Source organism: Salmonella sp. 2020_1395, assembly GCF_043848115.1.
Lineage (GTDB): Bacteria > Pseudomonadota > Gammaproteobacteria > Enterobacterales > Enterobacteriaceae > Salmonella > Salmonella enterica.
Genome location: NZ_JBCMFH010000021.1, coordinates 1 through 57,671 on the forward strand (window position 1 = coordinate 1; position 57,671 = coordinate 57,671).

The window sequence follows — 57,671 nt, forward strand, 5'->3', positions numbered from 1 at the left end:
CCGTGAGGTTCTGGTCTGAACCCCGCTGACCCGGCGGCCTGTGTGCCGTTGTTCCGTGTCAGTGGTGGCGCATTATAGGGAGTTATTTCTGCCTGACAAGAGGAAATTTAAAATAATTTTCTGAGTGTCTCTTTTTTCATCAATGGCGTGCTTAACGTGCCATAAAATAAGCAAATTGCCGTTATTGCAACTGCAATCACACTTCCAGGTGGCATACTAATAACCAAACGAAAGAGAAAGGAAGAACATTCATGCCTTTAAGCGCACAACAATTAGCCGCACAGAAAAATCTATCCTATGTTCTGGCTGAAAAGCTGGCGCAGCGGATATTAAAGGGTGACTACGCCCCCGGTACGATTCTTCCCGGCGAAATAGAACTGGGCGAGCAGTACGGCGTAAGTCGAACGGCAGTTCGCGAAGCGGTGAAAACGTTGACGGCTAAAGGTATGGTGCTACCCCGTCCGCGCATTGGTACGCGGGTAATGCCGCAGGGAAACTGGAACTTTCTGGATCAAGAGCTGCTGACCTGGTGGATGACGGAAGAAAATTTTCATCAGGTGGTAGATCATTTTCTGGTGATGCGTATTAGCCTGGAGCCGCAAGCCTGCCTGCTGGCGGCGACTCTTGGCACACCGGAGCAGAAAGCGCGGCTTAATGCCTTAATGGAAGAGATGGTCGCGCTGAAAAAGCATTTTAAGCGTGAACGCTGGATTGAAGTGGATATGGCGTGGCACGAGCATATCTACGAAATGAGCGCCAATCCCTTTCTAATCTCTTTTGCTACGCTATTTCATTCGGTTTATCACACTTACTTTACCTCAATCACCTATAACGAGGTGGTAAAGCTGGATTTGCACCAGGCCATTGTTGATGCCATCGCTGATGGCGACGGCGAACGCGCTTTCCAGGCCTGCCAGGCGTTGTTAATAGCGCCCAATGAGAGACCAGATAATTAACAGGATATTGAATGACCAGCAAAAAAGCGCGCAGTATGGCTGGCCTGCCGTGGATCGCGGCAATGGCCTTCTTTATGCAGGCGCTAGACGCCACCATTTTGAATACCGCTTTACCGGCTATTGCGCATAGCCTTAACCGTTCCCCACTCGCCATGCAGTCCGCTATTATCAGTTATACCCTGACAGTAGCCATGTTAATTCCGGTAAGCGGCTGGCTGGCTGACCGCTTCGGTACGCGTCGCGTCTTTATGGTCGCCGTAAGCCTGTTTACGTTAGGCTCGCTGGCCTGCGCGCTCTCCAGTTCACTATCTGAATTGGTTATTTTTCGCGTCGTACAAGGCGTCGGAGGAGCGATGATGATGCCAGTGGCGCGACTGGCGTTATTGCGAGCCTATCCGCGTAGTGAGCTGCTGCCCGTTCTTAACTTTGTCACTATGCCGGGGCTGGTAGGTCCGATTCTGGGGCCGGTATTAGGCGGCGTACTGGTGACCTGGGCAAGCTGGCACTGGATCTTCCTGATTAATATTCCCATTGGTGTTGCAGGCATTCTGTATGCCCGCAAATATATGCCCAACTTCACCACGCCGCGTCGCAAGTTTGACATGACCGGCTTCTTTCTTTTTGGGTTAAGTCTGGTTTTATTTTCCAGCGGAATGGAACTGTTTGGCGAAAAGATTGTGGCGACATGGATCGCATCCGCCATTATTTTTTGCAGTATCGTTCTATTATTGGCCTATATCCGCCACGCCCGCCGTCATCCGACACCGTTAATATCACTATCGCTGTTTAAGACACGCACATTTTCCGTCGGTATTGCCGGCAACCTCGCCACGCGTCTGGGGACAGGCTGCGTACCTTTTTTGATGCCGTTAATGCTACAGGTTGGTTTTGGCTACCCGGCTCTGATCGCCGGCTGCATGATGGCGCCGACAGCTTTGGGTTCTATTATCGCGAAATCGACCGTAACGCAGGTTTTGCGACGTTTGGGATACCGGAAGACTCTGGTCGGCATTACGGTATTTATCGGTCTGATGATTGCCCAGTTTTCGTTTCAATCTCCCGCCATGCCGATCTGGATGCTCGTGCTGCCGCTATTCATTCTTGGAATGGCGATGTCCACTCAATTTACGGCAATGAATACGATTACTCTTGCGGATCTGACAGACGATAACGCCAGCAGCGGCAACAGCGTTCTGGCGGTTACGCAGCAATTGTCTATCAGTTTAGGCGTGGCGATCAGCGCGGCGGTGTTACGTATTTATGAAGGTTTTGCGGGCACCAGTACCGTGGAACAGTTCCACTATACCTTTATCACGATGGGGGCGATCACTATCGTGTCCGCGCTGATGTTTATGCTGCTAAGAGCCAAAGACGGCAACAATCTGATTAAAGAACGGCATAAATCTAAACCGACCCACGCACCGTCAAAACCGGAGTAAGCTGAAGCCGCTGTTGTTGCAAGGCGGGCTGCGCCATCCGATGAATCAACACATCAATAGCCAGCTCGCCCAATTCATCTTTCGGCTGATGGATAGTCGTCAGCGGCGGCGTCATATAGCGCGCCAGCTCAATATCATCATAGCCAATGACTGCCATATCCTGCGGAATACGAAGCCCCGCCTGATATAGCGCCTGATAGGCGCCGACAGCCATCGCATCGTTTCCGGTAAAAACCGCTTGCGGTCGCTGTTGATGGGCGAGTAACGCCTGCATGGCGTCAAAGCCGCCGCCAAATTCAAAATCGCCGGTGATCTCATAGCCTTGCGGAATAGCCAACCCTGCGCGTTTCATCGCCGCCCGATACCCTTCCAGCCGTAAACGCGCTGGCGTTTTGTCCAGCGGGCCGGTAATACAGGCTATTCGGGTAAATCCTTTATCGATAAGGTGTTGGGTGGCAAGATCGCCGCCTAACAACGAATTATCCTGAATGAGATCGCTACCGCCCTCGCCATCAAACGGCGACCAGTCCATCATGACGGTAGGAATAGACGGATAACGCTCCATGATTTCACGAGAAGGCTGATGCGTTTCGGTACACAGCAGCAGTAAACCGTCTACCCGTTTTTGCATCAGCGTCTCCAGGTTGCGGTTCATCCGTTGCTCGTCGCCTTCGGTATTGCACAGCACCAGACTATAACCGCGCTCAAAACAGCTTCGCTCAACGCCGCGCACCAGTTCGGAATAAAAAGGGTTGGTACTGGCGGTAATCAGCATACCAATCGTGCGGGTCTGGTTTAACTTGAGGCTTCGCGCCAGCGCAGAAGGCGCATAGTTAAGTGATTTAATCGCCGCTTCAACTTTTTCGGTTATCGTCTCACTCACAAAGCGATCTTTGTTAATAACGTGAGAGACCGTCGATGTAGAGACTCCCGCCAGGCGGGCAACATCTTTCATAGTAGCCAAGCGTTACCCCTGCTGATGTAAAAACGCTTCTATCTCTTCGCGCCACGGAACGGAAGGTTGCGCGCCTTTACGCGTTACGGCAATCGCGGCGGCGGCATGGGCAAAGCGAATCGCTTCCGGCAACGGCGTCTCCTCCAGTATCGCGGTGATAAAGGCGCCGTTAAACGTATCTCCGGCGGCAATGGTATCGACAGCCTCAACGCTAAATCCAGGAACGCGGCGGCCCTCGCCGTTTACGCTGGCCCAGACGCCACGGCTTCCTAAGGTAATTAATACGGTTCGAATGCCTTTATCATGCAAAACCTGCGCAGCTTTCGCGGCATCGTCGTCATTTTCCACACGCACGCCCGTCAGCTTTTCAGCTTCCGTTTCATTTGGCGTGATGATGTCCACCAGCGCCAGCAGTTCATCCGGTAGCTCACGGGCAGGCGCCGGGTTCAGCGCAACAGTAGTATGATGTTGATGGGCGATTTTCGCCGCCGCCAGTACGCTTTCCAGCGGCGATTCCAGCTGCATCAGTAACGCATCCGCCTGCGCGATACGTTCACGTTGCGCATCAACCAACGCCGGCGATAACGCGGCATTCGCTCCGGCATGAATACCGATGACGTTCTCGCCTTCGCCGTTAACGAAAATCAGCGCCACCCCGGTAGACTCGCCTTTAATAACGCTAACTGGCGCGATATCAATACGATCGCTGACTAATTGTTTACGAATACTGTCGCCAATATCGTCATCGCCCGTGCAGGCTATAAACGCAATATTTGCCCCGCTACGTCCCGCAGCAACCGCCTGATTCGCGCCTTTCCCGCCAAACGCGACCTGATAATGGCTACCGGTTACCGTTTCACCCGGGGTAGGGAAGGACTCAAGATTAAGGATATGATCGGCATTAATGCTGCCAAGGACGATGAGATTACCTGCGGTTTTCATATTCGGGGTTCCACGTCAAAGTGCGCCACCGGTTAGGGTGGCGCGTGCCCTGCTTTTCTTTTTTTACGTTCACCTCAGCGGAGGCTCGCGTATTTCTGTCGCCATCAGGCCATAGTTGACCCGTGTCGTTTATTACTGCTTGATGACCAGTTTCAGGTCAACCGGATATTTGGCCTGAACTTTTTCGCCTTTCAGCACCTTATCCGCCACTTCAACGCCTTTGGCGCCGATTTGATCCGGTAACTGAGCGATAGTCGCTGCCAGTTTGCCATCTTTTACGGCCTTTTCGCCATCCGGCGTACCGTCAAATCCAACCACCATCACATCTGCTTTACCGGCAGTTTGCAGCGCGCGCAGTGCGCCCAGCGCCATTTCATCGTTCTGGGCGAAGACAGCCTGAACATCCGGATGCGCGGTCAGCAGGTTCTGCATGACGTTCAGACCCTTAGTACGGTCGAAATCGGCAGGCTGGCTGGCCAGGACATTAAATTTGTGAGCGGCTACCGCCTGCTGGAAACCTTCGCCACGCTCACGCGCCGCAGATGTTCCGGCAATGCCTTGCAACTCAATCACTTTGGCGCCTTCGCCAGCTTTTTTCGCGATATAGTCGCCAGCGATCTTACCGCCCAGCACGTTATCAGACGCGATATGGCTGACGACATCGCCTTTGGTTGCCTGGCGGTCAAGCGTGATAACCGGAATCTTCGCCTGGTTAGCCATCTTCACCGCGTTACCCACCGCATCGGAGTCAGTCGGGTTGATCAGCAGAATTTTGGTCCCGCGAACGGTTAAATCCTGCACGTTCGCCAGCTCTTTGGCAGGGTTGTTCTGGGAGTCCAGCACCACCAGGTTATAACCCAGTTTATCCGCCTCTTTTTGCGCCCCGTCTTTTAACGACACGAAGAAGGGATTATTGAGGGTAGAGATCACCAGCGCAATGGTGTCCTTCGCCATTGCATTCGCGCTCACAGTGGCGCTCAGCGCAACAGCAGATACCAGGGTAGCCAGTTTTTTCATGTTCATATTTCAGATGTCCTGTAGTCGTTGTTACTGCTTTTTGTTGTCTACCAGTACCGCCAGCAAAATCACCACCGCTTTGACGATCATCTGGTAATAGGAGGAAACACCTAACAAATTCAAACCATTATTAAGGAAGCCGAGAATCAATGCGCCGATCAATGTCCCAACAATGCGTCCTTTACCGCCTGCAAGGCTGGTGCCGCCCAGCACCACGGCGGCAATAGCATCCAGCTCATAGCCGGTACCCGCCGTCGGCTGCGCGGAAGAGAGGCGCGCCACTTCAATGATGCCCGCCAGCGACGCTGTCAGGCCGCAAAGTGAATAGACGATAATTTTCACTTTGCTCACGCTAATGCCAGACAGGCGCGTCGCCGCTTCGTTACCACCCAGCGCGTAGATATAGCGTCCCAGACGGGTGTGATGCAGCATATACCAGGCGGCGATAAAGACGATAGCCATGATCCAGACCGGCGTAGGAACGCCCAGCGGACGGCCGATACCGAACCAGCCAAACAGATCGGCGTTATCGGTAAAGCCAGTGTTGACCGGGCTACCGTCGGTGTAAACCATCGTCACGCCGCGCAGTAGCAGCATCATCACCAGCGTAGCGATAAACGCCTGTACGCGGCCTTTCGCGACGATAACGCCAGTGACGGCGCCAATCGCAGCGCCCAGCGCCAGCGCGGCGGCAACCGCGACCAGCGCATTCACTTCAACGCCGACGATTGAAGCGGCAACCGCGCCGGTGAGCGCCAGCAGGGAGCCGACGGACAGATCGATCCCCGATGTCAGAATCACCAACGTCATCCCCACCGCCATAATGGCGTTGACGGAGGTCTGTTGAAGAATATTGAACAGATTATTAACGGTAAAAAAGTTGGGGCTCAACGTCGAAACAATCGCGATCAGCACCAGCAGGGCAATGAGCGACTTCTGCTCAAGAAGCCACGCTTTAGTGAAATAACGGCGACCAGAAACAGCCTGGGTTGTCATCTTTTTTACTCCTGATTCACGCGATTAAGCTTGCCCACTGCGGCAGCCATTAACACTTCCTGGGTGGCCTGCTCGCGAGTAAATTCACCGCTGAGATGCCCTTCATGCATGACGATGATGCGATCGCTCATGCCTAATACTTCTGGCATCTCAGATGAGACCAGAATGATGCTCAGGCCGTCGGCCTTAAACTGGTTGATAAGCTGGTAAATCTCTTTCTTGGCGCCGACGTCCACGCCGCGGGTCGGCTCGTCGAGAATGAGCACTTTCGGGCGCGTCATCAACCCGCGGGCAATCGCCACTTTTTGCTGATTACCGCCAGAAAGCAGGCCTATCGCCTGTTCCATTGACGGCGTCTTGACGTTGAACAGACGGATAAAATCCCCCACCGCCTGCTGCTCATCTTTGTGTTTCAGGCTTCCGCCAGCGCGGCTGAAATAGTCCAGCGCCGTCAGCGACATATTCTCTTTAACTGACATGCCGAGCACCAGTCCATCGCGCTTACGGTCTTCAGAGATATAAACGATGCCATTGGCCAGCCCGTCCTGCGGAGAACGCGTCACCACTTCGTGTCCATCAAGCGTCACATAACCGCTGGTTCGCGGCATCGCGCCGTACAATACTTTCATCAGCTCGGTGCGACCGGCGCCCATCAGGCCGGAGATGCCAAGAATCTCGCCTTTTCGCAGCACAAAAGAGACATCATTCACGCCCGGTCCGCACAGATTATCGACCTTGAGGCGAATCTCACCCGGCGCGTTATCCAGATGCGGGTACTGATCTTCCAGCTTACGTCCCACCATCATTTCGATAAGAGAATCTTCGGTCAACGTGGCCACTTCACGCTCGGCGATAAATTGCCCATCGCGGAAGACCGTCACGTCATCGCAAATTTCGAAGATCTCTTTCATACGGTGGGAGATATAGACAATGCCGCGCCCCTGCGATTTTAATTCGCGGATAACGCGGAACAGAGAGTCGGTTTCAGTGTCGGTCAGCGCATCGGTCGGTTCATCCATAATGATGACTTTGGATTCGAAGCTCAGTACTTTGGCGATTTCCACCATTTGCTGATCGCCGATAGAGAGTTCGCCCACCAGCTTATCGCTCTTAAAGCGCAGATTGAGTTTGGCTAAGAGCTGGTCGGCTTCGGCATACATCTTTTTCCAGTCGATTTTGCCAAAGCGATTCACAAACTCACGGCCCAGGAAGATATTTTCCGCAATGGTCAACTGCGGGATCAGGTTCAGTTCCTGATGAATAATGCCGATCCCGGCTTCCTGAGACGATTTAGGCCCGTTAAAGGTGGTCTCTTTACCCAGCCATAACAACGATCCCGCATCTCGCGTATAGATGCCGGTTAATACTTTCATCATGGTGGATTTTCCGGCGCCGTTTTCCCCCACCAGCGCCATAACGCGGCCAGGATAAACGTTTAACGCGGCGCCGGAGAGAGCCTTCACGCCGGGGAACGCTTTATCGATCCCTTTGAGTTGCAGTAATGCGTCCATAGCGGCCTCAGAAAGTGACGCCAGCGCAAAGAATGACGTTCGCATACGGGGAACACTCCCCGCTGCGAATCACCGCCTGACTGTCTGCAGTCAATTTTTTGAATTGTTCGTGTGTCGTATAACTAATTTTTATGGTGTTTCCCTGGTGTTGCTGCAGTTGCTCAAGGTGAGTGAGCAACGTTTCGTGGAGCTGCGGATTCTGTTGTTTGATTTCCGTTGCAAGAATCGCCGCCTCAACCTGCATTTCCCGGGTCACGACATCCACCACCTGCATAAAAGAAGGTACGCCCTGAGTTAGTGCTATATCGATACGCGCGGTGCTATTCGGGATGGGTAAACCCGCATCACAGACTACCAGAGTATCAGTATGCCCCAGACGGGAAATGACCGACGAGATTTCAGAGTTGAGTACGGTGCCTTTCTTCATTTTTCTGCTCCACTAGCGAAACGTTTCGCTGGCCGCAGTGTAACCCTGGATGTGTTCATAAAACCATCATGACGTAACAGAATTGTGATCGCCGTCGAAACGTTTCGCTAGCGGAAATCAGGTGAAGATAATCGCCCAATGGCGATTATCTTGTGGGAATCTACGGATTGGCCAGGCCGGGTAAGCCAACGCGGCCCCCGGCATGTTGATGGGAGGTTAAATCTCGACCTGCGTACCTAACTCAATCACGCGGTTAGGCGGGATCTCGAACTGATCCGGCGCGCGCAGGGCGTTGCGTTGCAGCAACAAATACAGTTTACCGCGCAAACGCAAATACCACGGGCGTTTGCCGACAATCAACGACTCGTGCGACATAAAGAACGACGTTTCCATCATCCGACAGCTAAGCCCTTCCAGACCGCAGCGGTGGAACACCTCTTCAACGTTTGGCGTTTCGCGCCAGCCGTAGCTGGCCACCACGCGCCAGAATGTCGGAGACAACTGCTCAATCTGCACCCGGCGAACGTTATGCACATAAGGCGCATCTTCCGTACGCAACGTCAGTAAGATTACGCGCTCATGCAACACTTTGTTGTGCTTCAGGTTATGCAATAAAGCAAAAGGGATCACACTGAGCGCGCGCGACATGTATACGGCAGTACCCGGTACCCGAACCGGCGGTGACTTCTCCAGTGAAGCAATCATCGCTTCCAACGAATTACCGTGTTCATGCATACGACGCAACAGACGGAAACGCTCGCTCTTCCAGGTGGTCATGATCGTGAACATGATCAGGCCCAGGCTCAGCGGCAGCCAACCACCGGACAACAATTTGTCGAGGTTGGCCGAGAACAGCGGGATATCCACGCACAGGAACGCGATGAGGATCAGCGCGACAAAATATTTGTTCCAGTGCCAGTTCTTACGCGCCACGGTCGTAGAAAGAATAGACGTCAGCACCATCGTGCCGGTCACGGCGATACCATAGGCCGCCGCCAGGTTGCTGGAGTGCTCAAAGCTAACAATAACAACCACGACCGCGAAATAAAGCAGCCAGTTAACGAAAGGGATGTAGATCTGACCGGACTCCATCTCGGAGGTATGGATAATGCGCATTGGCGACAAATAGCCAAGACGCACGGCCTGACGCGTCAGCGAAAAGACGCCGGAAATGACCGCCTGGGAGGCGATCACCGTCGCCAGCGCGGCCAGAATCAGCAGCGGAATTAACGCCCAGTCCGGCGCCAACAGGAAGAAGGGGTTTTTAATCGCTTCCGGATGCTTTAGTAGCAATGCGCCCTGACCAAAGTAGTTCAGTACTAACGACGGCAGTACCACGGTAAACCACGCCAGGCGAATCGGGAACTTACCGAAGTGTCCCATATCGGCGTACAACGCCTCTACGCCGGTAATCGACAGCACCACCGCGCCCAACGCAATAAATGATACGGTTTTATATTCAAGGAAAAAACGTACCGCCCAGACAGGATTCAGCGCATGTAACACTTCGGGATTGGCGATAATACTGCGCAGGCCAAGTACCGCCAGGATCAAAAACCAGGTCAGCATGATCGGCGCAAAGAGTTTTCCTACCATTCCCGTACCGTGCTTCTGAATCATAAACAACAGAGTCAGCACAATAATGGAGAGCGGGACAATCCAGGTATCCAGCTGCGGCGCGACAATCTCCAGGCCTTCAATCGCCGACATCACCGAAATCGCCGGCGTAATGACCACTTCGCCATAGAAAAAGCTGCCGCCTATCAGTCCCATGATAACTAACATGGATGTGGTGCGCGCCGAGGTATTACGCCCGGCAAGCGACATCAGCGTCAAAATTCCACCTTCACCCGCGTTATCGGCGCGCATCACGAAGGTGAGGTATTTGATGGAAACCACAAAGATGAGTAGCCAGAAGATCAGCGACAGAAAACCAAACACGGCATCTCGTTCAACGCCAAAACCAAACTGACCGGACAAACATTCACGAAGCGTATAAAGCGGGCTGGTACCAATATCACCGTAGACAACCCCAATAGCTGCGAGGGTAATCGCAGGCAACGATTGCTTATTATCAGTGCTCATAGACTCATCTTTCGTTTATACACGTCACCCTTCACGCTACCTCCTTGTCGGCTGCATTCGCTTACCCCAGCCACACGTTTAAGTCAGTGCCAGGGGATTCACTCCTTTGCCGCCTTGATGTAGTTTGAATGAATGAGTGTATAGATATGAAATGTGTGCTTAGTCCCTTGGCCCACAAAAAAGCGCACAGTATGCACGATTAATCATAAAATCGTACCCCTAAATGAAGCCAGATTAACCTGGCTCAAAGAAAAATAAACAGCGCGTCAGACGATTACAGCCCCGGTGGTGAAACGTCTATACTCGCAATTAGCATGATCCATTTGTCGAAAGGACGCCTCTTTATTATGGCTCACCCACATTTATTAGCGGAAAGAATTTCCCGTCTGAGCAGCGCCCTTGAGAAGGGGCTGTATGAACGTAGTCATGCCATACGCCTTTGCCTACTGGCGGCGTTAAGCGGTGAGAGCGTCTTTTTGTTGGGCCCGCCCGGTATCGCCAAGAGTCTGATTGCCCGCCGCCTGAAGTTTGCTTTCCAGCGCGCCCGCGCTTTTGAATATCTGATGACACGCTTTTCCACGCCGGAAGAGGTGTTTGGCCCGCTCTCTATTCAGGCGCTGAAAGATGAAGGTCGCTATGAACGCTTAACGACCGGCTACCTTCCCGAAGCCGAAATCGTTTTTCTGGATGAAATCTGGAAAGCCGGGCCCGCTATCCTGAACACATTGCTGACCGCCATTAACGAACGCCATTTCCGCAACGGCGCGTTTGAGGAAAAAATCCCGATGCGGCTGCTGGTGGCGGCCTCTAACGAACTGCCCGAAGCGGACAGCAGCCTGGAAGCCTTGTACGACCGAATGTTGATTCGCCTGTGGCTGGATAAAGTTCAGGATAAAGCCAATTTCCGCTCCATGCTGGTTAGTCAGCAGGATGAGAGTGATAACCCGGTCCCCGCCTCGTTACAGGTTAGCGACGAAGAATATCAACAGTGGCAAAAAGATATCGGCGCGATTTCACTGCCAGATCCGGTCTTTGAGCTGATATTTACTCTGCGCCAACAGCTGGATAATTTGCCGAATGCGCCTTATGTCTCCGACCGTCGCTGGAAGAAAGCCATCCGCCTGTTAAAGGCCAGCGCCTTCTTTAGCGGACGCGACGCGGTTGCGCCGATTGACCTTATCCTGCTAAAAGATTGCTTGTGGTATGACGCGCAGAGTCTGAATCTCATGCAACAGCAACTGGAAATATTGATGACCGGACACGCCTGGCAGCAGCAGGCCATGCTGACTCGCCTCGGCGGTATCGTCCAGCGCCGCCTCCAGTTGCAGCAACAGCAAAGCGATAAAACCGCCTTCACAGTCATTAAAGAAGGCGGTATGTTCAGCCGCCGCCCGCATTACACTTTACCGCCGGAAGCCAGCGCGTCAACGTTGACGTTATTGCTACAAAAACCGCTAAAACTGCATGATATGGAAGTGATCCATATTACCTTTGACCGCAGCGCGCTGGAACTTTGGCTGACCAAAGGCGGCGAGATCCGCGGCAAACTGAACGGGATCGGCTTTGCCCAAACGTTGAATATGGAAGTCGATAACGCTCAACATCTGGTGGTGCGCGACATCAGTCTACAAGGTACCCGTCTGGCGTTACCGGGAGCGGCTGAAGACAGTATGCCTGCGGAGATCAAACAGCAGCTGGAAACGTTAGAAAACGACTGGCGCCAGCAGCATACCCGCTTCAGCGAGCAGCAACATTGCCTGTTTATTCACAGCGACTGGTTAGGGCGCATTGAGGCCAGCCTGCAGGATGTAGGAGAACAGATCCGCCAGGCGCAACAATGCTGACGCTGGATACGCTAAATACCATGCTGGCCGTCAGCGAAGAGGGAATGGTCGAAGAGATGATCCTCGCGCTACTGGCTTCCCCACAGCTGGTCATTTTCTTTGAAAAGTTTCCGCGTTTAAAAAACGCCGTGACCGCCGATCTCCCGCGCTGGCGGGAAGCGCTACGCAGCCGTCTTAAAGACGCACGCGTTCCGCCGGAACTCACGGAAGAGGTCATGTGTTATCAGCAAAGCCAACTTCTCTCTACCCCACAGTTCATCGTGCAACTGCCGCAAATACTGGCGTTGCTTCATCGCCTGCATTCACCGTATACCGCGCAGGCGAAGCAGTTGACGGAGAGCAACAGTACCTTTACCCCTGCGCTACACACGCTTTTTTTGCAACGCTGGCGGTTAAGTCTGGTCGTGCAGGCCACCACGTTAAACCAGCAATTACTGGAAGAAGAGCGCGAGCAGTTGCTGAGTGACGTTCAGGAACGGATGACGCTGAGCGGGCAACTGGAACCGACGCTGGCGGAAAATGATAATGCCGCAGGCCGACTGTGGGATATGAGCGCGGGCCAGCTTAAACGTGGTGATTATCAACTGATCGTAAAATACGGCGAATTTCTCGCCGCCCAGCCGGAGCTAATGCAACTGGCGGAACAACTGGGACGTTCGCGGGAAGCCAAATCGGTACCGAAAAAAGACGCGCCGATGGAAACCTTTCGTACACTGGTACGCGAACCCGCTACGGTGCCGGAGCAGGTTGACGGTATTCAGCAAGGCGATGATATTCTGCGCCTGTTGCCGCCAGAGCTGGCGACGCTCGGCATCACCGAGCTGGAATATGAATTCTACCGCCGGTTAGTGGAAAAACAGCTCCTCACCTATCGCCTGCATGGCGAAGCGTGGCGTGAGAAAGTGACCGAACGGCCGGTAGTACACCAGGATGTCGACGAGCAGCCGCGCGGACCGTTTATTGTCTGCGTCGATACTTCAGGCTCGATGGGGGGATTTAACGAGCAGTGCGCAAAAGCGTTCTGCCTGGCGTTGATGCGCGTTGCGCTGGCGGATAACCGCCGCTGCTTTATTATGCTGTTTTCCACTGACGTTGTGCGTTATGAACTCTCCGGCCCGGAAGGTATCGAGCAGGCCATCCGCTTTTTAAGTCAACGTTTTCGCGGCGGCACGGATATCGCCAGCTGTTTTCGCGCCATTATTGAAAGAATGCAGGGACGGGAATGGTTTGATGCCGATGCGGTGGTCATTTCGGATTTTATCGCCCAGCGCTTGCCGGATGACGTGGTGAGCAAAGTGGGAGAGTTGCAGCGTCTTCACCAGCATCGATTCCATGCGGTGGCGATGTCGGCGCACGGCAAACCCGGCATCATGCGCATTTTCGATCATATCTGGCGCTTTGACACCGGGATGCGAAGCCGCCTGCTGAGACGCTGGCGGCGCTAACGGCTTATAAAATAGCAGGAATGCTTTCGCGAACCTGAGCGGGCCATACGCCGCACTGCACCTGACCAATATGCGGCAATTGCAGCAGCAACATCGTCAGACGCGACTGCCCAATCCCGCCGCCGATGGTCTGCGGCATTTCGCCGCGCAGCAGCGCCTGATGCCACACCAGTTGCAGGCGATCTTCATCACCGGTCAACGCCAGCTGGCGCATCAGCGTATCGGCATCTACACGGATACCCATAGAGGAAAGCTCAAACGCATCTTCCAGCACTGGGTTCCACACCAGGATATCGCCGTTCAGACCGGCGTAGCCCAGCTCAGATGCGGAGCTCCAGTCATCATAATCCGGCGCGCGTACATCATGGCGGTGGCCATCGCTCAGTTTACCGCCGATCCCCACCAGGAAAACGGCGCCAAGTTCTTTGGCGATCGCGCGTTCGCGCCCTTTCGCATCCAGATCCGGATAGCGAGACAACAGCTCCTGGCTGTGAACAAACTGAATTTGCTCTGGCAGGAACGGCGCCAGACCAAACTGTTTATGCACTTCCGCTTCCGTCGCCTTAATACCTGCCCATATAGCCTCTACTGTGCTTTTCAGGGTGGAAAATTGGCGCTCGCCATCGCCCATGACACGCTCCCAGTCCCACTGATCCACATAGACCGAGTGGAGCGGAGAGAGTCGGTCTTCATCGGGGCGAAGGGCTTTCATGTGCGTGTACAGCCCTTCGCCCGCGCTGAAGTCATGTTGCCCCAGGGTTTGACGTTTCCACTTCGCCAGTGAATGCACCACTTCGAACTGGGCGTCAGGCAACGCTTTCACTTTTACCTGCACCGCTTTTTCACAGCCGGACAAATTATCCTGCGTACCATCCCCTACGCGACTCAGGATCGGCGCCTGGACCTCAATCAGACCCAGACGCTCCTCCAGCTGGCGAGAGAAATGTGATTTCACGAAGCTAATTTGACGTTGTTTGGCAATGTAAGCGGTTTTCATTTTTTTACTCCTGCGTCCTGTTGCCTATGATTAAGCAACAAAACGAGAGCACTATTCAATAATCAACAGATAAAAAGCTAACTTCGGTTTTGATTCGTTAAAAATAATGGCTAAAATAGAGATAATCATTAATCTGCATAAGAAAAAGCGATGGAAAATTATCAGATCGACAATCTGGACCGCGGCATCCTTGACGCCTTAATGGGAAATGCCCGCACTGCCTACGCCGAACTGGCCAAACAATTTGGCGTTAGCCCTGGAACCATTCACGTTCGCGTCGAGAAAATGAAGCAGGCCGGGATCATTACGGGCGCACGGATTGACGTCAGCCCTAAACAACTGGGCTACGATGTGGGCTGCTTTATTGGCATCATCCTCAAAAGCGCCAAAGACTATCCCTCCGCACTGGCCCGGCTGGAAAGCCTGGATGAGGTGACGGAAGCGTATTACACCACCGGTCACTACAGCATCTTTATAAAAGTGATGTGCAAATCAATCGACGCGCTTCAGCACGTACTTATCAACAAGATCCAAACAATTGATGAAATTCAGTCCACTGAGACACTGATCGTCTTGCAGAACCCGATCATGCGCACCATCAAGCCATGATCGGCTTTTTTAATCCCACATTTTTCCACAGGTAGATCCCAGCTCGTTCACAGAGTACAATGCAGCCTCTTTACCTGAGCGAGCGATCAATGGCAGACATTACTCTTATCAGCGGCAGCACCCTGGGCGGCGCCGAATACGTCGCGGAACATCTGGCGGAAAAGCTGGAAGCTGCCGGTTTTTCAACCGAAACGGTGCACGGTCCGTTATTAGAGGATCTGTCAACTTCCGGGATCTGGCTGATAATCAGCTCAACGCACGGCGCCGGAGACATTCCGGATAACCTGACCCCTTTCTATGAAGACCTTCAGACGCAGAAACCCGATCTTTCCGCGGTACGTTTCGGCGCAATTGGCATTGGCAGTCGAGAATACGACACGTTTTGCGGCGCGATTGAGAAAATAGAAGCGGAACTGAAAGACACTGGCGCAAAACAGGTTGGGGAAACACTGAAGATCAACATCCTTGAACATGAGATTCCGGAAGATCCAGCGGAGATTTGGCTCGGATCTTGGATTAATTTACTCAAATAAGTGTAAAGATCGTGCGATCCATTGTGGATAAATCTGGTGGAAAGCTTGGATCAACCGGTAGTTATCCAAAGAATAACCGTTGTTCACTTTTTGAGTTGTGTATAAGTACCCGTTTTGATCCCAGCTTATACGGGCCACGATCACCGATCATTCACAGCTAGTGATCCTTTCCAACGCATTGATCTTTATTACAGGATCCGGGTTATCCACAGCCTGGTGCGATCCTAATAAGAGATCACAATAGAACAGATCTCTAAATAAAAAGATCTTCTTTTTAATAGCCCGGATCCCGGGGCTTTCTCCATCGGCTAAAGTTGAGTAGAATCCACCGCCCGGGCTTCAATCCATTTTCACACCGCGTTATGCGAGGCAATTACCATGTTTTATCAGGATCCTTTTGACGTCATTATTATTGGCGGGGGTCATGCAGGCACTGAGGCCGCGATGGCCGCAGCGCGTATGGGTCAACAGACTCTGCTTTTGACACACAATATTGACACGTTGGGACAGATGAGCTGCAACCCGGCGATCGGCGGTATTGGAAAGGGACATCTGGTAAAAGAGGTGGATGCGCTCGGCGGTCTGATGGCGAAAGCGATCGATCAGGCAGGTATTCAGTTTAGGATACTAAACGCCAGCAAAGGTCCGGCCGTTCGCGCTACCCGGGCTCAGGCGGATCGAGTCTTATATCGCCAGGCGGTGCGTACCGCGCTGGAGAATCAGCCGAATCTGATGATCTTCCAGCAAGCTGTTGAAGATCTGATTGTCGAAAACGATCGCGTTGTCGGCGCTGTGACCCAAATGGGGCTCAAATTCCGCGCGAAAGCGGTGGTGCTGACCGTCGGGACCTTCCTGGACGGCAAAATTCATATTGGTCTGGATAACTACAGCGGCGGTCGTGCTGGCGATCCGCCATCCATCCCGCTGTCTCGCCGTCTGCGTGAGCTTCCGCTACGCGTCAGTCGCCTGAAAACCGGCACACCGCCGCGTATTGATGCGCGTACTATCGATTTCAGCGTGTTGGCTCAACAGCATGGCGATAACCCGATGCCGGTTTTCTCGTTTATGGGGAATGCTTCTCAGCATCCGCAACAGGTGCCGTGTTACATCACGCATACCAATGAGAAAACCCATGACGTGATTCGTAATAACCTCGATCGTAGCCCAATGTACGCTGGCGTGATCGAAGGGATCGGCCCACGCTACTGTCCTTCGATCGAAGACAAGGTGATGCGTTTTGCCGATCGTAACCAGCATCAGATCTTCCTTGAGCCGGAAGGACTGACCTCTAACGAGATTTACCCTAACGGTATCTCCACCAGCCTGCCGTTCGATGTACAGATGCAGATTGTCCGTTCCATGCAGGGCATGGAGAACGCGAAGATCGTTCGCCCTGGTTACGCGATTGAGTACGATTTCTTCGACCCGCGAGATCTGAAACCGACTCTGGAAAGTAAATTTATTCACGGCCTGTTCTTTGCTGGTCAAATCAACGGTACTACCGGCTATGAAGAGGCTGCGGCGCAGGGCTTGCTCGCTGGTCTGAATGCCGCGCGTCTTTCCGCCGACAAAGAGGGCTGGGCACCTGCGCGTTCTCAGGCTTATCTCGGCGTGCTGGTGGACGATCTCTGTACGCTGGGCACCAAAGAGCCGTATCGCATGTTTACCTCCCGTGCCGAATATCGTCTGATGCTACGTGAGGACAATGCCGATCTGCGTCTGACTGAAATGGGCCGCGAGCTGGGTCTGGTGGATGATGAACGCTGGGCGCGCTTCAACGAGAAGCTGGAAAATATCGAACGCGAACGTCAGCGGCTGAAATCGACATGGGTAACGCCGTCTGCGGAATCCGCCGATGAAGTGAATGCGCATTTGACCACGCCTCTCTCCCGTGAGGCCAGCGGCGAAGATCTGTTGCGTCGTCCGGAAATGACCTACGCGCAGCTCACTTCGCTTGCCGCATTCGCGCCTGCGCTTGAAGATGAGCAAGCCGCTGAGCAGGTGGAAATCCAGGTCAAATACGAAGGCTATATCGCTCGCCAGCAGGATGAGATTGAAAAACAACTACGTAACGAGAATACGTTGCTGCCTGCCACGCTGGATTATCGTCAGGTTTCCGGTCTGTCGAACGAAGTTATCGCCAAGCTGAACGATCATAAACCGGCGTCTATCGGCCAGGCATCGCGTATCTCCGGCGTTACGCCTGCGGCAATCTCCATTCTGCTGGTATGGCTGAAAAAACAAGGTATGCTGCGTCGTAGCGCTTGATAACACTAATTTGGCGGGGGCGCTTCGCTTGCCCGCCCTACAAATTTGTAGGCCCGATAAGCGAAAGCGCATCGGGCATTTGATTATTAACAGGTAATGACCGTGCTCAACAAACTCTCTCGTCTGCTGGCTGATGCCGGTATTTCTCTTACCGATCACCAGAAAACGCTGCTGGCCGCCTACGTTGATATGCTGCACAAATGGAACAAAGCATACAACCTGACGTCAGTGCGGGATCCCAACGAAATGTTGGTACGCCATATTCTCGACAGCATAGTCGTTGCGCCGTATCTTCAGGGACAGCGTTTTATCGACGTAGGAACAGGACCGGGGCTGCCGGGCATCCCGCTGGCTATTGTTCTCCCTGACGCGCATTTCACCTTACTCGACAGCCTGGGCAAGCGGGTACGTTTTCTGCGTCAGGTCCAGCACGAACTGAAACTGGAAAACATCACGCCGGTTCAAAGCCGCGTTGAAGCCTATCCCTCCGAACCACCGTTTGATGGCGTTATCAGCCGCGCTTTCGCATCGTTGAATGATATGGTGAGCTGGTGTCACCATCTGCCGGGAGAGAAAGGGCGTTTTTATGCCTTAAAAGGGCAATTGCCAGGGGATGAAATTGCCTCACTACCTGACAATTTTAGCGTCGAATCTGTTGAAAAATTACGCGTTCCGCAACTGGAAGGCGAGCGGCATCTGGTGATTATTAAGTCAAACAAAGTTTAATTTTTATCAAAAAAAATAGAAAAAAAACGACGCGGCTTGTGTTAAAAATCGACAGGTATAACGCATTTCAGCGTTGTTACATTTAACTCTGGATTTACGGTTTCGTTTCAACATGACAACGTCGCTTCTTTTGTTAAAACAGAGAGTAATCAACTTTGTAAATATCAGTCTGCTAAAAATCGAATCGAAAAATCACTTTTGCTTGTTAAATTTTTATTATAAATGTCAATGGGGCGTTTTTAAGGTGTAAGCTGGTATTTTTAAAACAGTACCTGGTTTTACGCTTAAATATCAAAAAGATGAAAAGGCATGAATTGACACGTAAATGAATTGCGTAAGCATGAATATGTTTAATGTGTGATCTGGTGCACGCTTTATCGCCAGTGTTTTCGCGCTATTTGCAGTTTTGTACGATCGTTCACACTTTGGCTAAAAGTTAAAAATGCGGGCCAGAGAAAAATATTTAAACATTTATTCACCTTTTGGCTACTTATTGTTTGAAATCACGGGGGCGCACCGTATAATTTGACCGCTTTTTGATGCTTGACTCTAAGTCTTAAAGAACGTTTTATACGACACGCGGCATACCTCGAAGTGAGCAGGAGTAAAAACGTGATGTCTGTGTCGCTCGTGAGTCGAAACGTTGCTCGTAAGCTTCTGTTCATTCAGTTTCTGGCGGTAATAGCAAGTGGATTGCTGTTTTGCCTCAAAGACCCCTTCTGGGGCATCTCCGCAGTATGTGGGGGATTGGCAGTGGCACTGCCTAATATGTTGTTTATGATATTTGCCTGGCGTCACCAGGCGCATACACCTGCTAAGGGCCGCGTGTCCTGGACTTTCGCCTTCGGTGAAGCCTTCAAGGTGTTAGCGATGCTGGTTTTACTGGTGGTGGCGTTGGCGGTTTTAAAGGCGGTGTTTTTGCCGCTGATCGTTACGTGGGTTTTGGTGCTGGTGGTTCAGATACTGGCGCCGGCTGTAATTAACAACAAAGGGTAAAAGGCATCATGGCTTCAGAAAATATGACGCCGCAGGAATACATAGGACACCATCTGAATAACCTTCAGCTGGACCTGCGTACTTTCTCGCTGGTGGATCCGCAGAACCCCCCAGCCACCTTCTGGACGCTCAATATTGACTCCATGTTCTTCTCGGTGGTGCTGGGTCTGTTGTTTCTGGTGATGTTCCGTAGCGTTGCTAAAAAAGCGACCAGCGGCGTGCCAGGCAAGTTTCAGACCGCGATTGAGCTGATAGTCGGCTTTGTGCATGGCAGCGTCAAAGACATGTACCATGGCAAAAGCAAGCTGATTGCGCCGCTGGCCCTGACGATTTTCGTCTGGGTATTCCTTATGAACCTGATGGACTTACTGCCTATCGACCTGCTGCCGTATATCGCTGAGCATTGGCTGGGTCTGCCGGCAACGCGCGTGGTGCCGTCTGCTGACGTCAACATCACCCTGTCGATGGCGCTGGGCGTATTCATCCTTATTCTGTTCTACAGCATCAAAATGAAAGGCATCGGCGGCTTCGCAAAAGAGTTGACGCTGCAGCCGTTCAATCACTGGGCGTTCATTCCTGTCAACTTAATCCTTGAAGGGGTAAGTCTGCTGTCCAAACCGGTTTCTCTCGGTCTGCGACTGTTCGGCAACATGTATGCCGGTGAGCTGATTTTCATTCTGATTGCTGGTCTGTTGCCGTGGTGGTCACAGTGGATTCTGAATGTGCCGTGGGCCATTTTCCACATCCTGATTATTACGCTGCAAGCCTTCATTTTCATGGTTCTGACGATTGTCTATCTGTCGATGGCGTCCGAAGAGCATTAATTTACCAACACTACTACGTTTTAACTGAAACAAACTGGAGACTGTCATGGAAAACCTGAATATGGATCTGCTGTACATGGCTGCCGCTGTGATGATGGGTCTGGCGGCAATCGGTGCTGCGATCGGTATCGGCATCCTCGGGGGTAAATTCCTGGAAGGCGCGGCGCGTCAACCTGATCTGATTCCTCTGCTGCGTACTCAGTTCTTTATCGTTATGGGTCTGGTGGATGCTATCCCGATGATCGCTGTAGGTCTGGGTCTGTACGTGATGTTCGCTGTCGCGTAGTAAGCGTTGCTTGAATTAAGAGCAATATCAGAAGGTTAACTAGATAGAGGCATTGTGCTGTGAATCTTAACGCAACAATCCTCGGCCAGGCCATCGCGTTTATTCTCTTTGTCTGGTTTTGCATGAAGTACGTATGGCCGCCGTTAATGGCAGCCATCGAGAAACGTCAGAAAGAAATTGCTGACGGTCTCGCTTCTGCTGAACGAGCACATAAGGATCTTGACCTTGCAAAGGCCAGCGCGACCGACCAGCTGAAAAAAGCGAAAGCGGAAGCTCAGGTAATCATCGAGCAGGCAAACAAACGCCGCGCTCAGATCCTGGACGAAGCCAAAACTGAAGCAGAGCAGGAACGTACTAAAATCGTGGCGCAGGCGCAGGCGGAAATTGAAGCCGAGCGTAAACGCGCCCGTGAAGAGCTGCGTAAGCAAGTTGCTATCCTGGCTGTTGCTGGCGCCGAGAAGATCATCGAACGTTCCGTGGATGAAGCTGCTAACAGCGACATCGTGGATAAACTTGTCGCTGAACTGTAAGGAGGGAGGGGCTGATGTCTGAATTTGTTACGGTAGCTCGCCCCTACGCCAAAGCAGCTTTTGACTTTGCCGTTGAACACCAAAGCGTAGAGCGCTGGCAGGATATGCTGGCGTTTGCCGCCGAGGTAACCAAGAACGAACAAATGGCAGAGCTTCTCTCTGGCGCGCTGGCGCCGGAAACGCTCGCTGAGTCGTTTATCGCAGTCTGCGGTGAGCAGTTAGACGAAAACGGTCAGAACCTGATTCGGGTGATGGCTGAAAATAATCGTCTGAACGCGCTCCCGGATGTTCTGGAGCAGTTTATTCATCTGCGTGCCGCCAGTGAAGCTACCTCCGAGGTAGAAGTTACGTCGGCAACCGCATTGAGTGAAGAGCAGCTTTCGAAAATCAGCGCCGCGATGGAAAAACGTCTGTCACGCAAAGTGAAGCTGAATTGCAAAATCGATAAGTCTGTAATGGCAGGCGTTATCATCCGGGCGGGTGATATGGTCATTGATGGCAGCGTACGCGGCCGTCTTGAGCGCCTTGCAGACGTCTTGCAGTCTTAAGGGGACTGGAGCATGCAACTGAATTCCACCGAAATCAGCGAACTGATCAAGCAGCGCATTGCTCAGTTCAATGTTGTGAGCGAAGCTCACAACGAAGGTACTATTGTTTCTGTCAGTGACGGTGTTATCCGCATTCACGGCCTGGCCGATTGTATGCAGGGTGAAATGATCTCCCTGCCGGGTAACCGTTACGCTATCGCACTGAACCTGGAGCGCGACTCCGTGGGTGCGGTAGTCATGGGTCCATACGCTGACCTTGCCGAAGGCATGAAGGTTAAATGTACGGGTCGTATCCTGGAAGTTCCGGTTGGCCGCGGCCTGCTGGGACGTGTGGTAAACACCCTGGGTGCGCCAATCGACGGTAAAGGTCCGGTTGATAATGACGGCTTCTCTGCCGTTGAAGCCATTGCGCCGGGCGTTATCGATCGTCAGTCTGTCGATCAGCCGGTGCAGACCGGTTATAAAGCCGTTGACTCCATGATCCCAATCGGTCGTGGTCAGCGTGAACTGATCATCGGTGACCGTCAGACCGGTAAAACCGCGCTGGCTATCGACGCCATCATCAACCAGCGCGACTCCGGCATCAAATGTATCTATGTCGCTATCGGCCAGAAAGCGTCCACCATCTCTAACGTGGTGCGTAAACTGGAAGAACACGGCGCGCTGGCTAACACCATTGTTGTGGTGGCTACCGCGTCCGAATCCGCTGCGCTGCAATATCTGGCGCCGTATGCCGGTTGCGCAATGGGCGAATACTTCCGCGACCGCGGCGAAGATGCGCTGATCATTTACGATGACCTGTCTAAACAGGCTGTTGCTTACCGTCAGATCTCCCTGCTGCTCCGTCGTCCGCCAGGACGTGAAGCATTCCCGGGCGACGTATTCTACCTCCACTCTCGTCTGCTGGAGCGTGCTGCGCGTGTTAACGCCGACTACGTCGAAGCCTTCACCAAAGGTGAAGTGAAAGGGAAAACCGGCTCTCTGACCGCGCTGCCGATTATCGAAACGCAGGCAGGTGACGTTTCCGCGTTCGTTCCGACCAACGTAATTTCCATTACCGATGGTCAGATCTTCCTGGAATCTAACCTGTTTAACGCCGGTATTCGTCCTGCGGTTAACCCGGGTATCTCGGTATCCCGTGTAGGTGGCGCAGCCCAGACCAAGATCATGAAAAAACTGTCCGGTGGTATCCGTACCGCGCTGGCGCAGTATCGTGAACTGGCGGCGTTCTCTCAGTTTGCATCCGACCTTGACGATGCCACCCGTAAACAGCTTGACCACGGTCAGAAAGTGACCGAACTGCTGAAACAGAAACAGTATGCGCCGATGTCCGTCGCGCAGCAGTCTCTGGTTCTGTTCGCAGCAGAACGTGGTTATCTGGCGGATGTCGAACTGGCGAAAATCGGTAGCTTCGAAGCCGCACTGCTGGCTTACGTCGACCGTGATCACGCTCCGCTGATGCAAGAGATCAACCAGTCCGGTGGCTATAACGACGAAATCGAAGGCAAGCTGAAAGGCATCCTCGATTCCTTCAAAGCAACCCAGTCCTGGTAACGTCTGGCGGCTTGCCTTAGGGCAGGCCGTAAGGCATTGAGGAGAAGCTCATGGCCGGCGCAAAAGAGATACGTAGTAAGATCGCAAGCGTCCAGAACACGCAAAAGATCACTAAAGCGATGGAGATGGTCGCCGCTTCCAAAATGCGTAAATCGCAGGATCGCATGGCGGCCAGCCGTCCTTATGCAGAGACCATGCGCAAAGTGATTGGTCACCTTGCGAACGGTAATCTGGAATATAAGCACCCCTACCTGGAAGAGCGCGACGTTAAACGCGTGGGCTACCTGGTAGTGTCGACCGACCGTGGTTTGTGCGGTGGCTTGAACATTAACCTGTTCAAAAAGCTGCTGGCGGATATGAAGGCATGGTCCGATAAAGGCGTTCAGTGCGAACTCGCAATGATCGGCTCTAAGGGCGTGTCATTCTTTAATTCCGTAGGCGGCAACGTTGTCGCTCAGGTGACAGGTATGGGGGATAACCCTTCTCTGTCCGAACTGATCGGTCCGGTTAAAGTGATGTTGCAGGCCTACGACGAAGGCCGTCTGGACAAGCTTTACATTGTCAGCAACAAATTTATTAACACCATGTCTCAGGTGCCGACGATCACTCAACTGCTGCCGCTGCCGGCGTCAGAAGATGATGATCTGAAGCGTAAAGCCTGGGATTACCTGTATGAACCAGACCCGAAAGCGCTGCTGGATACTCTCCTGCGTCGTTATGTGGAGTCTCAGGTTTATCAGGGCGTGGTAGAAAACCTGGCCAGCGAGCAGGCCGCACGAATGGTGGCGATGAAAGCCGCAACCGATAATGGCGGCAGCCTGATTAAAGAGCTGCAGTTGGTATACAACAAAGCTCGTCAGGCCAGCATTACTCAGGAACTCACCGAGATCGTCTCGGGGGCCGCCGCGGTTTAACCAGGTTATTTCGTAGAGGATTTAAGATGGCTACTGGAAAGATTGTCCAGGTAATCGGCGCCGTGGTCGACGTCGAGTTCCCTCAGGATGCCGTACCACGCGTGTACGATGCCCTTGAGGTGCAGAATGGTAATGAGAAGCTGGTGCTGGAAGTTCAGCAGCAGCTTGGCGGCGGTATCGTGCGTACCATCGCGATGGGGTCTTCTGACGGTCTGCGTCGCGGTCTGGATGTAAAAGATCTCGAACACCCGATCGAAGTCCCGGTAGGTAAAGCCACGCTGGGTCGTATCATGAACGTCCTGGGCGAACCGGTCGACATGAAAGGCGAGATCGGCGAAGAAGAGCGTTGGGCGATTCACCGCGCAGCGCCTTCCTACGAAGAGTTGTCAAACTCTCAGGAACTGCTGGAAACCGGTATCAAAGTTATCGACCTGATGTGTCCGTTCGCGAAGGGCGGTAAAGTCGGTCTGTTCGGTGGTGCGGGTGTAGGTAAAACCGTAAACATGATGGAGCTTATTCGTAACATCGCGATCGAGCACTCCGGTTACTCTGTGTTTGCGGGCGTAGGTGAACGTACTCGTGAGGGTAACGACTTCTACCACGAAATGACCGACTCCAACGTTATCGATAAAGTATCCCTGGTGTATGGCCAGATGAACGAGCCGCCGGGAAACCGTCTGCGCGTTGCACTGACCGGCCTGACCATGGCGGAGAAATTCCGTGACGAAGGTCGTGACGTACTGCTGTTCGTCGATAACATCTATCGTTACACCCTGGCCGGTACGGAAGTATCCGCACTGCTGGGCCGTATGCCTTCCGCAGTAGGTTACCAGCCGACTCTGGCGGAAGAGATGGGCGTTCTGCAGGAACGTATCACCTCCACCAAAACCGGTTCTATCACCTCCGTACAGGCGGTATACGTACCGGCGGATGACTTGACTGACCCGTCTCCAGCCACCACCTTTGCTCACTTAGATGCAACCGTGGTACTGAGCCGTCAGATCGCATCTCTGGGTATCTACCCGGCCGTTGACCCGCTGGACTCTACCAGCCGTCAGCTGGATCCGCTGGTTGTTGGTCAGGAACACTACGACACCGCGCGTGGCGTTCAGTCCATCCTGCAGCGTTATCAGGAACTGAAAGACATCATCGCCATCCTCGGTATGGATGAACTGTCTGAAGAAGATAAACTGGTGGTAGCACGCGCGCGTAAAATTCAGCGCTTCCTGTCCCAGCCGTTCTTCGTGGCGGAAGTATTTACCGGTTCTCCGGGCAAATACGTTTCCCTGAAAGACACCATCCGTGGCTTTAAAGGCATCATGGAAGGCGAATACGATCACCTGCCGGAGCAGGCGTTCTACATGGTCGGTTCCATCGACGAAGCCGTGGAAAAAGCCAAAAAACTTTAACGCCTTAATCGGAGGGTGATATGGCAATGACTTACCACCTGGATGTCGTCAGCGCGGAGCAACAAATGTTCTCCGGTCTGGTCGAGAAAATCCAGGTTACGGGTAGCGAAGGCGAACTGGGGATTTACCCGGGGCACGCGCCGCTGCTCACCGCCATTAAGCCTGGTATGATTCGCATCGTTAAGCAGCACGGTCATGAAGAGTTTATCTATCTGTCCGGCGGCATTCTGGAAGTGCAGCCTGGCAGCGTGACCGTTCTGGCGGATACCGCGATTCGCGGTCAGGATCTCGACGAAGCGCGAGCCCTGGAAGCGAAGCGTAAAGCCGAAGAGCACATTAAGAGCTCGCACGGTGACGTGGATTACGCTCAGGCGTCTGCGGAACTGGCCAAAGCGATCGCTAAACTGCGCGTTATCGAGTTGACCAAAAAAGCGATGTAACACCGGCTTGAAAGCATAAAACCAGTCTGATTGCGGACTGGTTTTTTTTTATCCTCTCAATTTTTATTCGATAAACTAGCAACGACAAAAACAAGCGGCTGAAGGCGACGCGTTTTCAGCGACAGCGCTGTTTTCATTAAATCCTTCTTTCTGTCATTGGCATCTGCACATTGTGCGAAGAAGGGAGGAATGGATGCGTTTTTATTGCATAAAATGAGGGATTATTACTATGTCATTTCAGCCATCCTTTGCGGGTCCACAACCCGACTCAAGGATTGATCGTACTACCTTTATTCGTCGTGCTTATCTTCATCTCGCCGTCGCCATCGTCGGTTTTATCGTATTGAGCGCGGCGTGGAGTTTTATAGGGGTCGGGGAGTATGCGCTTGATGTGCTGCTGGCTGGTGGAAGATATAGCTGGTTGGTTGTTCTCGGCGCTTTTATGCTGGTGGGAATGCTGGCGACCCGTCTGGCGGATAATGCGGGGAATAATCAAACGCAACTTATCGGGCTGGGGATTTATGTGTTGGCAGAATCCCTGATTTTTGCCCCCCTGTTAACGGTGGCGGCGTATATTAACCCGTCGAGCATTGGCGCGGCGGCAATAACGACTCTGTTGCTGGTCGGCGGCCTGACGTTTACCGCTTTTTCTATAAAAAAAGACTTTTCTTTTCTGCGCTCGTTTCTGACTATGGCTGGGTTCATTGCTTTTGGCGCGATTATTGCCAGCGTCATCTGCGGCTTCTCGCTGGGCGTCTGGTTTTCTGCGCTGATGGTACTGCTGTGCGCCGGGTTTATACTTTACGATACTTCTAACATTATTCACCATTACCCTACCGATCGCCCTGCTGGCGCGGCATTACATCTGTTTGCTTCTATCGCGACCATGTTCTGGTATATTTTGCGGATTTTTATGTCGCGTAATTAAGTAAAAAATACGCGCAACGGAAAACCAGCGGCCTCTGTCGCTGGTTTTTGCTTTTCTGACTCCCCTGCGCTTTATTACGTTATCTTCTTTATTTATGGAGTAAAAAAACAGCAAAAACATCGGACTACGTTGCCAATACGCGGGTGTTTTTACTTTTCAGGAGACAAGAGGCGCGGTAATGAACGAAAATGATTCATTAGCAGGCGGGGTTTTTATCCCGGTGAGCGTTTTATCCTTCTTCCATTTTACGATGAAAAAAATGTAGTATTTTCAACGTGAAACAGTATAAATTCGTTCTCAAATTACAGTCAGGACGCGTATGTTAAATAGTGCTATGAGCGTAGTGATCCTTGCCGCAGGTAAAGGCACGCGCATGTATTCCGATATTCCTAAAGTGCTGCACACGCTGGCGGGTAAACCCATGGTGCAGCATGTCATTGATGCAGCTACTAAATTAGGGGCCGCACAGGTTCATCTGGTCTATGGCCACGGTGGCGAGTTGTTAAAACAGACCCTGAAAGATGACAAGCTGAACTGGGTGCTTCAGGCGGAACAGTTGGGAACAGGTCACGCAATGCAGCAGGCCGCGCCCTTCTTTAGCGACGATGAAGATATTTTAATGCTTTACGGCGACGTGCCGCTGATTTCGGTTGAAACCTTACAGCGCCTGCGCGATGCCAAACCGCAGGGTGGTATTGGGTTATTAACCGTGAAGCTGGACGATCCGAGCGGCTATGGCCATATTACGCGTGAAAACGGTAAAGTGACCGGCATCGTTGAACATAAAGACGCCACTGATGAACAGCGTCAGATCCAGGAAATTAACACCGGTATTCTGATCGCCAACGGCGCGGACCTGAAACGCTGGTTGTCTAAGCTGACTAACAATAATGCGCAGGGTGAATATTACATCACTGATATCATTGCGCTGGCTTATCAGGAAGGACGGGAAATCGCCGCGGTGCATCCGGCTCGCATCAGCGAAACGGACGGCGTGAATAACCGTCTACAGCTTTCTCGTCTGGAGCGTATTTACCAGGCCGAACAGGCGGAGAAACTGCTGTTATCCGGCGTTATGTTGCGCGATCCGGCACGTTTTGATCTCCGCGGCACCCTTCATTGTGGAATGGATGTCGAAATTGACGCTAACGTTATCATCGAAGGTTATGTAACGCTCGGTCACCGCGTGAAGATCGGCGCGGGCTGCATTATTAAAAACAGCGTTATTGGCGATGACTGCGAAATTAGCCCATACAGCGTGGTGGAAGATGCGCATCTGGAAGCGGCCTGCACCATCGGCCCGTTTGCTCGCCTGCGTCCCGGCGCGGAGCTGTTAGCGGGCGCTCACGTCGGCAATTTCGTTGAGATGAAAAAAGCGCGTCTCGGTAAAGGCTCGAAGGCCGGTCATCTGACCTACCTGGGCGATGCGGAAATTGGCGACAACGTGAATATCGGCGCGGGGACCATCACCTGTAACTATGATGGCGCGAACAAATTCAAAACGGTTATTGGCGACGATGTGTTTGTCGGCTCCGATACCCAACTGGTGGCGCCGGTTACTGTTGGTAAAGGGGCCACCATCGCCGCAGGGACTACTGTCACCCGTAACGTAGCTGACAATGAACTGGTATTAAGCCGCGTGCCGCAGGTGCATAAGCAAGGCTGGCAGCGTCCGGTGAAGAAAAAGTGATTTTGTAGGCCGGATAAGCGTCAGCGCCATCCGGCAGACCGGAGATGAGAGGATAAAATAATCCTCCGCTCCATGAGCAGTACTTATAAAAATAACCCCACTCTCTACAAGGCTCGGGGCGCCCGCAACGACGGGCATACAGGTCAGCGACAACGCATGGCGTAATGCCATAATCAGGAAATAAAACTATGTGTGGAATTGTTGGCGCTATCGCGCAGCGTGATGTAGCTGAAATCCTTCTCGAAGGTTTACGTCGTCTGGAATACCGCGGATATGACTCTGCCGGTCTGGCCGTGGTGGATGCAGAAGGTCATATGACCCGCCTGCGTCGCCTCGGTAAAGTCCAGATGCTGGCTCAGGCAGCGGAAGAACACCCGCTGCATGGCGGCACCGGTATTGCTCACACTCGCTGGGCGACGCACGGTGAACCTTCAGAAGCTAACGCGCATCCGCATGTTTCTGAACACATTGTGGTGGTGCATAACGGCATCATCGAAAACCATGAACCGCTGCGTGAAGCGTTAAAGGCGCGTGGCTATACCTTCGTTTCTGAAACCGACACCGAAGTGATTGCACACCTGGTAAACTGGGAACTGAAACAGGGCGGTACTCTGCGTGAGGCTGTTCTGCGTGCTATCCCGCAACTGCGTGGCGCATATGGTACGGTAATTATGGATACCCGTCACCCGGATACCCTACTGGCTGCACGTTCTGGTAGCCCGCTGGTGATTGGCCTGGGTATGGGCGAAAACTTTATCGCTTCTGACCAGCTGGCGCTGTTGCCAGTGACTCGTCGCTTTATCTTCCTTGAAGAGGGCGATATCGCTGAAATCACTCGCCGTTCGGTAAATATCTTCGATAACACCGGCGCGGAAGTAAAACGTCAGGATATCGAATCCAATCTGCAATATGACGCGGGCGATAAAGGTATTTACCGCCACTACATGCAGAAAGAGATCTACGAACAGCCGAACGCGATCAAAAACACCCTTACCGGGCGTATCAGCCACGGTCAGGTGGATTTAAGCGAGCTGGGACCGAACGCCGATGAACTGCTGTCGAAGGTTGAGCATATTCAGATCCTCGCCTGCGGTACGTCTTACAACTCCGGTATGGTTTCCCGTTACTGGTTTGAATCGCTGGCAGGTATTCCGTGCGACGTTGAAATCGCCTCTGAATTCCGCTATCGCAAATCTGCCGTGCGCCGTAACAGCCTGATGATCACCCTGTCACAGTCTGGCGAAACGGCAGATACCCTGGCTGGCCTGCGTCTGTCGAAAGAGCTGGGATATTTGGGCTCTCTGGCAATTTGTAACGTGCCGGGATCTTCGCTGGTGCGTGAATCCGATCTGGCGCTGATGACCAACGCGGGTACGGAAATTGGCGTAGCATCTACCAAAGCCTTTACCACCCAGTTAACCGTGCTGTTGATGCTGGTGGCGAAACTGGCGCGTCTGAAAGGTCTGGATGCGTCCATTGAGCATGATATCGTGCATGGCCTACAGGCGCTGCCGAGCCGTATTGAGCAGATGCTGTCGCAGGACAAACGCATCGAGCTGCTTGCAGAAGATTTCTCCGACAAGCATCACGCGCTATTCCTCGGTCGTGGCGATCAATATCCGATTGCGCTCGAAGGCGCGCTGAAGCTGAAAGAGATCTCTTACATTCACGCGGAAGCCTATGCTGCAGGCGAGCTGAAACACGGGCCGTTGGCGCTGATTGACGCCGATATGCCGGTGATTGTGGTGGCGCCGAACAACGAACTGCTGGAGAAACTGAAATCCAACATCGAAGAAGTTCGCGCACGTGGCGGTCAGTTGTACGTCTTCGCCGATCAGGATGCGGGTTTCGTCAGCAGCGACAACATGCACATCATCGAGATGCCGCATGTGGAAGAAGTGATCGCGCCTATCTTCTACACCGTTCCGCTGCAACTGCTGGCGTATCACGTGGCGCTGATTAAAGGCACCGACGTTGACCAGCCGCGTAACCTGGCGAAATCGGTGACGGTAGAGTAAGTCAAATGTATTACCAGGCAGAAGGCCGTCGATAGACGGCCTTTTTTTGTGCGCTGTGACAGGCGCTGTTCTTTCTCTATGGTGGCTGAAGAGCGACTAAGAGGTGCTACGCCTGCCTGCGCTACGGGCACCCGGTCACATTCTCTTCTTTAAGGCCCTGGCTCAATCCAGGTGGATCGGAAATCAAACCATCCCAGGTTATTCAGGTGGATCCCCCTGGCCCGGTCGGGGCTTTTGAGTCGCATCCAGTGGTGAAACAGCGGCTGTAGCCAGCCTGAACGGGTGGTTTCCCTGACCAGTTGTTCCGCGCTGATGGTTTCGGCATGCCACTGGGTTTCCCATTGGGCCAGCAGCGCATCATCCCCACCGCTGATGGCATGGCGCAGTAAAGGGGAGCCCAGTAGCCATGTACCGACGTTCCACTCTTCGGGAATGGGGAAATTGACCGTCCCCAGCCAGAGATCCACATTGGCTTTGCCATTCGCCCAGTCATCATAATTCAGCTCAACGCCCTCAAGTAAAATGCCCTGCTGGCGCATGATCTCTTGCATGATATCCAGGAGCATTGGAAATTCAGGGTGCTGATCGTGATAGGCCAGACGCAGTTTTGCGTAGGGCGACGACGAGATAAAAGGTGAACAGGCCGGGCCCGCCTCAATAGTATGAAACCAGGAGGACAGCAGGCTGCCGCCCGGTACCCAGAAGGGGCGAATTGCCTCACTCAGATGCTGGAGTATGGCGTAAGGGCTGAGTGTTTCCCGTAGCCAGCGGCGATGTTCGGCGGTATGCCAGTGCGGGGAGCGGCTGTCGCATAATAAAAAATATCCTCCACGCTCAAGAAACATCTCGCGCAGGTTGTCAGAAGGTTTGCCTGATACCTGGCTAAGCCGTCCGGAAACGTAATCCTCATCGCTCAGGCTGGAGCTGAGCCAGGCTGCCGTGTCGTTATCCGACAGCGATTCCGCCAGGTTGTCTGTCTCCGTTAAATTCGGCCAGATAAAGACCTCCACTTCATCCAGCAGCCCGCGCAGGCCGAAATAGTGGTCAAAGGCCTTCATTTGCAGATGAAAGCCATTGTTTTCCACCACCTCATAAGGGCCAGTCCCCACAGGATGTGCCGGGAAATCAGCGCGTTGTGTATGGTCAGGCGGTAGGATCATGGCATCAATATGGCTGAGCAGCAGCGGCAGTCGGTTATCCGGGTGCGCCAGCGTAATTTCAAGGCTCAGCGGCCCGGTGGCCTGAATGGTCTGCAAGTGCGAGAACAACGGCAGCTTAGCGCTGCGGGTCAGTGAAGCGATAACCGCGTCGATCGTCAGCTCCTGACCATCATGCCAGAGGACGGCGGGGCGCAGATAAAAACGCCAGCGCAGTGGATCAATCTGCCGCCAGTGGTGGGCAAGATCGGCTTCGACTTCACCTTTTTCCTCATTTATGCGCGTCAGGCCGCTAAAAATCTGCCTGACCAGATGCTGCTCAGAGCGACGCAACGGTATGCCGGGGCACAGTGACGGCATTGTCCGGTAATAGGGGATGCACAGCCGCTGATAGTCTGCCCGCACGCTATAGCCCAGCTTTGAACGCAGCAGTTGCGCCACCTGGTGCTTATTTTTACCCAGCAGTTGAATGGCCTGATCAACATGACCAGACTCCAGCAACTGCTCCGCCTTTTCGCTTAACAGCTGTTCTGGTTTATAGCGCAGGTGAAGCCGGGCGCGATGCCCACGTCCGGCCTGTGATTGCCAGATGAGCCACTTTGCCTCCTGCATCTGAAGCAACAGATTACGCATATGCCGCCGGGTGCAGAACAACACATCCGCCAGCTCCTGTAGCGTCACGCTAACAGGCTTGTCGCCATAGTGCTGGAGTAGCTTTAAGTATTTTTGTTCAGTGTGCCGGGTTGTCATAAAAGGTGAAATTTCCCGAACGGGAATGAGCAATTTTTAATATCCCCTTTTTAGCCGATGATTTTCTCTATCGCAACTTCTATGAGGATTCATCATGACAAAGCGCATTAATAAAGATACTCAGGTCTGCATGTCCCTGGCGGCACGCCCAAGTAACTTCGGTACACGCTTTCACAACTATCTGTACGAAGCGCTGGATCTCAATTATCTCTACAAAGCTTTCTCGCCGACCGATCTTACGCAGGCCATTAGCGGCGTGCGCGGTCTGGGGATCCGTGGGTGCGCGATCTCTATGCCATTTAAGGAAGCCTGCATTCCGCTGGTGGATGAACTGGATGCTTCCGCTCAGGCCATTCACTCAGTTAATACCATTGTGAATACCAATGGCCATCTGAAGGCGTACAACACCGATTACATTGCAATAGCTCGCTTGCTGGCGAATTACAAGGTCTCTCCCGACCTGGTGTTTGCTTTGCGTGGCAGCGGTGGTATGGCAAAGGCAGTGGCCTGCGCGCTGAAGGATGCGGGGTTTACCCGTGGTTATATTGTCGCGATTGATGAAGCGTCAGGTAAACAACTGGCCGAACTCTATGGCTATGAATGGCGCCCGGATACCGACGGTATTGAAGCCGATTTGTTAATTAACGCCACGCCTATCGGAATGGCTGGCGGTAATGATGCCGACAAACTCTCTTATTCCGAACAGGAAGTGGATAAGGCGAGCGTTATCTTTGATGTGGTGGCGCTACCGCCCGTCACGCCGCTGATCCGCTACGCCCGTGAACGCGGTAAAACCGTGATTACCGGTTCCGAAGTGTTTGCTATTCAGGCCGTGGAACAATTTGTCCTTTATACCGGGATTCGCCCGGACGACGCGCTGTTCCAGAAAGCCGCGGCCTGGTCACGTCTGTAACATTTTTTCCCGCTTTTTCTTTAAATTAAAAGAACAGGGTACCCTACTATGACTAAAAAAATTGTTGCTGTGACGGCCTGTCCGACGGGCGTCGCCCATACCTTTATGGCGGCAGAAGCGTTGGAAATTGAAGCCCGCAAGCGTGGTGACTGGATCAAGGTTGAAACCCGCGGTTCCGTCGGGGCGAAGAACACGCTGACCGCGGAAGAGATAGCGCAAGCGGATGTGGTGATTATCGCGGCGGATATTGAGCTGGATCTGTCAGGCTTTGTTGGCAAAAGACTCTATCGCACCAGTACCGGCGCGGCGCTAAAAAAGAGTGCGCAGGAAATGGATAATGCTTTCAATAGCGCCGAGGTCTATCAGGGGAGTGCCGGGCGCTCTTCTTCAGTTGGTAAAACAGAGCTACCCGGCGTTTATAAGCATTTAATGACCGGCGTATCCCATATGCTTCCTTTGGTGGTGGCGGGAGGGTTATGTATCGCGCTCTCTTTTGTCTTCGGTATCCAGGCCTTCAATGAGCCGGGCACGCTGGCGGCTGCGTTATTTCAAATCGGTGGTAAGGCGGCCTTTGCGCTGATGGTGCCGGTACTGGCTGGGTTTATTGCCTTCTCAATTGCCGATCGTCCGGGTCTGGCCCCGGGGCTTATTGGCGGGATGTTGGCCAGCCTGTGCGGCGCCGGTTTCCTGGGAGGGATTGTGGCCGGTTTTCTGGCCGGTTACAGCGTACGGTTTCTGGCGCAAAATATTAAGCTGCCAGCGTCAATGGAAGCGCTTAAGCCTGTGCTGGTTTTGCCGCTACTGTCTACGCTGATTACCGGCCTAATCATGATTTATGTGGTGGGTGGCCCCGTTTCTGCGGTGATGGAAGGGCTGACGACGTTCCTGGGGAATATGACCTCTACGAATGCTATCTTGCTGGGAATGTTGCTGGGCGCAATGCAAGGTTTTGACCTTGGCGGGCCGGTGAATAAAGCTGCGTATACCTTCGGCGTCGGTTTACTGGCTTCTCATTCTTATATGCCAATGGCGGCCATTATGGCGGCAGGGATGGTACCGGCATTAGGAATGGGCGTCGCAACCTGGGCGGCCAGAGCGAAATTCAATGCCGCTGAGCATGAAGCGGGTAATGCATCTTTTATCCTGGGGCTGTGCTTTATCTCTGAAGGGGCGATTCCCTTCGCCGCGCGTGACCCGATGCGCGTCATCCCTTCCACGATGGTCGGTGGCGCAATCGCCGGGGGACTATCCATGTATTTCGGTTGTACACTGATGGCGCCACACGGCGGCCTCTTTGTCCTGGCGATCCCACATGCGGTAGAACATGTGATGCAATATCTGCTCTCTATTGCCCTGGGCACTATTGCCTGCGGCCTGATGTACGCGCTGTTGAAACCGTCTGCGGTTGCGCAAACAGTCTAATTCATCTCCCCCTGCAGGCTGGTCTGGTGTCTCCCCGGGCCAGCTTTTTTTATTTCCATTGTCATCAAACCGTCATAATCAAGACATATAACTGTCATCAATTTGTCCTATTTTGCTCATCGTAGCAACTCAAACAACGATTTACCGAAACCGTGCAGGAGACATTATGAAAGTTATGCGTACCACTGTCGCAACTGTTGTCGCCGCGACCTTATCGATGAGCGCGTTCTCTGCCTTTGCAGCAGCAAGCCTGACAGGTGCCGGTGCAACGTTTCCTGCGCCGGTGTATGCCAAATGGGCGGATACCTACCAGAAAGAAACCGGTAACAAAGTCAATTACCAGGGGATAGGCTCTTCCGGCGGCGTGAAACAAATCACCGCGAATACCGTTGATTTTGGCGCTTCCGATGCGCCGCTGTCTGACGAAAAACTGAATCAGGAAGGCCTGTTCCAGTTCCCGACGGTGATCGGCGGCGTGGTGCTGGCGGTGAATATTCCAGGCCTCAAATCCGGCGAACTGGTGCTGGATGGTAAAACACTGGGTGACATCTACCTCGGTAAAATCAAAAAGTGGGATGATGAAGCCATCACCAAACTGAACCCAGGCGTGAAGCTGCCTTCTCAGAACATCGCTGTGGTGCGTCGCGCTGACGGTTCCGGTACTTCCTTCGTGTTCACCAGTTACCTGGCGAAAGTCAACGACGAGTGGAAATCGAAAGTGGGCGCGGGTTCTACCGTGAACTGGCCAACCGGTCTGGGCGGTAAAGGTAACGACGGCATCGCGGCATTTGTACAGCGTCTGCCAGGCGCTATTGGCTACGTTGAATACGCTTATGCCAAGCAGAACAACCTGGCCTACACCAAACTGGTTTCTGCCGACGGCAAACCGGTAAGCCCGACGGAAGAGAGCTTCTCTAATGCGGCGAAAGGCGCTGACTGGAGCAAAACCTTCGCGCAGGATCTGACCAACCAGAAAGGTGACGATGTGTGGCCAATCACCTCCACCACCTTTATCCTGGTCCACAAAGCGCAGAAGAAACCTGAGCAGGGTGCTGAAGTGTTGAAGTTCTTCGACTGGGCCTACAAAAATGGCGCTAAACAGGCGAATGATCTGGACTACGCCAGCCTGCCGGATAACGTTGTTGAGCAGGTTCGTACCGCCTGGAAGACCAGCATAAAAGACAGCAACGGTAAGGCGCTGTATTAATTAACGAATTGACGGATGGCGCTACGCTTATCCGCCCTACGGTTTCGACCGCAGGCCCACGTTGTAGGCCGGATAAGCGTAGCGCCATCCGGCAGGGGCAACGTCGTAAAACGCGTTTAATGGAAAGAGTAATTTATGGCTGCAACCAAGCCTGCTTTTAACCCGCCGGGTAAAAAAGGCGACATGATTTTCAGCGCGCTGGTAAAACTGGCTGCGCTGATTGTGCTATTGATGTTGGGCGGTATTATCGTCTCATTGATCATCTCCTCCTGGCCAAGTATTCAGAAATTTGGTTTCTCATTTCTTTGGACTAAGGAATGGGACGCGCCAAACGATATCTACGGCGCGCTGGTGCCCATTTACGGCACGCTGGTGACCTCCTTTATCGCACTGCTGATCGCCGTTCCGGTCAGTTTCGGCATTGCCCTGTTTTTAACCGAGCTGGCGCCAGGCTGGCTAAAGCGTCCGCTCGGCATCGCCATTGAACTGCTGGCGGCGATCCCCAGTATCGTGTACGGCATGTGGGGGCTGTTTATCTTCGCGCCGCTGTTTGCGACGTACTTCCAGGAGCCGGTCGGCAATATTCTTTCCAACATTCCGTTTGTCGGCGCGCTGTTCTCCGGCCCGGCCTTTGGTATCGGCATTCTGGCGGCGGGCGTCATCCTCGCCATCATGATCATCCCCTACATTGCGGCGGTTATGCGCGACGTCTTCGAGCAAACGCCGGTAATGATGAAAGAGTCCGCTTACGGTATCGGCTGTACTACCTGGGAAGTTATCTGGCGCATCGTGCTACCGTTCACCAAAAATGGCGTGATCGGCGGCATTATGCTGGGGCTGGGCCGTGCTCTGGGTGAAACGATGGCGGTCACTTTTATCATCGGCAACACTTACCAGCTCGACAGCGCGTCGCTGTATATGCCGGGCAACAGCATCACTTCCGCGCTGGCGAACGAATTCGCTGAGGCGGAATCGGGTCTGCACGTGGCAGCGTTGATGGAACTGGGGCTGATCCTGTTTGTGATCACCTTTATCGTCCTGGCGGCGTCTAAGTTCATGATTATGCGTCTGGCGAAGAACGAGGGAGCACGTTAATGGCTACGCTTGATATGCTGAACACCGCGCAGCTCGCGGAATCCCGTCGCAAGATGCAGGCGCGTCGCCGTATGAAGAACCGTATCGCACTAACGCTATCAATGGCGACGATGGCATTTGGCCTGTTCTGGCTGATCTGGATTTTGATGTCCACCATCACGCGCGGCATTGATGGTATGTCGCTGGCGCTGTTTACCGAAATGACGCCGCCGCCGAACACGGCGGGCGGCGGGCTGGCGAACGCCCTGGCGGGGAGTGGATTATTGATTCTCTGGGCTACCGTATTGGGTACGCCGCTGGGGATTATGGCCGGGATCTATCTGGCGGAATATGGCCGTAAATCCTGGCTGGCGGAAATCATTCGCTTTATTAACGACATTCTGCTTTCCGCGCCGTCAATTGTTGTGGGGCTGTTTGTTTACACCATCGTGGTGGCGCAGATGCAGCACTTCTCCGGCTGGGCAGGGGTGATTGCGCTGGCGCTGTTGCAGGTGCCGATCGTTATCCGTACCACTGAAAACATGCTCAAGCTGGTGCCGGATAGCCTGCGTGAAGCCGCTTATGCGCTGGGTACGCCGAAGTGGAAGATGATCTCCGCGATTACGCTGAAAGCCTCTATCTCCGGGATTATGACCGGTATCCTGCTGGCTATTGCGCGTATCGCCGGCGAAACGGCGCCATTGTTGTTTACCGCGCTCTCGAACCAGTTCTGGAGCACCGACATGATGCAGCCGATCGCCAACCTGCCGGTAACCATCTTTAAATTCGCGATGAGTCCGTTTGCCGAATGGCAACAATTAGCCTGGGCGGGCGTGCTGATTATTACCCTGTGCGTACTGCTGCTGAATATTCTGGCGCGTGTTGTTTTCGCGAAGAAAAAACACGGTTAAAGACATTGTAGGCCTGATAAGCGTAGCGCCATCAGGCATTATTTTACGGCGTGGCGGATGCGGCGCTGGATGAGGAAAAGAGTGAAATGAGTATGGTTGAAACTGCCCCGAGTAAGATTCAGGTTCGTGATTTGAACTTCTACTACGGCAAATTCCATGCCCTGAAGAACATTAATCTGGATATCGCGAAGAATCAGGTAACGGCATTTATCGGGCCATCCGGCTGTGGTAAATCAACGCTACTGCGTACCTTCAATAAAATGTATTCGCTTTATCCGGAGCAGCGCGCGGAAGGTGAAATTCTGCTGGATGGCGACAATATTCTCACCAACACCCAGGATATCGCGCTGCTGCGCGCAAAAGTGGGGATGGTATTCCAGAAGCCGACGCCGTTCCCGATGTCCATCTATGACAATATCGCCTTTGGCGTGCGTCTGTTTGAGAAGCTGTCTCGTGCCGATATGGACGAGCGCGTGCAGTGGGCGCTGACCAAAGCCGCATTATGGAACGAAACCAAAGATAAATTGCACCAGAGCGGGTACTCTCTCTCCGGTGGTCAGCAGCAGCGCCTGTGCATTGCGCGCGGTATCGCCATTCGCCCGGAAGTGTTGCTGCTGGATGAGCCATGTTCAGCTCTGGACCCGATCTCTACCGGGCGTATTGAAGAGCTGATCACCGAGCTGAAACAGGATTACACCGTGGTGATCGTGACCCACAACATGCAGCAGGCGGCACGTTGCTCCGATCATACGGCGTTTATGTACCTGGGCGAGTTGATTGAGTTCAGCAACACGGACGATCTGTTCACCAAGCCCGCGAAGAAACAAACAGAAGACTATATCACCGGTCGTTACGGTTAATTCAGGAGTGCGTAATGGACAGTCTGAACCTTAATAAACATATTTCCGGCCAGTTCAACGCCGAACTGGAAAGCATCCGCACTCAGGTAATGACCATGGGCGGCATGGTGGAGCAGCAGCTTTCTGACGCTATCACCGCCATGCACAACCAGGACAGCGAGCTGGCGAAGCGCGTGGTAGAAGGCGACCATCAGGTTAATATGATGGAAGTCGCCATCAATGAAGCCTGCGTGCGTATTATCGCCAAGCGCCAGCCGACGGCGAGCGATCTGCGTCTGGTAATGGCGATTATCAAAACCATCGCCGAGCTGGAACGTATTGGCGACGTGGCGGATAAAATTTGTCGCACCGCGCTGGAGAAATTCTCCCAGCAGCACCAGCCGCTGTTGGTCAGCCTGGAGTCACTGGGCCGCCACACCGTGCAGATGCTGCACGACGTGCTGGATGCGTTCGCGCGCATGGATCTCGACGAAGCGGTGCGTATCTACCGTGAAGATAAGAAAGTTGACCAGGAATATGAAGGCATTGTGCGTCAGCTGATGACCTACATGATGGAAGACTCGCGCACCATTCCCAGCGTGCTGACCGCGTTATTCTGCGCTCGTTCTATCGAGCGTATCGGTGACCGTTGCCAGAATATCTGCGAATACATCTTCTACTTCGTGAAGGGGCAGGATTTCCGTCACGTGGGCGGCGATGAGCTGGATAAGCTGCTGGCGGGGAAAGATCCGAAAGAGTAAATCTCATTCTTTTGCCCGGTGGCGCTGCGCTTACCGGGCCTACAGGTACAGATGCTGTAGGCCGGATAAGCGTTAGCGCCATCCGGCATTTCAGTTAACGCGTAATCTCCCACCCGCGCGCTTTCCACAATCCCGGCAACTGCGCCAAATCGGTAAACGTCGTCACGTTAGGGTGATCGATCGGTTTGTTATGCGGATCGGCGCAGAAATAAAACACTTCCATTCCCGCTGCAATTCCTGACTGCGCGCCCGCGCTGGAATCATCCACCAGAATACACTTCTCAACATTGACCTTCATGGCGTTCGCCGCATGGAGCATCAGCGCCGGATCGGGCTTCCAGCGTTGAATATCGTAACCGCTAAACAGCAAATCGGGAAAATAATGCAACATGCCCAGTTTACCCAGCGAATGCTGCATCTTACTGACCGGTCCGTTGGATACCACGCACATGGGTGTCTTAATGCTCTCCAGCAGGGTATTTGCGCCCGCGATCGCTTCCAGTTCGGTATCGAACAGACGCGCAACCTCGGCGCGATACACCGGCTCCAGAACGTCGCGTCTTAGTGTAACACCGTACTCCTTGCTGATAGTTTCGATAATTTCGTAGAGTTTTACGCCCTTAAAGCGTTTAAATACCGTTTCGAGATCGAGCGTGATGCCAAATTCCTGAAACATTGCGACATAGGCGCGTGAACAGATCACTTCACTATCGACCAGCGTACCGTCGCAATCGAAAAATACCGCTTCTATCATGGACATGATGTTTCCTGTTTAGTCGCCAAACCGTGGACGCGCGCCGCGTTGCGTTAACCATTTTTCTGTGTCATCCCGACTGTAGCGCAGCGGCCTGACCAGGTTGCCTGTTTTATCGATCACTCCCCAGCGCCCGTTTTTAGCAACGGCGATGAAGTTGATATTGTACCGATAATCTGTATTAGAGACAGTATCGTAGCGAAAGGGAATAATGATGTTTCCTGAAAAATCAAAAAGGCCGTATAAAATCTTGTCGTTCATCCGCTTTCCCGCGACAAACGCATCGGGTCGCTGGTTTATCATCTGTATCGACGAAAATTGCGGCGCAATAATCACATTGCCGTAAGCATCGCCCAGGCCGCTTAGCTGAGCGCTATTCTGGTAAGTCCAGAGAAAAACTATGGCGCTGCTTTCGGCTAACTCAATGCTGGAATAGACGGGCGGGTAGATAAATTGCTGCTGGCGGGCGCTATACAAACCGGTATGGTTACCGGTGAACGATGTTGAGACGTAAAACAGATCTGTTTCGCTGTCATAATTCTCAATATAGATTTTTTGCCACGGAATGATTGCCTGCCCAGCGGCGTTGTAGAGTCCACAAAACTCATCCTGACAGATGACGTAAAAGCGCGTTACTGGCAGTCTTAAACCGTCGGCGCTAAAAGAAACGTCAGATATTTCTACCCGGTCAGGTTTTAGCGGTAACGGTACCGGTGCGTTCAGGTAAGTTTTTGGTTGAATGGTGCTGATAAGACTCAGAATGGATGAGCCTGCCGCCCCGGATGTTGAAGAAACCAACGCGAGTAAGAAAAACAGACGGGTAAACATAAAAATCCTTTTCATATCCTGGTCGCTGCCTCAGTATTTCCTGTCTCATATCGCTAGTTTAACGTTTACGTAATGCTGAATGAGGGGACGCAATCGTTGCCGTACTAACAAATTGAGTGAAAAAAATTACCACACAACTGCGCCAGGTGTCGCATTTTGGTATAGGATAACGGCGAATTTTCCCTCCTTTCTCCGGAAATTGATAATGAGTCAACAACACACCACCCAGGCTTCTGGTCAGGGTATGCTGGAACGCGTGTTTAAACTGCGCGAACATGGCACGACGGCACGAACCGAAGTGATCGCCGGTTTTACCACTTTCCTGACGATGGTTTATATCGTTTTTGTTAACCCGCAAATTCTGGGCGTAGCTGGCATGGACACCAGCGCCGTCTTTGTGACCACCTGTCTGATTGCGGCCTTTGGCAGTATTCTGATGGGCCTGTTCGCTAACCTGCCGGTGGCGCTGGCGCCCGCGATGGGGCTGAACGCGTTCTTTGCCTTCGTGGTTGTGCAGGCAATGGGACTGCCGTGGCAGGTAGGCATGGGCGCCATTTTCTGGGGCGCTGTTGGTCTTTTATTGCTGACTATCTTCCGCGTGCGTTACTGGATGATCGCCAACATTCCGGTCAGCCTGCGCGTGGGCATCACCAGCGGCATCGGCCTGTTTATCGGCATGATGGGGCTGAAAAACGCCGGCGTGATTGTCGCTAACCCGGAAACGCTGGTCAGCATCGGCAACCTGACCTCGCACAGCGTGCTGCTGGGGGTTCTCGGATTCTTTATTATTGCGATTCTCGCTTCGCGCAACATTCATGCGGCGGTGCTGGTGTCCATCATCGTCACGACGCTGCTTGGCTGGATGATGGGTGATGTACACTACAACGGCATTGTCTCCGCGCCACCAAGCGTCACCAGCGTGGTAGGGCATGTCGATTTGGCAGGCTCGTTCAATCTTGGCCTGGCGGGGGTTATTTTCTCCTTCATGCTGGTAAACCTGTTTGACTCCTCCGGTACGCTGATTGGCGTGACCGATAAAGCCGGCCTGGCGGATGAGAAAGGCAAATTCCCGCGCATGAAGCAGGCGCTGTTTGTTGATAGTATCTCTTCCGTCACTGGCGCATTTGTCGGAACGTCTTCTGTGACCGCTTATATTGAATCGTCTTCCGGCGTTTCGGTGGGCGGTCGCACCGGTTTGACGGCGGTGGTGGTCGGTATTTTGTTCCTGCTGGTTATCTTCCTGTCGCCGCTGGCGGGCATGGTGCCGCCTTACGCGGCGGCGGGCGCGCTGATTTACGTCGGCGTGCTGATGACCTCCAGCCTGGCGCGGGTAAACTGGCAGGATTTAACCGAATCGGTCCCGGCGTTTATTACGGCGGTAATGATGCCGTTTAGCTTCTCGATCACCGAAGGTATCGCGCTGGGCTTTATCTCTTACTGCGTGATGAAAATCGGTACCGGTCGCCTGCGCGACCTTAGCCCGTGCGTAGTGATTGTCGCGCTGTTATTCGTGCTGAAGATTGTGTTTATTGACGGCCACTAAGAACAACGAAATGGGCGGTAAAACCGCCCATTAACGTATAGAAACATGGACAAAATATTTATTCATCTCCCCAAACATTTAATTCGTTATGAAACAGGCCAGGCTATCGATTCCCTGGCTCAGCGTTTCAGCCTGCCTAATGAATCTTGCATGCAAGATTGGCCAATCGAGGTTGCGGATAATCGACGGTTGGATGAGTTTTTATCGGCTTATAGCGAATGCAACGATGATGAATGCTTTGTGTTAATGATAATACTTCTTGAATGTATAGATAACTTTGGTGAGCAGTACCATAAGCATCCTTCCTGGCCAGTAATCTATGACTTACTGGATAAACATATCACCAGACATATCTATACAGTGTGGTATTGGTCATGTACGGACTGTAAGGATGAAGAGTTGGAAGATGCTTTTTACATCACATCGGATATGCGTGCTTTACTAAAAAAGCACGCGTATTTACTACGGTGATAATCCTCAGTGTTTCACCCGCTGAATAAACTCGCCAAATGCGGTCAACTGACCGGTCAAATGATCTAACGTTCCCTGATCCACCACTTCTCCAGTCTGCGGGTCGACTTTATTCTGAATCACGCCGCCCATAAACTCCGGTTTATTCATCACCATCGCATCAAGGAACACCAGAATCTGGCGCAGATGATACTGGCAGCGCGCGCCGCCAATCGCCCCCATTGAGCTGGTCTGGATAAGAACGGGCTTACCCGCCAGCGGCTGCTCAGGCAGACGGGATAGCCAGTCGATGGCATTCTTCAGGCCGCCGGGAACGGAATAGTTATATTCCGGCGTCACAATGACGACGCCGTCGGCGTTGCGAATCTGCTCCGCCAGCGCCTCTACGCTGGCTGGAAATCCCTCTTCCTGCTGGATATCGGCGTCATACAGCGGAATATCCCCGATCGAAGGCAGCGGCGATACCGTCATTCCTGCCGGCGCGACTTTAGGCAGCGTACGCGCCACCATCCCGTTAAAGGAACCTTTGCGTAAACTTCCCAGCAATGTAACCACATTCAGCGTTTCAGACATACGTGCCCCTTTTTTCATTATGAACGATTAAGCGTATACGATTTGGCGGCGGGGAGTTGGGCGAATCGCATCAGACGACCGGTTGGCTCATTGGCGCGCGTCTGGATATCGGGCAGGCTTTTCCAGCCCAGTTTGCCATCGAACTCCCACACTTTTAATTTTTCTATCGCTGGCGTAACGGTTACGGACCATACCAGCACATCTTCCGCATCGCACACGGCTTCAAGCTGCGTGACATGCGCGCACTTCAGGCGTCCGGCCACGGGTAAAAGTTGCAGCTCCCGCGGATCGTCATTCATGACATCGCCGGTGAGTTTTAACACGCTCTGGCGCAATGTAATGAGTTGCGCTCGCGCTTCGTTGGGATCGTTTTGATTGGCTACCCATAAGTTTTCATTACGGGAGAAAGGGTGGCGTTCGAGCGAATGCGGATGGTGAAAGCCGCGGGAGGTGCGCTGTAATTCCATATCCAGCCCGCACTCTCCTTCGGTGGTCAACGCCACGCCAACCATATTTCCGGCGTAGGAGATAGAAAAACCTGGCAGATTTTTGTCACGAAACGCGGGTTTACCTTTCGCCTGAATAATGATTTCCGGCAGCTCGCTAATTCCGTACAGCATAAACATCAGTTCGGCAAGAAGGCCTCTGGAGGCGAGAAAACGCGTTCGTCGGTGAGCAGGCAGGTTTCTGGCTTCAATATGGCAAGACGAAGAGAGACGAATTGAAACCAACTGTCCCTCCGTAAGTATCCCTCTGGCAAAGTGAGTCGCCATTTTTCGCTCCGTGATTAATGGGCCGTGATAATGACGAGAGTAACATTAACGTAAATTATGGACAGGTTTTACGCGCTAAAAATTCAATTTCAGAAGGTTCTTTAATCAGACGGTGACATTTCTGGTAAGAGGAAGGTTAATTTATCAACGCAGGTGGTCAGATAAGGCGACGGCAGAGCGTGTTGATAGCCTGTCGTAGCCACACAATCTTGGGATTATGACTATTACGTTTGTGCCATAATAGGGTAAACGGCACCATCAGCTTTTCCCGCTGTTGCGCATCAAAAGGCAGGGGGCGCGCCACTAACGGTAGCTGGTGGAGCTGATTGTAGTGCTGGCAATAGCGCGGCGCGGTTGCTATCAGGGTGTGATCCGGCTGGGCGGCCATAAAGAGCGACTGCTCGAACCCCGGCAGGCTCAACGCAATATGGCGTTTGCGTCCCATTTCTTGCAGGACATCATCCAGCGCCCAGGTATCGCTTTGCTCCCAGCAAATACTGATATGCGGGTAGCGCAGAAAAGTGTCCAGATCCCACGCTTCACGCAGTGCCGGATGATCTTCCCGCAGCCAGACCCACGGCAAATCGCTAAACAGTACCTCAAAATCAATCGCGAGCGGCAACAGACTGAGCAATTCTCGCGAGCGGGGATGGCTTTCGCGTCCGGTAAATCCGATATCGACTTCCCCGCGCGTAATCGCCTCCAGCGAGTCATAATCCCAGTTGCGAACCTTAATGGTAGCCTGCGGATAGCGCTGATAAATCTGCTGCGACAGTGAATTAAACATAATCATCATCAGCGGCGACTCTGCCGCCAACTCAAATTTTAAACCGCGCGGCGTTTGATGATGCGGCTTATCAAGCAGTTGATTCCCCATCTGCATCCAGTCCGCCAGACTTTGCTCCATACTGACCATCAGCGGCGTCGGCGCCAGGCCCAGCGGCGTATTGACGAACAGCGGATCGTCAAACCATGCCCGGAGTTTCGCCAGCGATTTGCTGACCGCCGAGGGCGTTACGTTCATCCGTTTTGCAGCTTTAGTGACGCTGCGCTCCTGCATGAGTAACTGTAGGCATAACAGCAGATTAAGATCGAGATTGGTAAGGGATTTCTTCATGCTCGGCTACGGACCTGTTGGGCGCGACGGAGAAGATCAGCAGAATACTCACTATGCTACAACCAATCAGAATCCCGATCAGCATATTCATCGCGCTGATACCGAGTATTGCCGCCAGCCAAATCCACAGTGATGAACCGCAAACCTGCGCGATACCGAGCGTGGAACTGGCCACTCCGGCGCGCAGCGAAAATGGCCCCAGCGCCTGGCTCATCGCGACGCCAAAACCAACCGAGAATCCGGCGCAGATAAGCGTCAGGCCAAAGAGTGTGACGGTATTGGTATGAGCAAGGCTTAACGTCACGCCAGCCGTCAAAAACAGCCCCTGTGAGACGAGCATTAAAGTTCGCGGCTTAAATAACCCAAGCGCAAAAGGGGTGGAAAAAGAGACGACCATACTGACGCCTGCGGTGAGCGCCATGGTAATGGCATAGTCGCCACGACTAAATCCCATCACCTCCATCAGCAGCACTGGAGAGGCATTGACGAAGGTCAGGATCACCGACACGCTAAGGGTGGTGATCGCCAGTCGACTGACGAAAAAACGGTTAACCAGCGACTCGGCGGCGGGCGACGATCGTGATAAATCGCGTGGAGCCAGCCTTGCCGGGCGCGTCTCGCGCAGGATAAACAGTGATAACAGGCCCACAATAATGCCCATCGCGGACATCGTATAGAACAGACTTTGCCAGGGGAAACGAAGCATAATCAAATGCCCCACCACCGGGGCGAGTACCGGCACAATACAGGTAATCCCATTCAATAATGACAGCACTTTCGCCCGGCGATGCTCGTCGAGCGTATCGCGCAGAATGGCGAACGCCACCACATAGCAGCCGCCTGCGCCTACTCCCTGAAGAAAACGCCCACTCAGAAATAGCGAGCCTTCCGACGCCCGTGAACAAAGCAGTGAGGCCATCATAAAGACGAGCGCGCCGACGATCGCGACCGGCTTGCGGCCTGACTGGTCGGCTATCTTCCCGGCAAACAGCATGGCCGTCGCCATTCCGGCCAGGTAAACGGAGAAGGCGATATGCAACTGCGCCTCGCTGGCGTTCAGATCGGCGGCTATACGCGGTAAACCGACCAGATACATATCAATACCGGCAGGATAGAGTAAAACCAGGGCAAAACTACACAGTAGAAAACGTTTCATAGCGGCCTCACGAAAAGTGTGGCGCTAAGAATACGGGGCGACGTTGCGCGAGACGAGTTGCCATTTGGACAACAGTGATTTCCTCATGGGAAATTATTGCTGCCGGATGGCGGCGTAAACGCCTTATCCGGCTTACGGGTTTTGTAGGCCCGGTAAGCATCGCGCCACCGGGCAATACAACGTTACTTACCAATACAGAAGCTGGAGAAAATCCGTCCCAGTAGGTCGTCGGAGGTAAACTCGCCGGTAATCTCGCTTAAGCTTTGCTGCGCCAGGCGCAACTCTTCCGCCAGCAGTTCCCCTGCCCATGCGCCTAATAACTGCGCTTTGCCCTGCTCAAGATGTTCAGCGGCTTCCGCCAGCGCCTGTAGGTGACGGCGGCGGGCCAGGAAGCCGCCTTCCATATTGGTATCAAACCCCATGCTCTGCTTGAGGTGGTTACGCAACACGTCGACGCCTTCGCCGGTACGCGCCGAGAGGCGAACCAGTGAGTGACCGTTTACTTCACTAATACCCAACGTTTCGCCGGTGATATCCGCCTTGTTACGTACCACGGTAATCGGTAGATTTTTGGGCAGACGGGCGATAAAGTCCGGCCAGATGTCGGCAGGGTCAACGGCGTCCGTCGTGGTGCCATCCACCATAAACAGCACGCGGTCGGCCTGTTCAATCTCCTGCCAGGCGCGTTCGATGCCGATACGCTCAACTTCGTCGCTGGCGTCGCGCAGTCCGGCGGTATCGATGATATGCAGCGGCATCCCGTCGATGTGAATATGCTCGCGCAACACGTCGCGCGTGGTACCGGCGATATCGGTAACAATGGCCGCTTCACGGCCTGCCAGCGCATTCAGCAGGCTGGATTTCCCGGCATTCGGGCGTCCGGCAATCACTACCTTCATCCCTTCGCGCAGCAGGCTGCCCTGGCGCGCTTCGGTGCGCACGGCGTCAAGATCGGCGATGACGCCATTGAGCTGCGCTTCGATTTTGCCGTCAGAGAGAAAGTCGATCTCCTCATCCGGAAAATCGATAGCCGCTTCGACGTAGATTCGCAGGTGAGTAAGTGCTTCCACAAGGTGGTTAACGCGGGCGGAAAATGCCCCCTGTAACGAGTTTAGCGCCGAACGCGCCGCCTGTTCGGAACTGGCATCGATCAGGTCGGCAATGGCTTCTGCCTGGGCTAAATCGAGCTTATCGTTGAGGAACGCTCGCTCGGAGAACTCGCCCGGTCGGGCAATGCGCACGCCTGGAAGCGTCAGGATACGTTTTAACAGCAGGTCCAGGATCACCGGACCGCCGTGCCCTTGTAGCTCCAGCACATCTTCACCGGTGAAGGAGTTCGGGCCGGGGAACCACAGCGCAATACCCTGATCCAGCGCGCTGCCGTCAACGTCTTTAAACGGCAGGTAGTCGGCATAGCGCGGCTTCGGCAGCTTGCCCAGCACCTCTTGCGCAACGTCACGCGCTTTCAGACCAGAGATACGCAGGATACCCACGCCACCGCGTCCCGGTGGGGTTGCCTGGGCGACGATAGTGTCGTTATGGCTCATGGTTAGTCTCAACTTTGTTGCAATAAAAAAGGCGGTCATATGACCGCCTTTTGATTGTAGGCCTGATAAGCGTTAGCGCCATCAGGCTGACCGGCGCGCCTTGCCGGATGGCGGCTTCGCCTTATCCGGCCTACACCGAATCAGGATTTTTTCTTCTCGCGGCTATGCAGGCCACGCTTCTCCAGACCACGGTAAATCAGCTGCTGCTGAATGATGGTGACCAGGTTGCTGACGATATAGTACAGCACCAGACCTGACGGGAACCACAGGAAGAACACCGTAAAGATGACCGGCATAAAGGTCATGATCTTCTGCTGCATCGGGTCGGTCACGGTGGTCGGCGACATCTTCTGAATGAAGAACATCGTTACGCCCATCAGGATCGGCAGAATGTAGTACGGGTCCTGTGCGGACAGGTCATGAATCCACAGCGCGAACGGCGCATGACGCAGTTCAATGGAACCCATCAGCATGTAGTACAACGCCAGGAAGATAGGCATCTGGATGATCAGCGGGAAGCAGCCGCCCAGCGGGTTAACCTTCTCCGCTTTGTACAGGGCCATCATCTCCTGGCTTTGGCGCTGTTTATCATCGCCAAGACGTTCGCGCATCGCCTGAATTTTCGGCTGCAGCATACGCATCTTCGCCATTGACGTGTACTGCGCTTTGGTCAGCGGGTACATGATACCGCGAACGATAAAGGTAATGATGATAATGGAGAAGCCCCAGTTGCCCACAAAGCTGTGGATCCACTTCAGCAACTTGAACAGCGGCTGAGAGATGAACCACAACCAGCCGTAGTCCACGGTCAAATCCAGGTGCGGTGCAACAGCCGCCATTTTATCCTGAATTTCCGGGCCGACCCACAGGGTGCTGGTCATCGCGCCAGTCTGGCCTGGCTGTACCAGTACCGGCTGCGCTTTATAGCCGATAGCGACAATGCCGTTACCCAGATTGGCGGTGTAGAAATTGTTGGTGCCGTCGTTACGCGGAATCCATGCGGTAGCGAAATACTGCTGCAACATTGCCACCCAACCGCCTTTGGAGCTGACGTTGAGGTTTTCGTTATCGGCAATAGTGTCGAATTTGTATTTCTCATACTTCTCATCCGGCGTGGAGTACGCTGCGCCACGGAACGTATGCAGCGCAAAGTTGCTGCTGCCGGTGTCGCGATGAGGAGGCAGGTTGACGGATTGTTTTAACTGACCAAAGGTGGAGACTTCCAGCGGTTTTTCGCCGGTGTTCTGCACGCTATAGTTCACGTTAACCGCATAATCGCCACGCTTAAAGACAAACGTTTTGGTAAACGTGTTGCCTGCGGCGTCAGTATAAGTCATCGGAACCTGCAGTTCGTTCTGACCGTCGGCCAGTACAAACGCATCTTTCTCGACGTTGTACAGCGGACGCGGGCCGTTCGCCGGGTTATCCGGGCCGTCACGGCCTGTCAGGCCGCTTTGCGCCTGATAGATAAACTGCGGGGTGGTTTCCAGCAGCTGGAACGGTTCGTTGGAACCCAGTTCTTTCGGGTAAGCCGGGAGCAAGGCCTGCTCGACATCACCACCACGGGTGTTGATAGTCAAATCAAGCACATCGGTTTTCACCGTAATCATTTTCCCCTGGCCACTGGCTGGTACGCCCTGGTCGGCGGCGCTACCCGCTGCGGTGGTCGTTGTCTGCGTGGTCTGTTGAGTCTGAGGTTGCGGATTTTTATCCTGCTCCCAGGCTTGCCAGATCATGAAAGACACGAACAGCAAAGCGATGACTAAAAGATTGCGTTGCGAATCCATCGTTAGTGTTCTCTGGTATCAAATGGTCCGGGCGGGACGGGATCGTCACCACCAGGGTGTAAAGGGTGGCATTTTAATACGCGTTTCACCGTCAACCAACTGCCTTTTATCACTCCAAACCTGCGCAATGCCTCAATTCCGTAGCTTGAGCACGTTGGCGTGAAACGACAATGCGGCCCAAGCAGCGGACTGATCAGGCGTTGATAGACCCGAATAAGGGCTATCAGGACCCGCGAGCCAGGCGACAGTGGCGGCGCCATAATTTTTCCAACGCTTCCGAGAGAGCACGGTTATCGAGGTCGGCAACCCCTTTTTTCGCCACCACCACGAAATCCATTGCAGGAAGTTCATGCTGGCGCAGACGGAAGCTTTCACGCGTCAGACGTTTAATCCGGTTGCGTTCATGCGCTCGTCGAACGTTTTTCTTGGCGACGGTAAGACCGATACGGGGATGCCCCAGCGAATTCAGGCGGCCGAGGATGGTGATTTGCGGCGTGCCAGCCCGTTGAGGTTGCTGGAAGACGAATGTGAAATGAGCGGGAGTTAACAAACGTAACTCCCTGGGAAATGCGAGCTTAACCACTCAGGGGTTAGCTTTATTACTTGGAAACGGTCAGACGAGCGCGGCCTTTAGCACGACGACGTGCCAGAACCTGACGACCATTTTTAGTAGCCATACGAGCACGGAAGCCGTGAGAACGGTTGCGCTTCAGTACAGACGGTTGAAAAGTGCGTTTCATGGCGATTTCTACCTAAACTTGAATAAATTCACTGACTTTTGCGTATACCCGAACAAACTTTGAACGACTTACGCCACAGTGTGGGTGATTAAAGAGGCCGGATTGTAATAATTGTACACTCCGGAGTCAATTCTCTTTCCTTATTTTCCCGCGATTTTCCACGCCTTTTTGTGCGGAAAATAAGCAGCGTTGACGCCATATGACGGGCATTGCGCGACGGGTGGAGAATTATACGGACTGCCAAGTAAAGCGCAAGGATCGCCCTGGATCTTTATGCGATCTTTTAGGCGTCTGCTCACCTTTACCTATTAATTTTTTCAATATGCGCGCGAAAGCGTACAGGAGTTCCCCAGGATCGATTACACTTATCCTTTCCTGGAAAGTCCTGTGGATAAATCGGGAAGAATCTGTGAGAAACAGAAGATCTCTTGCTCAGTTTAGGCTATGATCCGCGGTCCTGATCGTTTCAAACGATCCTGGTCAGGCATGAACACGAAATCTTTCAGACTGCGTGAAGTCGCGATCGTTTGAAAGATCCGTGAAAACCGCAGACAGCGGTTCGTGCGTCACCCTTCATGCAGGGTCTTATCGACGTGCGCCAACAATCATTAATGTATCAGCCTTTGTCATTTATCGACTTTTGTTCGAGTGGAGTCCGCCGTGTCACTTTCGCTTTGGCAGCAGTGTCTTGCCCGATTGCAGGATGAGTTACCAGCCACAGAATTCAGTATGTGGATACGCCCGTTGCAGGCGGAACTGAGCGATAACACGCTGGCTTTGTATGCGCCAAACCGTTTTGTGCTCGATTGGGTAAGAGATAAGTACCTCAACAATATCAATGGATTACTCAACACATTCTGCGGCGCGGATGCCCCACAACTGCGTTTTGAAGTGGGAACAAAGCCCGTTACGCAAACGCTAAAAACGCCTGTGCATAACGTTGTCGCGCCTGCGCAGACAACGACGGCGCAGCCGCAGCGCGTAGCGCCTGCGGCCCGTTCGGGCTGGGATAACGTACCAGCGCCGGCGGAGCCGACCTACCGCTCCAACGTCAATGTTAAACATACATTTGATAACTTCGTCGAAGGTAAATCCAACCAACTGGCGCGCGCGGCGGCACGTCAGGTGGCGGATAATCCTGGCGGCGCTTATAACCCGTTATTCCTCTATGGCGGCACCGGTCTGGGTAAAACTCACCTGCTGCACGCGGTGGGTAACGGCATTATGGCGCGCAAACCCAACGCGAAAGTCGTGTATATGCACTCCGAGCGCTTTGTGCAGGACATGGTAAAAGCCCTGCAAAATAACGCCATCGAAGAGTTTAAACGCTACTACCGCTCCGTTGACGCATTGCTGATCGACGATATTCAATTCTTCGCCAATAAAGAACGATCCCAGGAAGAGTTTTTCCACACCTTTAACGCTCTGCTGGAAGGCAATCAGCAGATCATTTTGACGTCGGATCGCTATCCGAAAGAGATCAACGGCGTTGAGGATCGTCTCAAGTCCCGCTTTGGTTGGGGGCTGACAGTGGCGATCGAACCGCCAGAACTGGAAACCCGCGTGGCGATCCTGATGAAAAAAGCGGACGAAAATGATATTCGTCTGCCAGGCGAAGTAGCGTTCTTTATCGCCAAGCGTCTACGCTCTAACGTACGTGAACTGGAAGGCGCGCTGAACCGGGTGATCGCCAATGCCAACTTTACCGGCCGGGCGATTACTATCGACTTTGTGCGCGAAGCGCTGCGCGATTTACTGGCGTTGCAGGAAAAACTGGTCACCATCGACAATATTCAGAAGACGGTGGCCGAGTATTACAAAATCAAAATTGCGGATCTGCTTTCTAAGCGTCGATCTCGCTCGGTAGCACGTCCGCGCCAGATGGCTATGGCGCTGGCAAAAGAGCTCACCAACCACAGTCTGCCGGAAATCGGCGATGCGTTTGGCGGGCGCGACCACACTACCGTACTTCATGCCTGTCGTAAAATTGAGCAACTGCGTGAAGAAAGCCACGATATCAAAGAAGATTTTTCGAATTTAATCAGAACATTGTCGTCGTGATCCTATGAAATTTACCGTTGAACGTGAACATTTATTAAAACCGCTTCAGCAGGTCAGCGGCCCGCTGGGCGGTCGTCCTACGCTGCCGATTCTCGGTAACCTGCTCCTCCAGGTAGCGGACGGTACGCTTTCTCTGACCGGCACCGATCTTGAAATGGAGATGGTCGCGCGCGTTACGCTTTCTCAGCCGCATGAGCCAGGCGCCACTACCGTGCCGGCGCGGAAATTCTTTGATATCTGCCGCGGCCTGCCGGAGGGCGCGGAGATTGCCGTTCAGTTGGAAGGCGATCGGATGTTGGTGCGTTCTGGCCGTAGCCGCTTCTCGCTGTCTACGCTGCCTGCCGCCGATTTCCCGAATCTTGACGACTGGCAAAGCGAAGTTGAATTTACGCTGCCGCAGGCCACGATGAAGCGCCTGATTGAAGCGACCCAGTTTTCGATGGCCCATCAGGATGTGCGCTACTACTTAAACGGTATGCTGTTTGAAACGGAAGGTAGCGAACTGCGCACTGTCGCGACCGACGGCCACCGTCTGGCGGTGTGCTCAATGCCGCTGGAAGCGTCTTTACCCAGCCACTCGGTGATTGTGCCGCGTAAAGGCGTGATTGAACTGATGCGTATGCTCGACGGCGGCGAAAACCCGCTGCGCGTGCAGATCGGCAGTAATAATATCCGCGCGCACGTCGGCGACTTTATCTTTACCTCGAAGCTGGTGGATGGTCGCTTCCCGGATTACCGTCGCGTTCTGCCGAAGAATCCGGATAAGCATCTGGAAGCGGGCTGCGATATCCTCAAGCAGGCGTTTGCCCGCGCGGCAATCCTCTCGAATGAGAAATTCCGCGGCGTGCGTCTGTACGTCAGTGAGAATCAGCTCAAAATCACCGCCAATAACCCGGAGCAGGAAGAAGCGGAAGAGATTCTGGATGTGAGCTACGGCGGGACGGAGATGGAAATCGGCTTTAACGTCAGTTACGTGCTGGACGTGCTCAATGCGCTGAAGTGCGAAACCGTGCGCATTATGCTGACGGATTCCGTATCCAGCGTACAGATTGAGGATGCGGCGTCACAGAGTGCTGCCTACGTTGTTATGCCAATGAGGCTGTAGAATCTGAAAAGGGGCTGGTTTACTTGCCATTTCGCCTCCCGGCAGTGCTCGAAATGCTCACGTACTTCGTGTACGCTCCGCTTTCTGCGCGCTGGCGGTAGACGAACTGGCTGCGACACACACGCCCCTGGACGAATGTACTAATATATGTCACTGACGCGCCTTTTAATCAAAGACTTCCGCAACATAGAAAATGCGGATCTCGCTTTATCCCCCGGCTTTAACTTCCTGGTTGGCGCCAACGGCAGCGGCAAAACCAGCGTGTTGGAAGCTATCTATACGCTTGGCCACGGTCGGGCGTTTCGCAGTTTGCAGCCTGGCCGCGTGATTCGTCATGAGCAGGAAGCGTTTGTTCTTCACGGGCGATTACAGGGCGAAGAGCGTGAGACGTCGATTGGTTTAACCAAAGATAAGCAGGGCGACAGCAAAGTCCGTATCGATGGTACCGACGGTCACAAGATCGCGGAGCTGGCGCATTTAATGCCGATGCAGTTGATTACGCCGGAGGGGTTTACTTTACTCAACGGCGGCCCCAAATACAGAAGAGCGTTCCTTGACTGGGGATGCTTTCACAACGAAGCCGGATTCTTCACCGCCTGGAGCAACCTGAAACGATTGCTGAAACAGCGTAATGCCGCGCTGCGCCAGGTGAGTCGTTATGAGCAATTGCGCCCGTGGGATAAAGAGCTGATTCCGCTGGCGGAACAAATTAGTACCTGGCGGGCGGAGTACAGTAGCGCTATCGCACAGGACATGGCGGATACCTGTCAGCAGTTTTTACCTGAATTTTCCCTGACGTTCTCTTTCCAGCGCGGCTGGGAGAAAGAGACAGACTATGCGGACGTGCTGGAGCGAAGCTTTGAGCGTGACCGTATGTTGACCTACACCGCGCACGGGCCGCATAAAGCGGACTTTCGCATTCGCGCCGACGGCGCGCCGGTGGAAGATACCCTGTCGCGCGGGCAGCTAAAGTTATTGATGTGCGCCTTACGTCTGGCGCAGGGCGAGTTCCTCACCCGCGAAAGCGGGCGGCGCTGCCTGTACCTGATAGATGATTTTGCCTCTGAACTTGACGATGCGCGTCGCGGACTGCTGGCCAGCCGCTTAAAAGCCACGCAATCGCAGGTCTTTGTCAGCGCAATTAGCGCTGAACACGTTATAGACATGTCGGATGAAAATTCGAAGATGTTTACCGTGGAAAAGGGTAAAATAACGGATTAACCCAAGATTAAATGAGCGAGAAACGTTGATGTCGAATTCTTATGACTCCTCCAGTATCAAAGTCCTGAAAGGGCTGGATGCGGTGCGTAAGCGCCCGGGTATGTATATCGGCGACACGGATGACGGCACCGGTCTGCACCACATGGTATTCGAGGTGGTAGATAACGCTATCGACGAAGCGCTCGCGGGTCACTGTAAAGATATCGTCGTGACTATTCACGCCGATAACTCCGTGTCCGTAACGGATGATGGCCGTGGCATTCCGACCGGTATTCACCCGGAAGAAGGCGTCTCGGCGGCGGAAGTGATCATGACCGTTCTGCACGCGGGCGGTAAATTTGACGATAACTCCTATAAAGTCTCCGGCGGTCTGCACGGCGTGGGCGTCTCGGTAGTCAACGCTCTGTCGCAAAAACTGGAACTGGTTATCCAGCGAGATGGCAAAATTCACCGTCAGATCTACGAGCACGGCGTGCCGCAGGCACCCCTGGCCGTCACTGGCGATACCGATAAAACCGGCACGATGGTACGTTTCTGGCCGAGCCACGAAACCTTCACCAACGTCACTGAATTTGAATATGAGATCCTGGCGAAACGCCTGCGTGAACTGTCATTCCTGAACTCAGGCGTCTCCATCCGCCTGCGCGACAAGCGCGATGGCAAAGAAGATCATTTCCACTACGAAGGCGGCATCAAGGCGTTTGTTGAATATCTCAACAAGAATAAAACGCCGATCCACCCGAATATCTTCTACTTCTCCACCGAAAAAGACGGTATCGGTGTGGAAGTAGCGCTACAGTGGAACGACGGTTTCCAGGAAAACATCTACTGCTTTACCAACAACATTCCGCAGCGCGACGGCGGTACCCACCTGGCAGGCTTCCGTGCGGCGATGACCCGTACGCTGAACGCCTACATGGACAAAGAAGGCTACAGCAAAAAAGCTAAAGTCAGCGCCACCGGCGATGATGCCCGTGAAGGTCTGATTGCGGTGGTTTCCGTGAAGGTGCCGGACCCGAAATTCTCCTCGCAGACCAAAGATAAGCTGGTCTCTTCCGAGGTGAAATCGGCGGTAGAACAGCAGATGAACGAACTGCTGAGCGAATACCTGCTGGAAAACCCATCTGACGCGAAAATCGTCGTCGGCAAAATTATCGACGCCGCGCGTGCGCGTGAAGCGGCGCGTCGCGCCCGTGAAATGACCCGTCGTAAAGGCGCGCTGGATTTAGCCGGTCTGCCGGGCAAACTGGCGGACTGCCAGGAACGCGACCCGGCGCTGTCCGAACTGTACCTGGTGGAAGGGGACTCCGCGGGCGGCTCTGCGAAGCAGGGCCGTAACCGCAAGAACCAGGCGATTCTGCCGCTGAAAGGTAAAATCCTCAACGTCGAGAAAGCGCGCTTCGACAAGATGCTCTCCTCTCAGGAAGTGGCGACGCTGATTACCGCGCTGGGCTGCGGTATCGGTCGCGACGAGTACAACCCGGACAAGCTGCGTTATCATAGCATCATCATCATGACCGATGCGGACGTCGACGGCTCGCACATCCGTACGCTGCTGTTGACCTTCTTCTATCGTCAGATGCCGGAAATCGTCGAGCGCGGCCACGTCTACATTGCCCAGCCGCCGCTGTACAAAGTGAAGAAAGGCAAGCAGGAACAGTACATTAAAGACGACGAAGCGATGGATCAGTACCAGATTTCCATCGCGCTTGACGGTGCGACTCTGCACGCGAACGCTCATGCGCCGGCGCTATCCGGCGAAGCGTTAGAAAAACTGGTCTCTGAATATAACGCCACGCAGAAAATGATTGGTCGTATGGAGCGTCGCTTCCCGAAAGCGCTGCTCAAAGAGCTGGTGTATCAGCCAACTCTGACCGAAGCCGATCTTTCTGATGAGCAGACTGTAACGCGCTGGGTGAATGCGCTGATTACCGAGCTGAACGAGAAAGAGCAGCACGGCAGTCAGTGGAAGTTCGATGTTCATACTAATACGGAACAGAATCTGTTCGAGCCTATCGTTCGCGTGCGTACGCATGGTGTGGATACCGATTATCCGTTGGATCACGAGTTTGTG

General features: G+C 53.4%; 53 protein-coding genes (1 of these 53 running past the window's edge). 33 read left to right on the forward strand and 20 right to left on the reverse strand.

Annotated elements, in window-relative coordinates:
- Positions 1-251 precede the first annotated feature (251 nt).
- Both ACH0WD_RS22275 and mdtD read left to right on the forward strand, forming a co-directional pair.
- On the forward strand, positions 252-956 hold the full coding sequence (locus ACH0WD_RS22275; protein WP_001131144.1) for a FadR/GntR family transcriptional regulator: 705 nt from the start codon (positions 252-254) through the stop codon (positions 954-956).
- 11 nt (positions 957-967) lie between these two features.
- The gene (gene mdtD, locus ACH0WD_RS22280) at positions 968-2,395 is read left to right on the forward strand and encodes a multidrug transporter subunit MdtD (protein WP_000202071.1); all 1,428 of its coding nucleotides are present in this window, start codon (positions 968-970) and stop codon (positions 2,393-2,395) included.
- On the opposite strand, the gene rbsR is transcribed toward mdtD, so the two are convergent.
- The 7 genes from rbsR to kup form a co-directional block, all read right to left on the reverse strand.
- Positions 2,361-3,359, reverse strand: a complete 999-nt coding sequence (gene rbsR, locus ACH0WD_RS22285; RefSeq protein ID WP_000224495.1) for a ribose operon transcriptional repressor RbsR — start codon at positions 3,357-3,359, stop codon at positions 2,361-2,363. The two genes, mdtD and rbsR, sit on opposite strands and share 35 nt — an antisense overlap.
- A 3-nt stretch (positions 3,360-3,362) precedes the next feature.
- Complete coding sequence (gene rbsK / locus ACH0WD_RS22290; protein ID WP_000844730.1) at positions 3,363-4,292, reverse strand: ribokinase; 930 nt, start codon at positions 4,290-4,292, stop codon at positions 3,363-3,365.
- Between the two features lie 132 nt (positions 4,293-4,424).
- Complete coding sequence (gene rbsB, locus ACH0WD_RS22295; protein ID WP_001056260.1) at positions 4,425-5,315, reverse strand: ribose ABC transporter substrate-binding protein RbsB; 891 nt, start codon at positions 5,313-5,315, stop codon at positions 4,425-4,427.
- Between the two features lie 24 nt (positions 5,316-5,339).
- Positions 5,340-6,305 carry a ribose ABC transporter permease gene (gene rbsC, locus ACH0WD_RS22300; protein ID WP_000211345.1) on the reverse strand — a complete coding sequence of 322 codons (966 nt, stop codon included), beginning with the start codon at positions 6,303-6,305 and terminating at the stop codon, positions 5,340-5,342.
- 5 nt (positions 6,306-6,310) lie between these two features.
- Positions 6,311-7,816 (reverse strand): ribose ABC transporter ATP-binding protein RbsA, encoded by a 1,506-nt coding sequence (gene rbsA / locus ACH0WD_RS22305; protein ID WP_000339366.1) that lies wholly within the window; start codon positions 7,814-7,816, stop codon positions 6,311-6,313.
- 7 nt (positions 7,817-7,823) lie between these two features.
- The gene (gene rbsD / locus ACH0WD_RS22310) at positions 7,824-8,243 is read right to left on the reverse strand and encodes a D-ribose pyranase (protein WP_000715942.1); all 420 of its coding nucleotides are present in this window, start codon (positions 8,241-8,243) and stop codon (positions 7,824-7,826) included.
- 216 nt (positions 8,244-8,459) lie between these two features.
- A complete protein-coding gene (gene kup / locus ACH0WD_RS22315; protein ID WP_000102338.1) occupies positions 8,460-10,328 on the reverse strand; it encodes a low affinity potassium transporter Kup in 1,869 nt (622 codons plus the stop codon).
- A 347-nt stretch (positions 10,329-10,675) separates the two neighbouring features.
- On the opposite strand from kup, the gene ravA reads away from it, so the two are divergent.
- Positions 10,676-12,172 carry an ATPase RavA gene (ravA, locus tag ACH0WD_RS22320; RefSeq protein ID WP_000940984.1) on the forward strand — a complete coding sequence of 499 codons (1,497 nt, stop codon included), beginning with the start codon at positions 10,676-10,678 and terminating at the stop codon, positions 12,170-12,172.
- Positions 12,166-13,617 carry an ATPase RavA stimulator ViaA gene (viaA, locus tag ACH0WD_RS22325; RefSeq protein ID WP_000956596.1) on the forward strand — a complete coding sequence of 484 codons (1,452 nt, stop codon included), beginning with the start codon at positions 12,166-12,168 and terminating at the stop codon, positions 13,615-13,617. Before ravA ends, viaA begins: the two co-directional genes overlap by 7 nt.
- Positions 13,618-13,621: 4 nt before the next feature.
- Here the strand turns inward: viaA and asnA are convergent, their stop codons facing one another.
- Entirely contained in the window at positions 13,622-14,614 is a 993-nt protein-coding gene (gene asnA, locus ACH0WD_RS22330) for an aspartate--ammonia ligase (protein WP_000845125.1), read from the reverse strand.
- Between the two features lie 150 nt (positions 14,615-14,764).
- Between asnA and asnC the strand changes: the two genes are divergently transcribed.
- The 16 genes from asnC (at position 14,765) to glmS (ending at position 30,887) form a co-directional block, all read left to right on the forward strand.
- Positions 14,765-15,223, forward strand: coding sequence for a transcriptional regulator AsnC (asnC, locus tag ACH0WD_RS22335; RefSeq protein ID WP_000433018.1), 459 nt, complete (start codon positions 14,765-14,767; stop codon positions 15,221-15,223).
- 89 nt (positions 15,224-15,312) lie between these two features.
- Complete coding sequence (gene mioC, locus ACH0WD_RS22340; RefSeq protein ID WP_000763721.1) at positions 15,313-15,756, forward strand: FMN-binding protein MioC; 444 nt, start codon at positions 15,313-15,315, stop codon at positions 15,754-15,756.
- 378 nt (positions 15,757-16,134) lie between these two features.
- On the forward strand, positions 16,135-18,024 hold the full coding sequence (gene mnmG / locus ACH0WD_RS22345) for a tRNA uridine-5-carboxymethylaminomethyl(34) synthesis enzyme MnmG (RefSeq protein ID WP_000499872.1): 1,890 nt from the start codon (positions 16,135-16,137) through the stop codon (positions 18,022-18,024).
- A gap of 102 nt (positions 18,025-18,126) precedes the next feature.
- Positions 18,127-18,750 (forward strand): 16S rRNA (guanine(527)-N(7))-methyltransferase RsmG, encoded by a 624-nt coding sequence (rsmG, locus tag ACH0WD_RS22350; protein WP_001747548.1) that lies wholly within the window; start codon positions 18,127-18,129, stop codon positions 18,748-18,750.
- 615 nt (positions 18,751-19,365) lie between these two features.
- Positions 19,366-19,746 carry a F0F1 ATP synthase subunit I gene (gene atpI, locus ACH0WD_RS22355; protein WP_000116685.1) on the forward strand — a complete coding sequence of 127 codons (381 nt, stop codon included), beginning with the start codon at positions 19,366-19,368 and terminating at the stop codon, positions 19,744-19,746.
- An 8-nt stretch (positions 19,747-19,754) separates the two neighbouring features.
- The gene (gene atpB, locus ACH0WD_RS22360) at positions 19,755-20,570 is read left to right on the forward strand and encodes a F0F1 ATP synthase subunit A (protein ID WP_000135632.1); all 816 of its coding nucleotides are present in this window, start codon (positions 19,755-19,757) and stop codon (positions 20,568-20,570) included.
- Between the two features lie 46 nt (positions 20,571-20,616).
- The gene (atpE, locus tag ACH0WD_RS22365; protein WP_000429386.1) at positions 20,617-20,856 is read left to right on the forward strand and encodes a F0F1 ATP synthase subunit C; all 240 of its coding nucleotides are present in this window, start codon (positions 20,617-20,619) and stop codon (positions 20,854-20,856) included.
- Between the two features lie 59 nt (positions 20,857-20,915).
- Complete coding sequence (gene atpF / locus ACH0WD_RS22370; protein ID WP_001052212.1) at positions 20,916-21,386, forward strand: F0F1 ATP synthase subunit B; 471 nt, start codon at positions 20,916-20,918, stop codon at positions 21,384-21,386.
- 14 nt (positions 21,387-21,400) lie between these two features.
- The gene (gene atpH / locus ACH0WD_RS22375) at positions 21,401-21,934 is read left to right on the forward strand and encodes a F0F1 ATP synthase subunit delta (RefSeq protein ID WP_001288957.1); all 534 of its coding nucleotides are present in this window, start codon (positions 21,401-21,403) and stop codon (positions 21,932-21,934) included.
- Positions 21,935-21,946: 12 nt separating this feature from the next.
- Positions 21,947-23,488, forward strand: coding sequence for a F0F1 ATP synthase subunit alpha (gene atpA, locus ACH0WD_RS22380; RefSeq protein ID WP_001176751.1), 1,542 nt, complete (start codon positions 21,947-21,949; stop codon positions 23,486-23,488).
- 50 nt (positions 23,489-23,538) lie between these two features.
- Positions 23,539-24,402, forward strand: coding sequence for a F0F1 ATP synthase subunit gamma (gene atpG, locus ACH0WD_RS22385; protein WP_000896506.1), 864 nt, complete (start codon positions 23,539-23,541; stop codon positions 24,400-24,402).
- Between the two features lie 26 nt (positions 24,403-24,428).
- Positions 24,429-25,811, forward strand: coding sequence for a F0F1 ATP synthase subunit beta (atpD, locus tag ACH0WD_RS22390; RefSeq protein ID WP_000190499.1), 1,383 nt, complete (start codon positions 24,429-24,431; stop codon positions 25,809-25,811).
- 20 nt (positions 25,812-25,831) lie between these two features.
- Complete coding sequence (locus tag ACH0WD_RS22395; protein ID WP_001251971.1) at positions 25,832-26,251, forward strand: F0F1 ATP synthase subunit epsilon; 420 nt, start codon at positions 25,832-25,834, stop codon at positions 26,249-26,251.
- Between the two features lie 229 nt (positions 26,252-26,480).
- Positions 26,481-27,179: a Bax inhibitor-1 family protein gene (locus ACH0WD_RS22400; RefSeq protein ID WP_000009904.1), complete on the forward strand. Its 699-nt coding sequence runs from the start codon at positions 26,481-26,483 to the stop codon at positions 27,177-27,179.
- 319 nt (positions 27,180-27,498) lie between these two features.
- On the forward strand, positions 27,499-28,869 hold the full coding sequence (gene glmU / locus ACH0WD_RS22405) for a bifunctional UDP-N-acetylglucosamine diphosphorylase/glucosamine-1-phosphate N-acetyltransferase GlmU (protein WP_000934843.1): 1,371 nt from the start codon (positions 27,499-27,501) through the stop codon (positions 28,867-28,869).
- A gap of 188 nt (positions 28,870-29,057) precedes the next feature.
- A complete protein-coding gene (gene glmS, locus ACH0WD_RS22410) occupies positions 29,058-30,887 on the forward strand; it encodes a glutamine--fructose-6-phosphate transaminase (isomerizing) (RefSeq protein WP_000334061.1) in 1,830 nt (609 codons plus the stop codon).
- A gap of 149 nt (positions 30,888-31,036) precedes the next feature.
- Here the strand turns inward: glmS and ACH0WD_RS22415 are convergent, their stop codons facing one another.
- Entirely contained in the window at positions 31,037-32,794 is a 1,758-nt protein-coding gene (locus tag ACH0WD_RS22415; RefSeq protein WP_000213173.1) for an SgrR family transcriptional regulator, read from the reverse strand.
- Positions 32,795-32,888: 94 nt separating this feature from the next.
- On the opposite strand from ACH0WD_RS22415, the gene ACH0WD_RS22420 reads away from it, so the two are divergent.
- From ACH0WD_RS22420 to phoU, 7 genes are all read left to right on the forward strand, one after another.
- The gene (locus ACH0WD_RS22420; protein WP_000166709.1) at positions 32,889-33,707 is read left to right on the forward strand and encodes a shikimate 5-dehydrogenase; all 819 of its coding nucleotides are present in this window, start codon (positions 32,889-32,891) and stop codon (positions 33,705-33,707) included.
- A gap of 48 nt (positions 33,708-33,755) precedes the next feature.
- Positions 33,756-35,129, forward strand: coding sequence for a fructose-specific PTS transporter subunit EIIC (locus ACH0WD_RS22425; protein WP_000162553.1), 1,374 nt, complete (start codon positions 33,756-33,758; stop codon positions 35,127-35,129).
- 166 nt (positions 35,130-35,295) lie between these two features.
- Positions 35,296-36,336: a phosphate ABC transporter substrate-binding protein PstS gene (gene pstS, locus ACH0WD_RS22430; RefSeq protein ID WP_000867131.1), complete on the forward strand. Its 1,041-nt coding sequence runs from the start codon at positions 35,296-35,298 to the stop codon at positions 36,334-36,336.
- A gap of 135 nt (positions 36,337-36,471) precedes the next feature.
- Positions 36,472-37,431 carry a phosphate ABC transporter permease PstC gene (gene pstC, locus ACH0WD_RS22435; RefSeq protein WP_000741630.1) on the forward strand — a complete coding sequence of 320 codons (960 nt, stop codon included), beginning with the start codon at positions 36,472-36,474 and terminating at the stop codon, positions 37,429-37,431.
- Positions 37,431-38,321, forward strand: coding sequence for a phosphate ABC transporter permease PstA (gene pstA, locus ACH0WD_RS22440; protein WP_000212184.1), 891 nt, complete (start codon positions 37,431-37,433; stop codon positions 38,319-38,321). Before pstC ends, pstA begins: the two co-directional genes overlap by 1 nt.
- Positions 38,322-38,407: 86 nt before the next feature.
- On the forward strand, positions 38,408-39,181 hold the full coding sequence (gene pstB / locus ACH0WD_RS22445) for a phosphate ABC transporter ATP-binding protein PstB (RefSeq protein WP_000063118.1): 774 nt from the start codon (positions 38,408-38,410) through the stop codon (positions 39,179-39,181).
- 14 nt (positions 39,182-39,195) lie between these two features.
- The gene (gene phoU, locus ACH0WD_RS22450; protein WP_395202408.1) at positions 39,196-39,921 is read left to right on the forward strand and encodes a phosphate signaling complex protein PhoU; all 726 of its coding nucleotides are present in this window, start codon (positions 39,196-39,198) and stop codon (positions 39,919-39,921) included.
- Between the two features lie 94 nt (positions 39,922-40,015).
- Here the strand turns inward: phoU and yieH are convergent, their stop codons facing one another.
- The gene (yieH, locus tag ACH0WD_RS22455) at positions 40,016-40,681 is read right to left on the reverse strand and encodes a 6-phosphogluconate phosphatase (protein WP_000061717.1); all 666 of its coding nucleotides are present in this window, start codon (positions 40,679-40,681) and stop codon (positions 40,016-40,018) included.
- Positions 40,682-40,693: 12 nt separating this feature from the next.
- Entirely contained in the window at positions 40,694-41,503 is an 810-nt protein-coding gene (locus tag ACH0WD_RS22460; RefSeq protein WP_001747549.1) for a WG repeat-containing protein, read from the reverse strand.
- 205 nt (positions 41,504-41,708) lie between these two features.
- Between ACH0WD_RS22460 and adeP the strand changes: the two genes are divergently transcribed.
- Together adeP and ACH0WD_RS22470 are read left to right on the forward strand one after the other, a co-directional pair.
- Positions 41,709-43,046, forward strand: a complete 1,338-nt coding sequence (gene adeP / locus ACH0WD_RS22465; protein WP_001747550.1) for an adenine permease AdeP — start codon at positions 41,709-41,711, stop codon at positions 43,044-43,046.
- 45 nt (positions 43,047-43,091) lie between these two features.
- Positions 43,092-43,517: a hypothetical protein gene (locus tag ACH0WD_RS22470; RefSeq protein WP_001747551.1), complete on the forward strand. Its 426-nt coding sequence runs from the start codon at positions 43,092-43,094 to the stop codon at positions 43,515-43,517.
- A gap of 6 nt (positions 43,518-43,523) precedes the next feature.
- On the opposite strand, the gene ACH0WD_RS22475 is transcribed toward ACH0WD_RS22470, so the two are convergent.
- From ACH0WD_RS22475 to rpmH, 9 genes are all read right to left on the reverse strand, one after another.
- Positions 43,524-44,108 carry an NADPH-dependent FMN reductase gene (locus ACH0WD_RS22475; RefSeq protein ID WP_076938353.1) on the reverse strand — a complete coding sequence of 195 codons (585 nt, stop codon included), beginning with the start codon at positions 44,106-44,108 and terminating at the stop codon, positions 43,524-43,526.
- Entirely contained in the window at positions 44,108-44,863 is a 756-nt protein-coding gene (locus ACH0WD_RS22480) for a 4'-phosphopantetheinyl transferase superfamily protein (protein ID WP_000190678.1), read from the reverse strand. Before ACH0WD_RS22480 ends, ACH0WD_RS22475 begins: the two co-directional genes overlap by 1 nt.
- A gap of 157 nt (positions 44,864-45,020) precedes the next feature.
- Positions 45,021-45,980 carry an HTH-type transcriptional regulator YidZ gene (gene yidZ, locus ACH0WD_RS22485; RefSeq protein ID WP_000749365.1) on the reverse strand — a complete coding sequence of 320 codons (960 nt, stop codon included), beginning with the start codon at positions 45,978-45,980 and terminating at the stop codon, positions 45,021-45,023.
- Positions 45,949-47,136, reverse strand: a complete 1,188-nt coding sequence (locus ACH0WD_RS22490; RefSeq protein WP_000819614.1) for an MFS transporter — start codon at positions 47,134-47,136, stop codon at positions 45,949-45,951. Before ACH0WD_RS22490 ends, yidZ begins: the two co-directional genes overlap by 32 nt.
- 182 nt (positions 47,137-47,318) lie before the next feature.
- Positions 47,319-48,683 carry a tRNA uridine-5-carboxymethylaminomethyl(34) synthesis GTPase MnmE gene (gene mnmE, locus ACH0WD_RS22495; protein ID WP_000019081.1) on the reverse strand — a complete coding sequence of 455 codons (1,365 nt, stop codon included), beginning with the start codon at positions 48,681-48,683 and terminating at the stop codon, positions 47,319-47,321.
- Positions 48,684-48,823: 140 nt separating this feature from the next.
- Positions 48,824-50,470: a membrane protein insertase YidC gene (gene yidC, locus ACH0WD_RS22500; protein ID WP_000378278.1), complete on the reverse strand. Its 1,647-nt coding sequence runs from the start codon at positions 50,468-50,470 to the stop codon at positions 48,824-48,826.
- A 2-nt stretch (positions 50,471-50,472) separates the two neighbouring features.
- On the reverse strand, positions 50,473-50,730 hold the full coding sequence (gene yidD / locus ACH0WD_RS22505) for a membrane protein insertion efficiency factor YidD (protein WP_001307474.1): 258 nt from the start codon (positions 50,728-50,730) through the stop codon (positions 50,473-50,475).
- Positions 50,694-51,053 carry a ribonuclease P protein component gene (gene rnpA, locus ACH0WD_RS22510; RefSeq protein WP_000239725.1) on the reverse strand — a complete coding sequence of 120 codons (360 nt, stop codon included), beginning with the start codon at positions 51,051-51,053 and terminating at the stop codon, positions 50,694-50,696. Before rnpA ends, yidD begins: the two co-directional genes overlap by 37 nt.
- Positions 51,054-51,069: 16 nt before the next feature.
- Positions 51,070-51,210: a 50S ribosomal protein L34 gene (gene rpmH, locus ACH0WD_RS22515; RefSeq protein ID WP_000831330.1), complete on the reverse strand. Its 141-nt coding sequence runs from the start codon at positions 51,208-51,210 to the stop codon at positions 51,070-51,072.
- Between the two features lie 660 nt (positions 51,211-51,870).
- Here rpmH and dnaA point away from each other — a divergent pair.
- The 4 genes from dnaA to gyrB all read left to right on the forward strand — a co-directional run.
- Complete coding sequence (gene dnaA, locus ACH0WD_RS22520) at positions 51,871-53,271, forward strand: chromosomal replication initiator protein DnaA (RefSeq protein ID WP_000059093.1); 1,401 nt, start codon at positions 51,871-51,873, stop codon at positions 53,269-53,271.
- Positions 53,272-53,275: 4 nt separating this feature from the next.
- Complete coding sequence (gene dnaN / locus ACH0WD_RS22525) at positions 53,276-54,376, forward strand: DNA polymerase III subunit beta (RefSeq protein ID WP_000673474.1); 1,101 nt, start codon at positions 53,276-53,278, stop codon at positions 54,374-54,376.
- Between the two features lie 147 nt (positions 54,377-54,523).
- Positions 54,524-55,597, forward strand: coding sequence for a DNA replication/repair protein RecF (gene recF, locus ACH0WD_RS22530; RefSeq protein WP_000060081.1), 1,074 nt, complete (start codon positions 54,524-54,526; stop codon positions 55,595-55,597).
- A gap of 28 nt (positions 55,598-55,625) precedes the next feature.
- Positions 55,626-57,671 carry the 5' portion of a DNA topoisomerase (ATP-hydrolyzing) subunit B gene (gyrB, locus tag ACH0WD_RS22535; RefSeq protein WP_000072046.1) on the forward strand. The gene runs 369 nt beyond the window's last position, so the window shows 2,046 of its 2,415 coding nt (coding positions 1-2,046); its start codon is at positions 55,626-55,628; its stop codon lies beyond the right edge, outside the window.

Excerpts from the sequence above, each read along its gene's own strand:
- pstC (WP_000741630.1), top strand. The coding sequence starts at position 36,472 with ATGGCTGCAACCAAGCCTGCTTTTAACCCGCCGGGTAAAAAAGGCGAC.
- rbsC (WP_000211345.1), bottom strand. The coding sequence starts at position 6,305 with ATGACAACCCAGGCTGTTTCTGGTCGCCGTTATTTCACTAAAGCGTGG.
- yidD (WP_001307474.1), bottom strand. The coding sequence starts at position 50,730 with ATGGCGCCGCCACTGTCGCCTGGCTCGCGGGTCCTGATAGCCCTTATT.
- ACH0WD_RS22425 (WP_000162553.1), top strand. The coding sequence starts at position 33,756 with ATGACTAAAAAAATTGTTGCTGTGACGGCCTGTCCGACGGGCGTCGCC.
- glmS (WP_000334061.1), top strand. The coding sequence starts at position 29,058 with ATGTGTGGAATTGTTGGCGCTATCGCGCAGCGTGATGTAGCTGAAATC.
- pstA (WP_000212184.1), top strand. The coding sequence starts at position 37,431 with ATGGCTACGCTTGATATGCTGAACACCGCGCAGCTCGCGGAATCCCGT.
- ACH0WD_RS22480 (WP_000190678.1), bottom strand. The coding sequence starts at position 44,863 with ATGGCGACTCACTTTGCCAGAGGGATACTTACGGAGGGACAGTTGGTT.
- kup (WP_000102338.1), bottom strand. The coding sequence starts at position 10,328 with ATGAGCACTGATAATAAGCAATCGTTGCCTGCGATTACCCTCGCAGCT.
- recF (WP_000060081.1), top strand. The coding sequence starts at position 54,524 with ATGTCACTGACGCGCCTTTTAATCAAAGACTTCCGCAACATAGAAAAT.
- yieH (WP_000061717.1), bottom strand. The coding sequence starts at position 40,681 with ATGTCCATGATAGAAGCGGTATTTTTCGATTGCGACGGTACGCTGGTC.
- mnmE (WP_000019081.1), bottom strand. The coding sequence starts at position 48,683 with ATGAGCCATAACGACACTATCGTCGCCCAGGCAACCCCACCGGGACGC.
- ACH0WD_RS22475 (WP_076938353.1), bottom strand. The coding sequence starts at position 44,108 with ATGAAAAAAGGGGCACGTATGTCTGAAACGCTGAATGTGGTTACATTG.
- mdtD (WP_000202071.1), top strand. The coding sequence starts at position 968 with ATGACCAGCAAAAAAGCGCGCAGTATGGCTGGCCTGCCGTGGATCGCG.
- yidZ (WP_000749365.1), bottom strand. The coding sequence starts at position 45,980 with ATGAAGAAATCCCTTACCAATCTCGATCTTAATCTGCTGTTATGCCTA.
- rbsK (WP_000844730.1), bottom strand. The coding sequence starts at position 4,292 with ATGAAAACCGCAGGTAATCTCATCGTCCTTGGCAGCATTAATGCCGAT.
- mioC (WP_000763721.1), top strand. The coding sequence starts at position 15,313 with ATGGCAGACATTACTCTTATCAGCGGCAGCACCCTGGGCGGCGCCGAA.
- atpA (WP_001176751.1), top strand. The coding sequence starts at position 21,947 with ATGCAACTGAATTCCACCGAAATCAGCGAACTGATCAAGCAGCGCATT.
- ACH0WD_RS22400 (WP_000009904.1), top strand. The coding sequence starts at position 26,481 with ATGTCATTTCAGCCATCCTTTGCGGGTCCACAACCCGACTCAAGGATT.
- phoU (WP_395202408.1), top strand. The coding sequence starts at position 39,196 with ATGGACAGTCTGAACCTTAATAAACATATTTCCGGCCAGTTCAACGCC.
- ACH0WD_RS22275 (WP_001131144.1), top strand. The coding sequence starts at position 252 with ATGCCTTTAAGCGCACAACAATTAGCCGCACAGAAAAATCTATCCTAT.
- atpD (WP_000190499.1), top strand. The coding sequence starts at position 24,429 with ATGGCTACTGGAAAGATTGTCCAGGTAATCGGCGCCGTGGTCGACGTC.
- rbsD (WP_000715942.1), bottom strand. The coding sequence starts at position 8,243 with ATGAAGAAAGGCACCGTACTCAACTCTGAAATCTCGTCGGTCATTTCC.
- ACH0WD_RS22415 (WP_000213173.1), bottom strand. The coding sequence starts at position 32,794 with ATGACAACCCGGCACACTGAACAAAAATACTTAAAGCTACTCCAGCAC.
- atpE (WP_000429386.1), top strand. The coding sequence starts at position 20,617 with ATGGAAAACCTGAATATGGATCTGCTGTACATGGCTGCCGCTGTGATG.
- ACH0WD_RS22470 (WP_001747551.1), top strand. The coding sequence starts at position 43,092 with ATGGACAAAATATTTATTCATCTCCCCAAACATTTAATTCGTTATGAA.
- rbsA (WP_000339366.1), bottom strand. The coding sequence starts at position 7,816 with ATGGACGCATTACTGCAACTCAAAGGGATCGATAAAGCGTTCCCCGGC.
- ACH0WD_RS22460 (WP_001747549.1), bottom strand. The coding sequence starts at position 41,503 with ATGTTTACCCGTCTGTTTTTCTTACTCGCGTTGGTTTCTTCAACATCC.
- ravA (WP_000940984.1), top strand. The coding sequence starts at position 10,676 with ATGGCTCACCCACATTTATTAGCGGAAAGAATTTCCCGTCTGAGCAGC.
- atpG (WP_000896506.1), top strand. The coding sequence starts at position 23,539 with ATGGCCGGCGCAAAAGAGATACGTAGTAAGATCGCAAGCGTCCAGAAC.
- yidC (WP_000378278.1), bottom strand. The coding sequence starts at position 50,470 with ATGGATTCGCAACGCAATCTTTTAGTCATCGCTTTGCTGTTCGTGTCT.
- ACH0WD_RS22490 (WP_000819614.1), bottom strand. The coding sequence starts at position 47,136 with ATGAAACGTTTTCTACTGTGTAGTTTTGCCCTGGTTTTACTCTATCCT.
- viaA (WP_000956596.1), top strand. The coding sequence starts at position 12,166 with ATGCTGACGCTGGATACGCTAAATACCATGCTGGCCGTCAGCGAAGAG.
- pstS (WP_000867131.1), top strand. The coding sequence starts at position 35,296 with ATGAAAGTTATGCGTACCACTGTCGCAACTGTTGTCGCCGCGACCTTA.
- adeP (WP_001747550.1), top strand. The coding sequence starts at position 41,709 with ATGAGTCAACAACACACCACCCAGGCTTCTGGTCAGGGTATGCTGGAA.
- dnaN (WP_000673474.1), top strand. The coding sequence starts at position 53,276 with ATGAAATTTACCGTTGAACGTGAACATTTATTAAAACCGCTTCAGCAG.
- rpmH (WP_000831330.1), bottom strand. The coding sequence starts at position 51,210 with ATGAAACGCACTTTTCAACCGTCTGTACTGAAGCGCAACCGTTCTCAC.
- asnC (WP_000433018.1), top strand. The coding sequence starts at position 14,765 with ATGGAAAATTATCAGATCGACAATCTGGACCGCGGCATCCTTGACGCC.
- ACH0WD_RS22395 (WP_001251971.1), top strand. The coding sequence starts at position 25,832 with ATGGCAATGACTTACCACCTGGATGTCGTCAGCGCGGAGCAACAAATG.
- rbsB (WP_001056260.1), bottom strand. The coding sequence starts at position 5,315 with ATGAACATGAAAAAACTGGCTACCCTGGTATCTGCTGTTGCGCTGAGC.
- asnA (WP_000845125.1), bottom strand. The coding sequence starts at position 14,614 with ATGAAAACCGCTTACATTGCCAAACAACGTCAAATTAGCTTCGTGAAA.
- glmU (WP_000934843.1), top strand. The coding sequence starts at position 27,499 with ATGTTAAATAGTGCTATGAGCGTAGTGATCCTTGCCGCAGGTAAAGGC.
- ACH0WD_RS22420 (WP_000166709.1), top strand. The coding sequence starts at position 32,889 with ATGACAAAGCGCATTAATAAAGATACTCAGGTCTGCATGTCCCTGGCG.
- atpI (WP_000116685.1), top strand. The coding sequence starts at position 19,366 with ATGTCTGTGTCGCTCGTGAGTCGAAACGTTGCTCGTAAGCTTCTGTTC.
- pstB (WP_000063118.1), top strand. The coding sequence starts at position 38,408 with ATGAGTATGGTTGAAACTGCCCCGAGTAAGATTCAGGTTCGTGATTTG.
- atpB (WP_000135632.1), top strand. The coding sequence starts at position 19,755 with ATGGCTTCAGAAAATATGACGCCGCAGGAATACATAGGACACCATCTG.
- atpH (WP_001288957.1), top strand. The coding sequence starts at position 21,401 with ATGTCTGAATTTGTTACGGTAGCTCGCCCCTACGCCAAAGCAGCTTTT.
- mnmG (WP_000499872.1), top strand. The coding sequence starts at position 16,135 with ATGTTTTATCAGGATCCTTTTGACGTCATTATTATTGGCGGGGGTCAT.